At 45.2% G+C, this 57671-nt stretch carries 48 protein-coding genes and 1 riboswitch (2 of these 49 running past the window's edge); of the genes, 16 read left to right on the top strand and 32 right to left on the bottom strand.

The features are described 5' to 3' along the window. The 8 genes from LRR81_RS14340 to LRR81_RS14305 form a co-directional block, all read right to left on the bottom strand. Window positions 1-598, bottom strand: partial view of a response regulator transcription factor gene (locus LRR81_RS14340; protein WP_231790068.1) — the 5' portion only. Its footprint begins 104 nt before the window's first position; 598 of the gene's 702 nt are visible here — the first part of the coding sequence; its start codon is at window positions 596-598; the stop codon falls past the left edge of the window. A gap of 4 nt (window positions 599-602) precedes the next feature. Next, the gene (locus LRR81_RS14335) at window positions 603-1835 is read right to left on the bottom strand and encodes an FG-GAP repeat domain-containing protein (RefSeq protein ID WP_231790067.1); all 1233 of its coding nucleotides are present in this window, start codon (window positions 1833-1835) and stop codon (window positions 603-605) included. A gap of 394 nt (window positions 1836-2229) precedes the next feature. Continuing rightward, on the bottom strand, window positions 2230-3717 hold the full coding sequence (locus tag LRR81_RS14330) for a glutamate synthase subunit beta (RefSeq protein ID WP_231790066.1): 1488 nt from the start codon (window positions 3715-3717) through the stop codon (window positions 2230-2232). Window positions 3718-3739: 22 nt separating this feature from the next. Beyond that, window positions 3740-8329, bottom strand: a complete 4590-nt coding sequence (gene gltB, locus LRR81_RS14325) for a glutamate synthase large subunit (protein ID WP_231790065.1) — start codon at window positions 8327-8329, stop codon at window positions 3740-3742. A 311-nt stretch (window positions 8330-8640) separates the two neighbouring features. Then, complete coding sequence (locus tag LRR81_RS14320; protein ID WP_231790064.1) at window positions 8641-9423, bottom strand: FkbM family methyltransferase; 783 nt, start codon at window positions 9421-9423, stop codon at window positions 8641-8643. A gap of 75 nt (window positions 9424-9498) precedes the next feature. After that, window positions 9499-10956, bottom strand: a complete 1458-nt coding sequence (locus LRR81_RS14315; protein ID WP_231790063.1) for an RQC-minor-2 family DNA-binding protein — start codon at window positions 10954-10956, stop codon at window positions 9499-9501. Window positions 10957-11052: 96 nt separating this feature from the next. Continuing rightward, window positions 11053-12297 (bottom strand): DUF3999 family protein, encoded by a 1245-nt coding sequence (locus LRR81_RS14310; RefSeq protein WP_231790062.1) that lies wholly within the window; start codon window positions 12295-12297, stop codon window positions 11053-11055. Next, window positions 12281-14812 carry a DUF2339 domain-containing protein gene (locus LRR81_RS14305; RefSeq protein ID WP_231790061.1) on the bottom strand — a complete coding sequence of 844 codons (2532 nt, stop codon included), beginning with the start codon at window positions 14810-14812 and terminating at the stop codon, window positions 12281-12283. The genes LRR81_RS14310 and LRR81_RS14305 overlap by 17 nt, the downstream gene beginning before the upstream one ends. Window positions 14813-14977: 165 nt before the next feature. Here LRR81_RS14305 and LRR81_RS14300 point away from each other — a divergent pair, with 165 nt between their 5' ends. Next, complete coding sequence (locus LRR81_RS14300) at window positions 14978-15280, top strand: PepSY domain-containing protein (protein ID WP_231790060.1); 303 nt, start codon at window positions 14978-14980, stop codon at window positions 15278-15280. A gap of 61 nt (window positions 15281-15341) precedes the next feature. After that, window positions 15342-15689, top strand: a complete 348-nt coding sequence (locus tag LRR81_RS14295) for a PepSY domain-containing protein (RefSeq protein WP_231790059.1) — start codon at window positions 15342-15344, stop codon at window positions 15687-15689. 369 nt (window positions 15690-16058) lie between these two features. Here LRR81_RS14295 and LRR81_RS14290 read toward each other — a convergent pair whose 3' ends face one another. The 4 genes from LRR81_RS14290 to LRR81_RS14275 all read right to left on the bottom strand — a co-directional run bounded on the left by LRR81_RS14290 (window position 16059) and on the right by LRR81_RS14275 (window position 21392). Continuing rightward, on the bottom strand, window positions 16059-16835 hold the full coding sequence (locus LRR81_RS14290; RefSeq protein WP_231790058.1) for a 3-hydroxybutyrate dehydrogenase: 777 nt from the start codon (window positions 16833-16835) through the stop codon (window positions 16059-16061). Window positions 16836-17000: 165 nt separating this feature from the next. Next, window positions 17001-18875, bottom strand: a complete 1875-nt coding sequence (gene htpG / locus LRR81_RS14285) for a molecular chaperone HtpG (protein ID WP_231790057.1) — start codon at window positions 18873-18875, stop codon at window positions 17001-17003. A gap of 132 nt (window positions 18876-19007) precedes the next feature. After that, a complete protein-coding gene (locus LRR81_RS14280) occupies window positions 19008-20708 on the bottom strand; it encodes a methyl-accepting chemotaxis protein (RefSeq protein ID WP_231790056.1) in 1701 nt (566 codons plus the stop codon). A 120-nt stretch (window positions 20709-20828) separates the two neighbouring features. Continuing rightward, window positions 20829-21392: a beta-class carbonic anhydrase gene (locus tag LRR81_RS14275; protein ID WP_231790055.1), complete on the bottom strand. Its 564-nt coding sequence runs from the start codon at window positions 21390-21392 to the stop codon at window positions 20829-20831. A gap of 141 nt (window positions 21393-21533) precedes the next feature. Between LRR81_RS14275 and LRR81_RS14270 the strand changes: the two genes are divergently transcribed. The 4 genes from LRR81_RS14270 (at window position 21534) to LRR81_RS14255 (ending at window position 24505) form a co-directional block, all read left to right on the top strand. Further along, window positions 21534-21968: a MarR family winged helix-turn-helix transcriptional regulator gene (locus LRR81_RS14270; protein WP_231790054.1), complete on the top strand. Its 435-nt coding sequence runs from the start codon at window positions 21534-21536 to the stop codon at window positions 21966-21968. A gap of 53 nt (window positions 21969-22021) precedes the next feature. After that, a complete protein-coding gene (locus LRR81_RS14265) occupies window positions 22022-22669 on the top strand; it encodes an SDR family NAD(P)-dependent oxidoreductase (protein ID WP_231790053.1) in 648 nt (215 codons plus the stop codon). Between the two features lie 24 nt (window positions 22670-22693). Further along, on the top strand, window positions 22694-23227 hold the full coding sequence (locus LRR81_RS14260; protein WP_231790052.1) for an NAD(P)H-dependent oxidoreductase: 534 nt from the start codon (window positions 22694-22696) through the stop codon (window positions 23225-23227). A 90-nt stretch (window positions 23228-23317) separates the two neighbouring features. Beyond that, entirely contained in the window at window positions 23318-24505 is a 1188-nt protein-coding gene (locus LRR81_RS14255; RefSeq protein ID WP_231790051.1) for an iron-containing alcohol dehydrogenase, read from the top strand. On the opposite strand, the gene mmuM is transcribed toward LRR81_RS14255, so the two are convergent. From mmuM to LRR81_RS14235, 4 genes are all read right to left on the bottom strand, one after another. Further along, window positions 24460-25449 carry a homocysteine S-methyltransferase gene (mmuM, locus tag LRR81_RS14250; protein ID WP_231790050.1) on the bottom strand — a complete coding sequence of 330 codons (990 nt, stop codon included), beginning with the start codon at window positions 25447-25449 and terminating at the stop codon, window positions 24460-24462. The genes LRR81_RS14255 and mmuM overlap by 46 nt on opposite strands. Then, on the bottom strand, window positions 25424-26827 hold the full coding sequence (mmuP, locus tag LRR81_RS14245; protein ID WP_231790049.1) for an S-methylmethionine permease: 1404 nt from the start codon (window positions 26825-26827) through the stop codon (window positions 25424-25426). Before mmuP ends, mmuM begins: the two co-directional genes overlap by 26 nt. 78 nt (window positions 26828-26905) lie before the next feature. Beyond that, window positions 26906-27011, bottom strand: a riboswitch (SAM riboswitch). A gap of 50 nt (window positions 27012-27061) precedes the next feature. Continuing rightward, the gene (locus tag LRR81_RS14240) at window positions 27062-28252 is read right to left on the bottom strand and encodes an MFS transporter (RefSeq protein ID WP_231790048.1); all 1191 of its coding nucleotides are present in this window, start codon (window positions 28250-28252) and stop codon (window positions 27062-27064) included. A 68-nt stretch (window positions 28253-28320) separates the two neighbouring features. Beyond that, complete coding sequence (locus tag LRR81_RS14235; RefSeq protein ID WP_231790047.1) at window positions 28321-28599, bottom strand: ArsR/SmtB family transcription factor; 279 nt, start codon at window positions 28597-28599, stop codon at window positions 28321-28323. Window positions 28600-29587: 988 nt separating this feature from the next. Between LRR81_RS14235 and LRR81_RS14230 the strand changes: the two genes are divergently transcribed. The 5 genes from LRR81_RS14230 to LRR81_RS14210 all read left to right on the top strand — a co-directional run bounded on the left by LRR81_RS14230 (window position 29588) and on the right by LRR81_RS14210 (window position 35473). Then, on the top strand, window positions 29588-30556 hold the full coding sequence (locus LRR81_RS14230) for a nuclease-related domain-containing protein (protein ID WP_231790046.1): 969 nt from the start codon (window positions 29588-29590) through the stop codon (window positions 30554-30556). 416 nt (window positions 30557-30972) lie between these two features. Then, window positions 30973-31662 carry a response regulator transcription factor gene (locus LRR81_RS14225; RefSeq protein ID WP_231790045.1) on the top strand — a complete coding sequence of 230 codons (690 nt, stop codon included), beginning with the start codon at window positions 30973-30975 and terminating at the stop codon, window positions 31660-31662. Continuing rightward, window positions 31659-32663, top strand: coding sequence for a sensor histidine kinase (locus tag LRR81_RS14220; RefSeq protein WP_231790044.1), 1005 nt, complete (start codon window positions 31659-31661; stop codon window positions 32661-32663). Before LRR81_RS14225 ends, LRR81_RS14220 begins: the two co-directional genes overlap by 4 nt. Window positions 32664-32766: 103 nt before the next feature. After that, complete coding sequence (locus LRR81_RS14215; RefSeq protein WP_231790043.1) at window positions 32767-33528, top strand: ABC transporter ATP-binding protein; 762 nt, start codon at window positions 32767-32769, stop codon at window positions 33526-33528. Next, window positions 33518-35473, top strand: coding sequence for an ABC transporter permease (locus tag LRR81_RS14210; RefSeq protein ID WP_231790042.1), 1956 nt, complete (start codon window positions 33518-33520; stop codon window positions 35471-35473). Before LRR81_RS14215 ends, LRR81_RS14210 begins: the two co-directional genes overlap by 11 nt. 39 nt (window positions 35474-35512) lie before the next feature. On the opposite strand, the gene LRR81_RS14205 is transcribed toward LRR81_RS14210, so the two are convergent. The 9 genes from LRR81_RS14205 to LRR81_RS14165 all read right to left on the bottom strand — a co-directional run bounded on the left by LRR81_RS14205 (window position 35513) and on the right by LRR81_RS14165 (window position 45242). Then, entirely contained in the window at window positions 35513-36547 is a 1035-nt protein-coding gene (locus LRR81_RS14205; protein WP_231790041.1) for an aldose epimerase family protein, read from the bottom strand. 25 nt (window positions 36548-36572) lie between these two features. Continuing rightward, on the bottom strand, window positions 36573-37760 hold the full coding sequence (locus LRR81_RS14200; RefSeq protein ID WP_408631609.1) for a galactokinase: 1188 nt from the start codon (window positions 37758-37760) through the stop codon (window positions 36573-36575). Between the two features lie 11 nt (window positions 37761-37771). Continuing rightward, entirely contained in the window at window positions 37772-38761 is a 990-nt protein-coding gene (locus LRR81_RS14195) for a LacI family DNA-binding transcriptional regulator (protein ID WP_231790039.1), read from the bottom strand. Between the two features lie 70 nt (window positions 38762-38831). Then, window positions 38832-40631 (bottom strand): glycoside hydrolase family 2 protein, encoded by a 1800-nt coding sequence (locus tag LRR81_RS14190; protein ID WP_231790038.1) that lies wholly within the window; start codon window positions 40629-40631, stop codon window positions 38832-38834. 16 nt (window positions 40632-40647) lie between these two features. Then, window positions 40648-41058: a hypothetical protein gene (locus LRR81_RS14185; protein ID WP_231790037.1), complete on the bottom strand. Its 411-nt coding sequence runs from the start codon at window positions 41056-41058 to the stop codon at window positions 40648-40650. Between the two features lie 20 nt (window positions 41059-41078). Continuing rightward, window positions 41079-41915, bottom strand: coding sequence for a carbohydrate ABC transporter permease (locus LRR81_RS14180; protein ID WP_231790036.1), 837 nt, complete (start codon window positions 41913-41915; stop codon window positions 41079-41081). Between the two features lie 12 nt (window positions 41916-41927). Beyond that, window positions 41928-42848 (bottom strand): carbohydrate ABC transporter permease, encoded by a 921-nt coding sequence (locus LRR81_RS14175; RefSeq protein WP_331716343.1) that lies wholly within the window; start codon window positions 42846-42848, stop codon window positions 41928-41930. A gap of 95 nt (window positions 42849-42943) precedes the next feature. Further along, window positions 42944-44191 (bottom strand): extracellular solute-binding protein, encoded by a 1248-nt coding sequence (locus LRR81_RS14170; protein WP_231790035.1) that lies wholly within the window; start codon window positions 44189-44191, stop codon window positions 42944-42946. Window position 44192: 1 nt separating this feature from the next. Further along, entirely contained in the window at window positions 44193-45242 is a 1050-nt protein-coding gene (locus LRR81_RS14165; RefSeq protein WP_231790034.1) for a glycoside hydrolase family 43 protein, read from the bottom strand. Between the two features lie 372 nt (window positions 45243-45614). Between LRR81_RS14165 and LRR81_RS14160 the strand changes: the two genes are divergently transcribed. Next, window positions 45615-46523, top strand: coding sequence for a Gfo/Idh/MocA family protein (locus LRR81_RS14160; protein WP_231790033.1), 909 nt, complete (start codon window positions 45615-45617; stop codon window positions 46521-46523). Between the two features lie 49 nt (window positions 46524-46572). Here the strand turns inward: LRR81_RS14160 and LRR81_RS14155 are convergent, their stop codons facing one another. Beyond that, complete coding sequence (locus LRR81_RS14155; RefSeq protein ID WP_231790032.1) at window positions 46573-46869, bottom strand: putative quinol monooxygenase; 297 nt, start codon at window positions 46867-46869, stop codon at window positions 46573-46575. 33 nt (window positions 46870-46902) lie between these two features. Beyond that, window positions 46903-47538 (bottom strand): nitroreductase family protein, encoded by a 636-nt coding sequence (locus LRR81_RS14150; RefSeq protein ID WP_231790031.1) that lies wholly within the window; start codon window positions 47536-47538, stop codon window positions 46903-46905. Between the two features lie 265 nt (window positions 47539-47803). Here LRR81_RS14150 and LRR81_RS14145 point away from each other — a divergent pair, with 265 nt between their 5' ends. Further along, window positions 47804-48118, top strand: coding sequence for a heme oxygenase (locus tag LRR81_RS14145; RefSeq protein ID WP_231790030.1), 315 nt, complete (start codon window positions 47804-47806; stop codon window positions 48116-48118). 42 nt (window positions 48119-48160) lie between these two features. On the opposite strand, the gene LRR81_RS14140 is transcribed toward LRR81_RS14145, so the two are convergent. From LRR81_RS14140 to LRR81_RS14125, 4 genes are all read right to left on the bottom strand, one after another. Then, complete coding sequence (locus LRR81_RS14140; RefSeq protein WP_231790029.1) at window positions 48161-48523, bottom strand: DUF805 domain-containing protein; 363 nt, start codon at window positions 48521-48523, stop codon at window positions 48161-48163. A gap of 170 nt (window positions 48524-48693) precedes the next feature. Beyond that, on the bottom strand, window positions 48694-51840 hold the full coding sequence (locus LRR81_RS14135) for a DEAD/DEAH box helicase (RefSeq protein ID WP_231790028.1): 3147 nt from the start codon (window positions 51838-51840) through the stop codon (window positions 48694-48696). An 85-nt stretch (window positions 51841-51925) separates the two neighbouring features. Then, window positions 51926-53014: an ABC transporter permease gene (locus LRR81_RS14130; RefSeq protein WP_231790027.1), complete on the bottom strand. Its 1089-nt coding sequence runs from the start codon at window positions 53012-53014 to the stop codon at window positions 51926-51928. Continuing rightward, window positions 53011-53931, bottom strand: coding sequence for an ABC transporter ATP-binding protein (locus LRR81_RS14125; RefSeq protein ID WP_231790026.1), 921 nt, complete (start codon window positions 53929-53931; stop codon window positions 53011-53013). Before LRR81_RS14125 ends, LRR81_RS14130 begins: the two co-directional genes overlap by 4 nt. A 380-nt stretch (window positions 53932-54311) precedes the next feature. Here LRR81_RS14125 and LRR81_RS14120 point away from each other — a divergent pair, with 380 nt between their 5' ends. Together LRR81_RS14120 and LRR81_RS14115 are read left to right on the top strand one after the other, a co-directional pair. Then, window positions 54312-55040, top strand: coding sequence for a GntR family transcriptional regulator (locus LRR81_RS14120; protein WP_231790025.1), 729 nt, complete (start codon window positions 54312-54314; stop codon window positions 55038-55040). Between the two features lie 46 nt (window positions 55041-55086). Further along, the gene (locus LRR81_RS14115) at window positions 55087-56433 is read left to right on the top strand and encodes a GntP family permease (protein WP_231790024.1); all 1347 of its coding nucleotides are present in this window, start codon (window positions 55087-55089) and stop codon (window positions 56431-56433) included. A gap of 46 nt (window positions 56434-56479) precedes the next feature. Here the strand turns inward: LRR81_RS14115 and LRR81_RS14110 are convergent, their stop codons facing one another. Beyond that, on the bottom strand, window positions 56480-57364 hold the full coding sequence (locus tag LRR81_RS14110) for a DUF1028 domain-containing protein (protein ID WP_231790023.1): 885 nt from the start codon (window positions 57362-57364) through the stop codon (window positions 56480-56482). Window positions 57365-57534: 170 nt separating this feature from the next. Here LRR81_RS14110 and LRR81_RS14105 point away from each other — a divergent pair, with 170 nt between their 5' ends. Then, on the top strand, window positions 57535-57671 hold the 5' portion of the coding sequence (locus LRR81_RS14105; RefSeq protein ID WP_231790022.1) for a cysteine hydrolase family protein. Its footprint extends 424 nt past the window's final position; only the first 137 of its 561 coding nucleotides appear in the window; its start codon is at window positions 57535-57537; its stop codon lies beyond the right edge, outside the window.

The raw sequence follows: 57671 nt of genomic DNA, 5'->3' as shown, positions 1-57671 counted from the left end.
TGACATTCACATCAACAACCTTCACGTCCCCTGCGTAGTGCAATCCCCATATTTCATCCAGCAATTCGTCCCTTGTAAACACCCGGCTTCCATTTTTGATTAAGAAGTGAAGGAGGGAAAATTCAGTCGGTGTTAATTTCACTTCCATTCCATTCCTTAGAAGCCTCTTCTTTTCTGCATCCAGCTCAAACGGGCCTGAAACAAAGCTATTGCTTGCCGAAACTGTTCCGCTTGAACTCATTCTCCTTAGAAGAGAAAAAATTCTCGCCTCAAGCTCTTTCAGACTGAAGGGTTTACCCAGATAATCATCTGCCCCTGTAATCAATCCATCTATGCGATCCTTTTCCTGAGTCTTTGCCGTAAGCATAATGATGCCAACACGTTCATTCTGCTTCCTGATTTCCCTGCAAACCTCAAATCCATCCATGTTTGGCAGCATCAAATCCAGAAGTACAAGATCAAAGGAACCCTGTCCGAATAACTGCAGCGCCCTTTCTCCTGTTTCGGCTTCCCAGACTTCATAACCCTTTTTTTTCAGCATTAAGGAGACAAAGCTCCGAATCGACAGTTCATCTTCAACGACTAAAATCTTTTTCACTTTATCAAAACTCGCTTTCCATCAAACGAAAGTTTTCTAACGGCATCTTCTGCTTTGTTTTTTCGTCGGTATAATAAACCGTATTCTTTGTCTCTTTCAGCACGTTCTTATTCTCATTGGACTCGTTTTTGCCGGCCCACTTGATTTCAAACAGCAGCTGGTTACTCTCCCGTTCCCGAAGCTGAACACTTCTGCTGTCAGCCTGCACGGCAACTTTTCCATACCATTTGGCAGGAATAATAATAAAAAAGCGGCCAGCCTGATCCTTGTATCGTTCCATAACCCTTTTAGATTTTCCATCAACCGAAAAAGAATCATAATATTCGATTAAAGGAACGTTCTCTTCCTCCTGTTTTTCCTTGCCGTTGGGATCAAAAGCTCCGCCAGCCTCTGTTACGCCATCCTGATTTATATCTCTTGAAGGAATGAAGTAAGGACTATTTTCTTTTCCAATCAGCTCAAGCCTTCCAGCACGATAAGCAACAATTTCTGTCAGCATCGAGCGGATGCCCAATTTACTGTCGGCAAAAAAAGCATGGCGGCCATCCTGTAACGTACCGCCCTCCATTTTCTGATGAAAGGCAAACGCATTCATTTTCGTAGCAGATCGAAGCTCTAGAACCCCATTCTCTATTGAATATAGGCCAGCCTTGAATTCTTCTCTCCTTTTACCTGTAACAATTAACAAATCGGGCACTTGGTCCCCATCATAATCCGCTACGTCCAATCCTTCATACTCTACTGACGCTGTTACTTCCAGCTTAGAAGATTTCAAATCATAAATCAGGAGCTGTTTTTCATTCGCATAATCTGCCTTTTCCATACCAACGACAGCCTCTTTTGTTCCATTCCTGTCTAAATCAGCCAGCTGAAAATAATTCAGTGAGCGGCTTCCGAGTGATATGGAAGCAGCTTCTTCCCAACCGCCAGCCTTCATTTTGAAAACAGCCATTTGAACAGGACCTCTCTGTCCCGCCTGGAAGAACACAATGCCTTCTTTCTTGCCGTCTCCATCCATATCCTCCATATAGATGGACCGATCCTTCCACCCATATCTCGGAACAAGCAGCTCCGCATTCGACTGGATTCGCTGTTTCAATAAGTCTGATATCTCTTTCTGCTCTTCTTTTTCCAGACTCGGTGCAGCAATCAAATCCCTTGGCGCTTTCACCCCATTGCATCCGGAAAGGAGAAAAACTGCTGCACTGCACATAGCTGCCCATCTTTTTGCCTTCACGCTGTACACTCCTGTCATCCTGCTCAAAAACGTTATTAATGAGATCTCAAATTTATTATATAAGGGTCTGCGAAGAATGTAGTTACAAAAAAGTAACAATGTTTACTAGATTTTGGACGTATTTGGGAGAGGGATAGGTGAGAGGGGTTCTTTTTTTGGATCTTTGGAGCTTTGAATGAAATGCACCTGTCCTTTAATTCATTAACGGAAGGAGGGACAGGTCTGACCAATGCAGTACCTGTCCCTCCTTCTATTAGCGTATGAAAGATGTGTCCCCGCAATTTAAACCGGTTGGTGAAGTAAGCTCACAGACTTCTAATACCTGCTCCCAGGTGCGCTAAAGCATCTGAGGACAGGGACCTTATACAAAGCCCAAAAACCGACTCCAAAAACCCTAAGGAAGCTCACTCGCCCCCATCAAATACTTATCACATTCCCGGGCAGCGCCGCGTCCTTCATTGATCGCCCATACAATCAGGCTCTGGCCTCTCCGCATGTCGCCGGCTGCAAAGACGCCTTTGAGGTTTGTGCGGAAGTCGCCGTGTTCTGCTTTTACGGTTGTTTTTCCGCTTGTTTCGATGCCCATTTCCTGGATGAGCTGCTGTTCGGGACCGCTGAAGCCGATGGCCAGGAGGACGAGGTCTGCCGGCCAGATTTTTTCGGTGCCGGGGAGTTCTTCTCTTGTGCGGTTTCCGTTTTCGTCTATTTTGAGTTCAACGTTGATGGTGTGGACTTCTTTTATATGGCCGTTTTCGTCGCCGGTGAATTTTTTTGTCATGACAGCAAAGGCTCTCGGGTCTTTGCCGAAGACTGCTGCGTTTTCTTCCTGGCCGTATTCCACTCTATGGATGACTGGATATTGCGGCCACGGATTTTCAGCTGAATCGCGGCTGGGCTGCTTTTGATTATAGATATCAAATTGGATGAGACTTTTGCAGTTGTGGCGAAGCGCTGTTGCCAGGCAGTCTGTTGCTGTGTCTCCGCCTCCGATTACGATGACGTTCTTTCCTTCTGCTGAGATGGCTTTGCCGTCCTGCAGTTCTGAGTCAAGCAGGCTTTTCGTGTTGGCGTGAAGGTATTCCATTGCGTAATGGATGCCTTTTAAGTCTCTGCCTTCTGCTTCTATATTGCGGTGCACGGCTGCTCCGCCGCATAGAATGACGGCGTCGAATTCGCTCCTAAGGCTTGATACCGGGTAGTCTTTCCCTACTTCTGTGTTCAGGACAAATTCAATGCCTTCTTCTTTCAGCAGGTTGATTCTCCGTTCCACTATATAATAAGGCAGTTTCATTTCCGGAATTCCGTAGGTAAGCAGGCCTCCGGGGCGGTCGCTTTTTTCAAAAACAGTGACGAGGTGGCCGGCTTTATTCAGCTGGGCAGCCGCTGCAAGGCCTGCTGGACCTGAGCCGACGACAGCGATTTGTTTGCCGGTGCGCACGGCTGGCGGTTCTGGAAGCACCCACCCTTCCTCAAAGCCTTTTTCAATGATGGACCTTTCTACTTGTCTGATCGCGACAGGGGGTTCGTTTATGCCGAGCACACAGGCACCTTCACAAGGGGCAGGGCAGGCAAAGCCGGTGAATTCCGGAAAGTTGTTCATTTCGTGTTCGCGCATGAGCGCCTCTTTCCACTGCCCTCTGTAAACTAGGTCATTCCATTCGGGAATAAGGTGGTAGACAGGACATCCTGTTGTGGCGCCGTTTAATTCCATGCCGCTTTGGCATGTAGGGACGCCGCAATCCATGCAGCGGGCCCCCTGCTTTTGTACTTCTTCTTCTGCCATTGGCAGCTTGTAGTCTTTCCAGTCTTTGATTCTCGAAGCCGGATCCCTTTCAGGGGCCGGCTTTCTCTCATATTCCATAAATCCAGTGGATTTTCCCATGCTTGCCGCCTCCTAAAGTGAATTATTTAACTGCTTCAAGGGGTTTATTGCTTTCTTCAAAAGCGGTCATTTCTGCTTCGTCCTTTGTCAGTCCGCCCTGGGTCAGTTCCTGAATCCTGTTTCTGACGGCCGTGAATTGCTTTGGCACAATGCGGACAAATTTAGATGATTCTTGCTTCCAGTTTTCAAGAATTCTTGCACCTTTCGGACTCTGTGTATAGCGAACATGCTTTTTAATCATTTCCTGAATTTCTGTCAGCTCTTTCGTGTCTGCTGCGCGTTCTACTGTCACAAGCTCCAAATTGCATTTCTTTTTAAAGCTTGCTAAAGAATTGGAAAGTACGTAGGCAAAGCCTCCTGACATGCCTGCGGCAAAGTTTTTGCCAATGTCTCCAAGGACAATGACTGTTCCGCCTGTCATGTATTCGCAGCCATGATCTCCTGTTCCTTCTACAACGATATTGGCACCGCTGTTCCGGACAGCGAAGCGTTCACCGGCAATGCCGTTCAAATAAGCCTCACCTGCAGATGCTCCGTAAAAACAAACATTGCCTGCAATCGTATTTTCCTCAGGAACAAAGGTGGAGTCTACTGACGGATAAAGAATCAGCTTGCCGCCTGAAAGGCCTTTTCCGACATAGTCGTTGGCATCTCCAGCAAGTTTTAAAGTGACTCCCTTTGGTATAAAGGCACCGAAGCTTTGGCCGGCAGAGCCGGTAAATTTGAGCTGGATGGTATCCTCTGCAAGTCCTTTTTCCCCGTACTTCTTCGTAATTTCGCTGCCGAGCATTGTACCGGTTACCCTGTTGATATTCCGGATAGCGGCAACCGCTTCAATCGGCTCCTGATTTTCAATTGCTCTCCGGCAGAGCGGGATCAGCTCCTGATAATCGAGTGATCTTTCAAGTCCGTGATCCTGCTTCTTAACGGCGTAGCGGCTTACTTCCGCTGGGACGTCCGGCTGGTAAAGAAGGGCGGAAAGGTCTACACTGCTGCCCTTCCAGTGGTTTATTTCTTCATTCTGCATCAGTGCATCGGTTCTGCCGATCATTTCATTCATTGAGTAGAAGCCAAGCTCTGCCATGTATTCGCGGACTTCTTCTGCAATGAATTTCATGAAGTTAACAACATGGTCAGGTTCGCCGATGAATTTTTTCCGCAGTTCAGGATTCTGTGTAGCCACTCCTACAGGGCATGTATCAAGATGGCAGACTCTCATGAGCACACAGCCGAGTACGACAAGAGGGGCTGTTGAAAAGCCGAATTCCTCTGCGCCTAAGAGGGCTGCGAGCACAACATCGCGTCCTGTCATCATCTTACCGTCTGTTTCCACTTTAATTCTGTCGCGCAGGCCATTCAGGAGCAGTGTCTGGTGGGTTTCGGCAAGGCCGATTTCCCAAGGCAGGCCAGCATGCTTGATGCTTGTCCTCGCTGCTGCGCCTGTTCCGCCGTCATAGCCGCTGATCAAAACGAGATCTGCCCTTCCCTTTGCAACGCCTGTTGCAATTGTCCCGACACCGACAGCAGAAACAAGCTTGACGCTGACCGTTGCGTTCGGATTGGCGTTTTTCAGGTTGTGAATAAGCTCCGCCAAATCCTCAATCGAATAGATGTCATGATGAGGAGGAGGGGAAATCAGTTCGACTCCCGGTGTGGAACCCCGCACCTCTGCGATCCATGGATATACTTTTTTCCCAGGCAGGTGACCGCCTTCGCCCGGCTTTGCTCCCTGGGCAATCTTGATCTGAATTTCATCTGCATTTACAAGATAGTGGCTTGTCACCCCAAACCGGCCTGATGCCACCTGCTTGATGGCGCTTCTTCTCAAGTCTCCGTTTTCGTCAGGTGAGAACCTCGCTGGATTTTCACCGCCTTCTCCCGTGTTGCTTCGGCCGCCTAACTTGTTCATCGCGATGGCGAGCGATTCATGTGCCTCCTGGCTGATCGATCCATAGGACATGGCACCTGTTTTGAACCTTTTCACGATATTCTCAACAGGTTCAACCTCCTCAATCGGAATCGGCTTTCTCTTTTTAAAGGAGAGCAGCCCTTTCAGCGACTGGAGGTTTTGGCTTTCGTCAGTCAGCAGTGCTGTATATTCTTTGAATAAAGAGTAGTTCCCCGTCCGGCATGCCTGCTGGAGAAGATGAATGGTTTTAGGATTGTACTGGTGGTCTTCACCGTTTGTCCGGTATTGAAATTCATCCCCTGATTGTAAATGTTTCTTGCCGCCCCTGTTCTGGCGGTAAGCATTATCGTGCCGCATGACAGCTTCTTTTTGAATAAGTGACAGCCCGATGCCGCCAAGCCTTGAAGCTGTTCTTGTAAAATATTTTTCTATCACATCCGGATGGATGCCGACAGCTTCAAAAATCTGTGCGCCTCGGTAGCTTTGAATAGTGGATATGCCCATTTTGGATAGTACCTTTATAACGCCGTCTGTGACGGCATGGATGTAGGCTTCCTCCGCTTCAGGATAGGAAATACCCGACAGATCGCCATTTTCAATCAATTCAGCAGCTGTGTTTAACGCAAGATACGGATTAATGCCTTCCGCACCGTAGCCGATCAGTGCTGCAAAATGGTGCACCTCTCTCGGCTCTCCTGATTCAAGCAGGATGCTGACTTGAGTTCTTGTCCCTTTGCGGATCAAATGGTGATGAAGTCCTGAAACAGCAAGGAGGGCTGGAATCGGCACAAGGTTCTCATCAACGCCTCTGTCAGAGAGAATGAGAAGAACCGCCCCTTTCTCTTTTTCCTGATCTGCTTTTTGGAACAGCTCTTCCAACGCTTTTTCCATTCCATTCGGGTCTTCCTTTGAAAACAGGATGGAAAGGGTAGAAGCTTGAAATCCCTCAAGAAGCTGCTGTCTTAATTTTTCAAGGTCCTTGTTTGATAGAATCGGTGTTTCCAAGTGAATATGCCTGCAGCTTTCCGGCCGAGGACGGACAAGGTTGCCTTCAGCTCCAATGGTTGTCCCGGCAGCTGTGACAATTTTCTCCCTAATAGCATCGATTGGAGGATTCGTTACCTGGGCAAAGAGCTGTTTGAAATAGTTGTATAAAAGCTGCGGCTTTTTCGATAAAACAGCAAGCGGCGAATCGTAGCCCATTGAGCCGACGGGATCTTTTCCTGTAGAGACAAGCGGCTTAATAATCTTGCTGAGTTCCTCAGAGGTATAGCCAAAAGCAAGCTGCTGCTCCAAGAGAGCCTCTGAATGAATAAACGGCTGCTGTTCTGCTGCTTCAGGCAGATCGTGAAGGTATAGCCGGTTATTTTGCAGCCATTCGCCATATGGATGCTCAGCAGCTATTTGGCTTTTGATCTCTTCATCTGGGATAATTTTGCCCTTTTCCAAGTCAATTAAGAGCATCTTTCCTGGATGCAGACGGTCTTTATAAACAATCTCATCTTCAAAAACGTCCAGGGCGCCAACTTCGGACCCCATGATGATCATGCCTTTTTTAGTAACAGAATATCTTGCAGGACGAAGCCCGTTCCGGTCAAGACAGGCACCGATCTGCCTGCCGTCTGTAAAAACAACGGCTGCCGGTCCGTCCCACGGCTCCATCAGGCTTGCATGGTATTCGTAAAAGTTTCTTTTCTCTTCTTCCATCCCGCTGTCGTTCGCCCACGGTTCCGGAATCATCATCATAGCTGCATGGGCGAGCGGCCTTCCTGAAAGGTGCAGAAACTCTAGACCGTTATCAAACATGGAGGAATCACTGCCGTTTGTATCAATGACCGGAAGAATTTTTTCCAGGTCCTCCTCACTGAAATAATCAGATACACAAAGTTCTTCCCTCGCCCTCATCCAGTTGACATTCCCTCTGAGCGTATTGAATTCGCCGTTGTGGATTGTCATGCGGTTAGGGTGGGAACGCTCCCAGCTAGGGAAGGTATTGGTGCTGAAGCGTGAGTGAACAAGGGCAAGCGCTGAAGCAAAATCAGGATGGGTAAGATCAATATAGAAGGAATCAAGCTGCTCTGGAATCAGCATGCCTTTATAAATGATGGTTCGTGTTGACAGGCTGCTGATATAAAAGGCTTCGTGCCCTTCTTTTTCAGGAATCAGCTTTTCGGCCCTTTTGCGAATCACATACAGCTTCCGCTCAAAGTCCATTTGATCTGTCATCTCTTTGGAAGGAGCGATAAAGACCTGACTCACAAAGGGCTGCGTTTTTTTAGCTTCGTGCCCGACAAATGAATCGTTGACAGGTACTGTGCGCCAGCCAAGAAAATCCTGGCCCTCCTCGCGGATAATCTGCTCAAACATCTCCTTGCTTTCATTCCGGATCACGTGATCCTGTGAAAGGAAAACCATGCCGATGCCGTAGCTTCCTTCCGGCGGAAGGTAGATTTCCTCCCGCTCGCACTGTTTCTTGAAGTACCTGTGAGGGATCTGCGTGAGAATTCCGGCCCCGTCTCCTGTACTTATGTCAGCGGACTGGCCGCCGCGGTGCTCCAGGTTGCTCAGTATGTTAATGGCATTCTGGACAATCGCGTGCGACTTTGTGCCGTCTATGTTGGCTATCATGCCAATTCCACAGGCTTCATGCTCCTGTGAAGGGTCATACAAGCCTTGGGATTTAGGGAAACCATGTCTTTTCATGCCATTATCACTCCTGTTCAATTAAGTATATATATTCACATAAGTGAATTTTTATAAATTTTAATAGACACTATTCTTCAATTTTCGAAAGTATATCATATTTTTCTATTTGCGCAAAATTTAGATAACTTAAAATTTACAGATACCCTTTACTATTGAAAAATATTCCTAGCATAAAAAAATAGAGCCTTCAGCATGCATGAGATTTGGGTTTTTCTCATGAATTACTTAAAGGCTCCATATGGAAGAAATTATCTATTTTTTGAATGAAAGCGTTTTTTATTAAGGAAAAATTAAATTTTTCAAATACCCTATATCCAGGCTTCATCTGTAAAAATATAAGAAACAAACTCATTTTTCTTTATTTTTTCCAAGGCATCTTCCGGTTTTTCCGGATTGCCGGACCAGTCATATATATATTGATAAAAGCTGAGGCTGTTCAGCATCTCCTCTGCCAGCCGCATTTTTTCTCCTGCAATATCGGCGCATCCCGTTAAGGCCAGGCTTTGCTCGAGAAAAGCAGGGTGCAGGGAGACATAAAAGGCAGGCCGCAGCTCTTTTAAATAACCTGCAAGATGAGGGATCTGCTGAAATTCACCGCCCTCAATGTCCATTTTGATAAAGTTTACCTCTTCAGCCTTGCACTCCTTAACAAGCTCTTCAATAGGAAGCGCCCTGACAGATGTGTAGTGATCCTCTGAAAAAGAAGGAAGAAGGCTTGAAGTTGAGTCGCCAAAGTGGCCCCGTTTATACAGCTTGATTTCCCCGGCTGTACCGGAAAGCGCTGCATTGACAGAAATGACTTTTTCATTAAGCTCCGGATTCAGCTGAAGGTTGGAGCAGAGCTCTGCATAAGCGACAGGATCCGGTTCAAGAGCCATCACTCTTTTTGCTCTGTTTGCTCCATATAAAACAGTCGGTCCAATCCAGGCGCCAATATCCAGGTAAGTCTTATCAGGCTTTAAATACCTGTCAAACACCTCGAATGTATCAGCTTCCCATTCGTTTTGCCCGATCAGTCCCCAAAACCAGCTTGAAATGGCACTTGCCTCCACATAAAAAACAACACCGTTTTTCTCAATTTTTTCTGGCAAACCGCTCTCTCCTTTCCAGCACTGCATATTCAGCCTATGCGCCTTTTCAGCTGGCTGTGCAGAAAAGAGCTGCCTTCACTCAGGGATATTGCTTCTATAACCGACGTTCTGCTTCTTTATCAAGCTCTCTTTTTCCAGTTTTTTAAACGCTTTCTGGATGTCTTTTTCCTCCCAATGCTGCAGATAGCCGAACTGCTCCGTTTCATCCAGTTTTTCTTCGCGGATTTTACTGGATGTTCTGCCCTTCAGCACTTGGGCGAGCAGGTGCAGCGGCTGGTTTTGAAGTTCTGCCTCAAGCCCTGTGAGGATGACAGTGAGATCCTGGAAAGATAAAGTAGATTGCTTGATAGCCAAAATAGTCTTCTCAGGCGGAAGCACCTCGGCAGTGAGCGCATTTTCCAGCTCAACTTCTAAAAGCTCAAGCCTTGCCTCTGTCTCCTTAAAAGTTGTTTGGCGAATTTCCTTTAAAAGCGACAGCGGGCTGATCACGAATCCGGAAAGCCAGAGAAGCTCGGAAGGATCTCTTGTTTCCGGAGCAGCGGTTTGGTGAAGATGCTTTAAGAATGCGCTGAATGGATCCGCTTCTTTCTCCAAAAAGGGCTTGGCATAGAGCTTTTCCATCATTTCCATTACTTTTGGCAATTTTATTAACCGCTTTTTCCAGTCCATCACTTTGTCCAAATCCTCCAAGAGACCTGTATTTTTAGCAGCGAGCCCGTTAAACAGCCTTTCAATCGTGGCTATCCTTTTTTTCGCTTTTTCCATATCAGGTTCTTCCTCGAGCTCCAGCACCGATTCCTTTACATGGTAAATCAGCTTTGTTTTGCATTCTGCGCAGCTGAAAACCATCGTTTCTGTTTCAGAATGAAGGCTCATTTCTTTCTGGTGGCTGCATAAGGGAGGAAGCAGGCGGTACGGGCGCAGAACAATCTCAATCCGCTTCCTCCAAAAGGACACATCCTCTGGCGGAGATAATAGCGACAGCAGGGATGAACGGTTCATTTTTTCCGCGGCCTCTATCACACGTTTTTTTTCATGTGCGAGCTGGACAAAGGGATGTTTGTAATAGGACTCTTCCAAGAACTTTTCCCATTCTCCCCTGCTTTTTTTGGAGATATAAGCGGCAAATAGATAATCGCGTACCGTTTCTTTTACATGGGCAAACAGGGCATCTCTTGATAAAGAAGCAAAGCTTTCCGGATAAAACCCCTCTGGATGAAGGGGAACGCCATGCTGGGAGGAAAATTCCTTCCATAAAACACTTTCCGGCCGGATAAAATGCGGATAAAGTTCATCTCCCTTTTTTGAAAAAACGGGAAAGACCGCACTTCCTCCAAGTCCAAAGAACCCCTGAAGGGCTTGCCGTTCAGGCTCTTTCATATCCAGCTCCTGCAGGCATTCCTCCATTCTTCCGAATACAGCCCGCTCCTTTTTATGTCCAGGCGAGCGGACGCTTTTTGTTTTTTTCCCAAGCGGAAATACTGCTAAGGAGGGATAGGGATCAAAATATTGGGCGAGTGCATCTAGACTCATTAGGGATCAGGCCTTTCTTCAAAGTAAGTTATGAACTATTATAATCGGAACAGGCCTGGCCTTTAAGAAATATGCAAAAGAGCATGTGCTGAATGATCAGTCCATGCTCTTTTTACTGGCACCCTGCATTTTTCTGAGAAGCAATACGATCAGAAGCAGGGAAACGGCTCCTATAATGAGGTTGAAAATCCATTTTGGCTGCTCCCCGGGCACTGCTGAATGGGAAACAGTGCGCGCCGTCTCATTTCCTAGGAGTGCCTGAACCGGTTCTTCTTCATCGACCAGCTGCCTGAAGGAGGCAATGTCATAATCGGGCTTTGAAGCCTTCAGATTGCCGTAATACAGTCTGGCGCCTTTTCCTTCAAACACCAGCTGGTCCACTGTGTAATCCATGACAACAGAAGGGATTTTTAAAGGGGCATTGTCCTTGTTGTGAATTTTGATTTTCAGTTCCTGAGAAGAGACAGGATGCTCCAATTCTATTGTGCTCTTTTCATACTGCTGGTTTTTAAAGCTAAGCTTATAGATTTCAGAATCCCCCTCAATTGGAACAGGGAGGCTCTTTTCGTCTGTTATTTCAATCGATCGCTTATAGTTTCCTTCGCCGTAAAGAGTGAGTTTTGTTATTCTCAGCTTTTGGTTATTTTTCAAATCAATTACCGTATTCCTGCCCTCCTGGAAAATCACCGTTTCAGCTGTTTTCTGTTTAAAATAATCTTGAATGCTCTCCTTCTGCAAATTGTGCTGCAGGGTGATCCCCCTGAAGGCGAGCTTTTCAGGATTTTCCATGATTTCCAGGCGATAGAATCCGTATGGATAGGTCCCGCCAAGGGGGATGGTGTCTTTTTCGGCATCATCTGTCCGGTAAAGATAATCTACAGTTACCGGCTCCCAATTTGTACCGTCATGGCTGCCCCATACGCTGATCTTTTTTAGAAAAAGACCTTCAGGGAGCTGAACCTGCAGAGTGTTTCCCGCTATATCCTGATTCATTTTCAGAGGCAGAATTTGAAAATCGTTGATGCTGCTATTCTTCTTCTGAATGCTTTTTACCAGCTTGGCAGAATAGGCAGCCGTTTCTGACTCTGTTCTTTTATCACTGTTTTTCAAATAGTAGGGAAGCGGCTTTCCATCGTTATCGGCAATTCTTAAATCTCCGAGATCCTCCCTGGCATGCGCATAAATGTCTTCATCAAGCGTTATAAACTGGTATTGGCCTTCAGCTTGGAAGGTGATCGGCTTATAGTATTTCCACTTATTAAAGTCCTCTTCCGCCTGAGCGGGAAGAGTTCTCCCCGCTGCAAGGACAAGAAAAAGAATCAGACTAATCCTGTGAAACATTCACGCTGTCCTCCTGTTTGCTGGAAACCTTCTGATAGATAAATGAGATGCCGAGGAGTGCCAGCCCAAAGCAGAAATAGGCGGCAATCTTACTGGCTTCTTCAAGGAAAGCCAGATCGAAAATAAAGAGCTTCGCCGTTGAGAGCAAGGTTACGCCAAGACCAAGCCTTCTGACGTACACCAGTTTTTTCCGGAAACCGTAAAAAATATAAACGGCTGCTGTTAGGAGCATGATGATGCTGAACGCAAAGCCGGAGAAGCCGAGCCTAAACTGAACCGTCAAGAAGGCGGCCATGACACCGAGCAGATAAACAGCCAAAACAACGGGGTAAAGTTCACCGCTTTGATAAAAGCGTTTGGCAAAGGCTAAAATCACATCCCTGCCTACAAAAAAGACGAGCACATTAAAGCAAATGAGAAGAAGAAGCGCCAAGTACTGGAAAAATCCATTGTCTGAAAGCGGTTCTTTCAGTACAGGGGTCCCCGCAGTCAGGCAGAATACTGTGAAAGAGCCTGCCGCATATAAAAACAAACTGTAATACTGAACAGCCTGATCATACAGAATCCGGACTTTCTGCAGGATGTACGCAAGCCCCGCAGTCAGGAAAGCCTCAAGCAGAATCAGATAAAACCAGAATTGTTCGAATCCTTTCGGCACATTAGCTAAATACAGATGCTGCGCTTCGTAAAGCAAATAGAACCAAAGGTTCAGAAGCGAGAAATACTTTAATGCTGCATACATGTAGGAGAGTTTTTCAAATATACCGAAAAAACCGGTCCTTTTGCGGACAAGCGGGTAATAGACCGCTGCAAGCAAAAGGGCTGCCGTTATGGCAAAATACTTCAAGCTGTAGGAAAGCACAGGGGTGCCAATGAGCCTTGCACTACTCTCAAAATAAAAGACGGCAAGGCAAAGCAGGAAAATCACCCAGCCGGCTCTTTCCAGCTGCTTTGCTTTTTCTCTCAAGCCATAAATAATAAGAATAACCGCTTCTGCAAGCCAGCCGAGCGAAAGCCACTGCACCCCGAATTGGAACGGAATAACAAGCACCGCAAAGGCAAGAGACGTTCCATAAAATAAAAGCCTTGTCTGCTTTTCATTGGAAATGGATTTTTCCGCAAACCGTCCAAGCCCAAAATAGACGAGGCAGAACACGATAGCCAGAATCCCTCTTAAATGGTTCCAGTCAAGCTCGCTGAACAGCCAGTACATCACACTGCAGCTGATGACTGTATTAAGTGCAAGCAGGATGGTATCTCCGATGTGCAGCACTGCTTTGTGTACGAATGGATAGCTGACTGTCAGCCCCAAATAGAGAATAAAGGTAATAAGTGCAAAGCAGATGCTGATTAGATGGTTTTCTGCCAGACCAATTAAAAGCAGCATTGAAGGCATATTCAGCCCAAAGCTGATGTACTGGACAACGCGCCATTGCTTCTTAAAGGAAACCATGAGGATCAGCACGTTTAAAAGAAGCAAATAAACCATCGCCGGGTAAATGGCGCTCTGTGAAAACTGAAAAGCCGCCAAATAGGAATACAGCGGAATATAGCCGCCAGCGAGGCCGAATGTACAGACTGTCCGTGACGCGTAGCGGAGTGACAGCAGGACCGCAGAGCCTGTAACAAGCACAGACAGCAGCAAGGCCGGAATCATGCCAAGAATCCCAAGCAAAAAGTAACTGAAGAAAATCGAGCCGTACAGGACGGAAATTCCCCCTCCTATCAGCCCTAGAGCAAACGTTTTCCGGTTATTCCGGTAAAACCATTCTCCGCCTGCAAGCATAATGGCACCAAGCAAGAAGAAGGCTCCACCTTTGAAATAATCATTAAACCAGTTTGCATACGAATATTGAAATGCCGCAGCCACTCCTAAAATGATCAGCAGGATTCCGATTTTATTAATCCAGCTGAGGCCGATTTTCATTTCAATCTGATTTTGTTTCATTCTCTTTTGCATCATTTCTTCTGAGAGCGGTTCTTCTTTCAGCTTTTCATGCTGAGCATCCATTTCAGCAAGCACTGTTTGTTCCCGCTGCCTTTGCTTGAGCCTCACTGCATGAATTTGAGCAGAAAGCCGAACCTTAAGCTCTTCCATTTCCTGAAGCATCTCTGCCGCTTCCTGCTTCAGCTCCCTTTCTGCCTGAAGTTTCATGGCATCCATCTGGCCCTTGCATTCAGCCTCCCATTCCTTGAGGCGGTTTTTCCCGGAAGCCGCTGATTCGGAAAAATACGTTTGAAGCTTTTCCCTGGAGACCATCAGGAGATTCATTTTCTCATCCATCATTTGCTCCTGCAGGGCAATCCGCAGCTTTCGGTTTTCTCCCGTGAGTTCTGTTTGCCGCTTTTTCAAGCTGCCGGCATCTGCCTGGACCTTTTTCAGCTGCTGCTTTAATTCCAGATTTTCCTGCAGCAAATCATGTGCATCATATTCTTTCATAATGGCATTACTTTCTGCAGCGAGCTTTTCAGAAGCAAGCTTCAGCTGCTGCAGCCGGACTTTCAGCTCATCCATTTTGCGCCTCCTATACTAGTCAATAGTTATTCCCTCTCACATAATACCCCTTTTATAGGAAATATTTCTATCTTTAATCCCAAAATATGTTTTCCGTCTTTACCCGTACAAGAATAAATTACTTTCGGCCAGCAGAAACTATGAAAAAGGAAGGGAGCTAATTTCATGAAGATCATTCAAAAAACCGCCGCTGTCCTTTTCGCTGCTTCCATTTGCAGTGCTCCTCTGACAGTAAATGCAGCCAATCTGCCAGCTGAACAAAGTAAAGATGAAGCGGCAATCTCTGCCGATCAAGCCAAGAAAATTGCCCTTAAAGAAATTCCGGGCCAGATCACAAAAATCGCCCTCAAAAAAGATGAGGACGGCGTGCTCGTCTACAAAATTAAAATACTGAAAGACGGACAGGAATTCAAAATCAAGATTGACGCCCAAACAGGAAAACTCCTAAAAATGAAAAACAAAGACTGATTATCATGTGCATCTCTCAGCAGGTGCACTTTTTTCAAACACAGCCGAAAGGATGAAGTTAATGAAACGTTTGTTTAAACTGACCGCTCCGCTGCTGCTCTCTGCCACCATGCTCCTCCTGCCCGTACAGGCACATGCAGCCTCAGGGCATCAAATCGCCCAGGAACCAAAGCTAGAAAAGGAACAGCCTGTAAAAAAGATGCTCACAATGGAGCAGGCTATGGCGATTGCGTTAAAACAAGTGCCGGGAAAAGTCGTGAAAGTGGTTTTTAAGATGAAGGAAAACAAGCCGGCAGTCTATAAATTTGTGATCGTGGCCGATGGGAAAAAACATAAAGTAAGAATTGATGCAGCGACTGGAAAGGTTTTGAAGGTGAAGAAGAAGGATGGCGCGGGTGGCGGGGAGTAGGCAGGGTGCTTGGTTTGCTGCACCTGTCCCCCAATAATAAGGTGACCTGGCCCCCATTGCGGTACAGCATTGGGGGCCAGGCACACAGCAGCTTTGGTACTTGCAGGACAACAATTGCAATAAGCAGGGACAGAGCTTTAAATCGCTAAAGAAGTGAGGGACAGGTGCCGGGTAAGATGCACCTGTCCCTCATTTCTTTACTGGATAAAAGGACAGAGACCACCCTTTTTAACCTTAGCGTACCAAGGGAAAATTGGGGCGGGGTCTGTCCTTTCATTCTTTATCTGAATGGGGGACAGGAGCCTCTGTAAAATGGGGACAGAGACCTGCTCCCACTATCTGCCTCTAAAACCAGCCTGCAAAAACTCATTACTGAGCGGTATAACCGCCATCCATTACAACAGCCTGTCCAGTAACACTTTTCGCTTTATCACTCGCAAGGAACATGGCATAGTCAGCGATCTCTTCCACGTCCAAAAGGCGTTTCTGCGGGACGAGCGGATAGATGACTTCTTCGAGCACTTTATCCAGTGCGACATGGCGTGAGTCAGCGATGCCTTGAAGCTGGTTGCGGACAAGCGGTGTGTCGACGTAACCAGGGCAGAGGGCATTGACGGTAACGCCGTGTTCTGCTGCTTCGAGTGCAGCTACTTTTGTCAGGCCGATGACTCCGTGCTTCGCGCTATTGTATGCGGCTTTTCCGGCAAAGCCGATAAGGCCGTTGATGCTGGCAACGTTGATGATTCTGCCGAAGCCCTGCTCTTTCATGATTGGCAGTGCGTGCTTAATTGCGATGAATGGAGCTGTCAGCATAATTTTAATCATCAGTTCAAATTTTTCTGTTGGAAATTCTTCGATCGGCGAGACATGCTGAAGGCCTGCGTTGTTGATGAGTACGTCTACGCGTCCGTATGTTTTATGTGCTGTTTGAATCATTTGCTGGATGTCACTTTCGTTTGTGACGTCCGCTTTAATACCGATCGCTTCATGGCCGAGCTGACGAAGCTTTTCGGCTGCTTCTTCCACTCCAGTTTGATTGATGTCTGTTAAAACGACTTTGCTGCCGTTCTCAGCAAAGGTTTTTCCTATTTCATACCCAATTCCGCTTGCGGAACCAGTAATAACGACGACTTTATTTTCTACCATTCTTTCCACGTCCTTTTTATCTTTTGTTACCCTGTTTCATAAGGTTTTTATCCTTAATTAAGCGTACTCCTCATTTGTTTATTCGTAAAATACACAGTTTGTATCGCAGCCATTCCTTTTGGTAATAGCAAAAAAGCCTGAATGGAGGTCCATTCAGGCTTTTTCTTATACCATAATTTTGCAGATGTCGTTTGTGAATTCCACAGGGTCGCCGACAGGCAGTCCTTCGATCAGCAGAGCCTGGTTGTAAAGCAGGTTTGTATAGAGGCTGAGCTTTTCCTGGTCTTTTCCTAAAGCTGATTTGAGCGATTGGAATACCTCGTGGTCTGTGTTGATTTCAAGGATTTTCTCAGCTTGGACGTTCTGGCTGTTTGGCATGGCGCTCAGAATTTTTTCCATTTCAATCGATACTTCTCCTTCCGTTGAGAAGCAGACTGGATAGGATTTAAGCCTCTTTGAGACGCGGACATCCTTTACTTTGCCTTTCAGAATTTCTTTCATGGCATCAAAGAGTTCAGTGTTTGCAGCATCTTCTTCTTTATTGCTGTCTTTTTCCTTTGGCTCAATGCCAAGGTCGCTGCTTGAGACGGAACGGAATTCTTTTTCTTTGTAGTTCATGAGCATTTTGATGGCAAATTCATCTACCTCGTCTGTGAAGTAGAGAATTTCATAGCCTTCTTCCGCAACGGCTTCTGTTTGCGGCAGTTTTTCGATGCGTTCATAGCTTTCGCCTGAAGCATAGTAAATGTATTTTTGGTCTTCCGGCATTCTGGAGATGTATTCATCAAGTGTGACGAGCTTTTTCTCTTTGGATGAGTGGAACATCAAGAGATTCTGCAGGTCTTCCTTGTGTGCGCCAAAGTCGCTGTATACGCCGTATTTCAGCTGGCGGCCGAACGCGCTGAAGAATTTTTCGTATTTTTCGCGGTCTTCCTTCAGCAGGCTTTCGAGCTCGCGCTTGATTTTGTTTTTAATGTTTTTCGCGATAAATTTCAGCTGCTTGTCCTGCTGAAGAATTTCGCGGGAGATGTTGAGAGAAAGGTCTTCTGAATCAACCATTCCTTTGACAAAGCTGAAATAGTCAGGCAGCAGATCGCCGCATTTTTCCATAATCAGAACGCCGCTGGAGTACAGCTCAAGGCCTTTTTCAAATTCTTTTGAGTAGTAGTCGTACGGCATTTGTTCCGGAATGAACAGGATCGCATTGTATCGGACTGTGCCGTCAACACTGATATGGATGTGCTTCAGCGGTTTGTCAAAGCCGTAATGTTTTTCAGCATAGAAGCTGCTGTAATCTTCATCTGTCAGTTCATTCTTATTTTTTCTCCAGATCGGAACCATACTGTTGATCGTTTGTTCTTCTGATGTTTCCTCGAGTTCCTCGCTGCCCTCTTTCGGCGTGCTGACCATTGCATCCATTTTGATCGGGTAGCGGATAAAATCTGAATACTTCTTAATAATGGCTTTTAAACGGTATTCATCGAGAAATTCATCATAGTTCTCGTCTTCTGTGTTTTCTTTAATTTTAAGGAGAATTTCCGTACCGACTTCTGCTTTTTCAAAAGGCTCAATCGTATAGCCGTCCGCATTGTGAGATTCCCATTTGAAGCCTTGTTCGCTGTTAAGTGCTTTTGAAATGACGGTAACAGAGTCGGCAGCCATGAAAGCAGAGTAGAAGCCGACACCGAATTGCCCAATAATGTCATGGCCGTCCTTCAGTTCGTTGTCTGCTTTAAATGCCAGGGATCCGCTTTTCGCAATGGTTCCGAGGTTTGTTTCCAGTTCATCCTTTGTCATCCCGATGCCTGTATCTGTAATTTTCAACGTTCGGCTTTCTTTATCAGGCGTAATTTTTATGTAGTAGCTGTCTTTGTTAAAAGAGAGGCTGTCATCTGTCAGGGCTTTATAGTAAATTTTATCAATGGCATCGCTTGCGTTCGAAATCAGCTCTCTTAGAAAAATTTCTTTTTGGGAATAAATCGAGTTGATCATCATTTCCAAAAGGCGCTTGGATTCTGCTTGAAACTGCTTTTTTTCCATTAGTAAATTTCTCCTCTCATCTATCTTTTTAGCACTCTATCATTTAGAGTGCTAACCACTAATTTAATAACACATTCTGGAATAGGTGTCAACAGAGCTGAAAAAATCCCCTATTAAAAAAGGGGATCCGGCCTACACTTTAAACTGGGCAATCAGGGTTTGCAGTTCATCAGCCATTTCAGTGAGTGACTGAGCGGAGACTGAGATTTCTTCCATTGAGGCGAGCTGCTCTTCTGATGCTGAGGCAACCTGCTGGGTTCCTGCAGAAGACATTTCCGCAGCTTCTGCGATCTCGTTCACGGCGCTGACCATTTTCCTTGTGCCGGCTGCCATTTGGTGAACTGCTTCAGAGACTTCCTGAATTTGCCCTTTCACTTCATTAACGGACTCTTTAATCATTGTAAAAGACTCGCCGGCTGTATGAATAACACCGATTCCGTCTGCCACTTCTTTTACCGCATCCTCCATTGTCCCGACCGCCTGCCTGGTCTCATCCTGGATGGAGGAAATCAGTCCTGATATTTGCTGGGCTGAATTGGCTGTCTGCTCGGCAAGTTTTCTGACTTCGTTTGCTACTACTGCAAAGCCGCGTCCGTGTTCACCGGCACGCGCTGCTTCAATTGCAGCATTCAGGGCAAGCAGGTTTGTCTGTTCCGAAATGCCGGTAATGACTTCAATGATCTGGCCAATTTCGGCTGAACGGGCTCCAAGCCCTCTTACAGAGGTGCCGAGACCATTGACTGTCTGGCCGATGGAATTCATTTGGCCGACAGCCTTTTCAATGGCTGATTCGCCTTCGGACGCTTTGCCTGCTGTATCTGTTGCCTGCTGGAATGCTTTCACAGCGCTGGTTTCAATTTGATCAACCCCAGAAGACATTCTCTGGATATTTTGATTGGCTGCTTCAACGTTCTGCACTTGGCTTTCTACACCGCCAGCCATCTCCTGCATGGTGAAGGCGACTTGTTCGGCTGAAGTACCGGATTGTGCAGCACTTGCAGTCAGCTGTTCAGAAGAGGCGGCAACCTGGTCGGCTGCTGTTCCTACCTGCTGGATAATGCTTCTCAGGTTTTTAGTCATTAAATTAAAGGAAGCGGCAAGCCCCCCGATTTCATCTTTATTTCGAATCACAATATCTTCCGAAGAAAGATTTCCTGACGCAATTTCCTCGGCAGCCTTGTTTAGTCTAATGAGAGGTCTTGATATGACAAGCGAAATACTGACAGCAATGATGATCCCTGCCGCAACAGCAATAATAGAAAGAATAGTGATCAGCATGGAGCCTGTGGAATAAAGCTGAAAGGATTCTGATGTTGCCTTTTTTGCGCCTTGCTGATTCAGCCTGACGAGCTCTGTTATGCTGTTGTTTGCATTTTCCCAGAAAGGCGTAGCGGAAGCATGGGCCGCAATCGCTTCTTCATCTTTGTTCGCTTTAGTGAGCTTGATGATAGCCGGCAGCTGCTGAAAATAGCTGTTATAATTTTTCTCGAATGAATTATACATGGCTTTTTCCTGCTCATCTGAAATCAATGCTTTGTACTTCAGCATCTGCTCGTGAACTTTTACGTTTAATTTGAACAGCTGAGACTCAAAGCCTGTCATGTTGCTGATATCCTTTTCAACGATGGAACGCAAAACGAGCCTTTGAACATCTGACACATCGCCATTAAGCTCTCCGAGAATAATGACTCCAGGCATCCGGTTTTCATCAATCTCTCTTGTTTTCATTCCCATGCCCCCCATCCTTGTCAATGCGATAGCGCTTACAGCGATCAGCAAAGCAATGACGAGCATGAAGCTTCCAACCAGCTTTTTTCGAATAGTAAACTTCATATCCCCCGTGTCTCCTCATCCAATCTTTCTATATAGGTATTTATAACTATTATCGGAAAATTTTTCAAATATGTTAATAAAAAAGAGAAGAAATCCTAAGATTTCTTCTCTCTGCTCCAATTATTTTTTATAACCTTCTTCAACAAGATCAAGTCTTCCTGTTTCAGGGTCAATTACAAGCCCGTGAATAGGAATATTCGGCACAAGCGGGTGGTTGCGAATCAGCTCGACGCTGCCTTTAACCGATTCCGAAACATCATCAAAGCCTTTCAGCCATTTTTTAATATCAAGGCCTGAATGCTCCAGTACATTAATGGTGTCTTTAGGTATGCCTCGCTCTGTAAACTTCGCCATCATTTTTTCAGGATCAATGCTGCTCATGCCGCAATCATAATGCCCGATGACGAATACTTCATCTGCACCAAGCTCATAAATAGCAACAAGGATGCTTCGCATAATGCCACCGAAAGCAGTTGATACAACGCCGCCGGCAGACTTAATAATTTTGACATCGCCGTTTTTCACATTCATGCTTGCAGGCAAAAGCTCAAGCAGCCTTGTATCCATGCAAGTAAGGATGACAAATTTTTTGTTAGGAAATTTTGATGTTATGTAAGGTTCATATTGCTTTTGCTCAACAAACGATTCATTAAAGCTTAAAACTTGATCAAGCAGTCTTTCCACTTCACTCACTCCTTCATAAAAATTAAACCATCTCTCATATCATACCATGTTCTGTCCATTTCATGATGAAGAGAGATTTTAGTTGACGAAAGAGCAGCCGGCATGTTAATTTGTATATGCAAATGAAATGAGGGTTGGAAAATGAATGAAGAAGAACAGCTGATTATCCATTGCCTGTACTTCACAGCAAGCCGCTTTGCACGGAATATTACGAAGCTGGCTGAAGAGACGTTTGATTTTGGCGACTTGGCACCTTCCTATCTCTACATGATCCTTGTGGTTCACTATCACCCGGATATTACCCAGAAGGAATTATGCCAAAAGCTCTCCATAGCGCCATCAACAAGCACAAGGTTCATCGATAAGCTGGAAAAAAATCAGCTCGTGAACCGGAAAATGAACGGCAAGCAGACCTATATTTCGCTCACAGAGAAAGGCGAAGAGGTTTATGAAGAGTTCCGAACATCTTTAAAGGAGTTTTTCAGCCGCTATTCCGATATTCTTGGCCGTGAGTTCAGTCTTGATTTAAGCAAAATGCTGCATGAAGCAAGCAATAAGCTGGAGAAAGGGAAATAAATTTTTTTACTCTTTCATTTGCATATACAAATGATTAAGCGGGAGGGTTTTTATTGGCTGAAAAAGGAATGATTATTGTTGGGGCTGGACCTGGAATCAGTCTTGGAGCTGCGAAAAAATTTGGCCGGAACGGCTATAAAATTGCTTTGATCGCCAGGCGAAAAGAAGCCTTGCTGCAGTATGAAAATGAATTAAAAAGCGAAGGCATTGCAGCAAAAGGCTTTGAAGGGGATGCTTCCTCGGAAGAAAGCCTTAAAGCGGCCATACAGGCTGCCATCCGCGAGCTTGGCAGAGTGGATGTGCTTTTATATAATGCGGCAGCCGGCAAGCCTGGTAAGCCGACGTCCCTGACTGCCGAAAATCTGATGAATGACTTTAAAATAAGTGTGGCAGGTGCCCTGACAAGTGTGAAGGAAGCCCTTCCCCATTTGGATGGAGGAGCCGTCCTTTTAACAGGAGGCGGCCTTGCTATCCATCCTGCTGCCGATCTCGCCTCACTTTCCATCGGTAAAGCAGGAATCAGGAGCCTTTCCCATACCCTCCATCAGGAGCTGAAAGAGCAAGGGATCTATGTTGGCACTCTTATTGTAAAAGGCTTTGTACAGGAGGACACTTATTACTCGCCTGATCATATTGGAGAGGCTTTTTACAAAATGGCTGAAGATAGAAACACACATGAACTGATTTTTGAAGAAAAATAACAAACACTAAAGGAGAAAAACCTCATGAAAACACTCATTATCGCTGCCCACCCAAACCTTGGGCAATCCAAAGTAAACAAGGCATGGCTGAACCGTATTCAAAAAGAAGAAAATGTCACCGTGCATGATCTTTATAAAGCTTATCCTGACTTCAACATTGATGTAAAAAAGGAACAGCAGCTCCTGCTGGATCATGACCGTATTGTGTTTCAGTTTCCGTTCTATTGGTACAGCTCTCCTGCATTGTTGAAGCAATGGCAGGATGCTGTTTTGGAATACGGTTTTGCCTACGGATCAAATGGAACGGCGCTTCACGGAAAAGAGCTGCTTCTCGCTATTTCTACCGGCGGACCTGCTGAAGCGTACAAGGAAGGCGGCTATAACAAGTTTGAGATGAAAGCTCTGACTCTTCCTTTCCAGGCAACGGCAAATTTGACCGGCATGACGCTTCTTCCATCCTTCCTGCTGCAGGGTGTACGTACTGTCACAGAGGAAATGCTTGAAGAAAGTGCTGAAGCGTATGCTGCCTATGTTCAGAATCCAGATTTGAAAGGATGAGCTTTTGTCTCATCCTTTTTTCTTTCTTGTCTGGCGGCTTTTCCTTAAAATGAGAGTTGTAAGCGCTTATTTTAAGGAGGAGAAATTTCTGTGAATACGTCAAAATTAGTGTTTGCCCCGCTAAGCTATACAGGCTGGGGCTCGTTAAAAGAGCTGCTCCCTGAAGTTGAAAAACATGCCCCCAAGCGGATTCTCGCTGTGACTGACCCAATGCTGAAACAAATCGGACTCACAGACAAAGTGACCAGTCCTTTATCCCAAGCTGGCTATGATGTATCACTTTACACAGATATTGTTCCTGAGCCTCCTTTGGAAACAGGCGAAAAGCTTGTTTCCTTTGCAAAAGAAGGGCAATTTGATTTGGTCATCGAACTTGGCGGAGGAAGCGCCCTTGACTTGGCAAAGCTTGCCGCTGTTCTTGCGGTACATGAAGGCAATGCCGCTGACTATTTGAATTTGACGGGTACAAAGCAGATTGAAAGAAAAGGACTGCCGAAAATTTTAATCCCTACAACGGCTGGAACCGGCTCAGAAGTAACCAATATTTCCGTTCTATCCCTTGCAAGCACAAAGGATGTTGTGGCACACGACTTTCTGCTGGCAGATGCAGCAATCGTTGATCCTGAACTGACCCTCTCTGTGCCGCCAAAGGTGACAGCTGCCACCGGCATTGATGCTTTGACCCATGCAGTAGAAGCTTACGTTTCCATTAATGCGTCACCCGTGACAGACGGACTTGCCCTGCAGGCCATCCGCTTGATCAGCCGTTCTCTTCGAAAAGCTGTAAAGGACGGAAATAACAAAGAAGCGAGGACGGACATGAGCCATGGCAGCTTTATGGCAGGTCTCGCCTTTTTCAACGCCGGCGTTGCAGGCGTTCACGCTCTCGCCTATCCGCTCGGCGGCCAGTTTCACATTGCCCATGGAGACTCCAATGCAGTTCTGCTGCCATATGTGATGGAATACATCCGAAAATCCTGCCAGAAACGAATGGCCGATATCTTAAATGCCCTTGGCACACATTCTGCCTTTTTATCAGAAGAAGAAGCATCCTATCAATGTGTGAAAGATCTGAAAAGGCTTGTGGAGGATGTGGGGATTCCTTCAACTCTGGCGGAATTCGGTGTTACAGAAGGCGCATTGCCCCTGCTTGCAAAGGATGCTGAAAAGCAAAAACGGCTCCTTGCTCGGAGCCCTCTTGCTTTAGAGATAAAAGATATTCTCACAATCTATCAATCTGCTTTTAGCGGTAAGGCAGCAGAACCGGTTTCTATTTGACTAAACGAACGCCATTTCTCTGCCAGCTGTTTAATTTGATCTGAATTGGTGCGGCAGCAGCCTCCGATTAGGCGCGCCCCTGCTTCAAACCAGGAGGCTGACTGCCCGCTGATTTCTGCGCAAGAGCTGTTCCCATCCCATGTTTTGGTCGTGGCGTCATAAGACTCACCGGAATTGGGATAGATGATGAGGGGCTTTTGCGTATGCTTTCCAAGCAGCTGAATTGCCTTTGCTGCAGCATCGGCCGGTGCGCAGTTTACTCCGATGGAGGCAATCTGGACGTGTTTGCCGAAAGCTTCTGCACATTTGGCAAGCTCCGTTCCATCGCTGATTTGCTGTCCGTTCTTTAGAGAGAAGGAAAGCCAGGCATACATATCAGGGAAGTCCTCAAGCAAAGATAATAAAACTTCCGCCTCCTGAAAAGAAGGAATCGTTTCAAACGCCAGGACGTCGGCTCCCGCCTCAATGAGCGCTTGTATTCTTGACCGATGGAACGAAATTAATGTTTCACGTGTAACATCGTAGTCCCCTGTATATTCAGAGCCATCAGCCAAGTAAGCGCCATATGGTCCGACTGATCCTGCGACAAGCGGCTTCGGGCGTTCTGAATCACTCTTTCTCCAAACCTCATCCCTCGCTTCTTTTGCGAGCTCTACTGTTTTTTTGATTAAGCTGATCGCTTCTTCTCTTCCAATGCCTTTTTTCAAAAATCCTTCTTCTGTTGCCTGATAGCTGGCTGTGATGGCGCAATCTGCCCCGGCTTCAAAGTAATCTTTATGCACCCGGTAAATGACATCAGGATTTTCAAGCAGCACCTTTGCAGACCAAAGGGGATCATCAAGGCTGCAGCCATGCTTTTCCAGCTCTGTTGCCAGCGCCCCGTCGAGAATCAGGACTTTGTATTCTTCCACCATCCGTTCAATGGGATTGGTTTTCTGCTGCATAGCTTTCTCCTCTTTTCTTCCATAGTTTCGGTAAATAATAGCCCGCATAGCATAGTAAAATAAACGGCACTCCGCAGTACAAAGCAATCCGCTGCGTCGGATCAAAAGCAATGCCGATGACAGAGGCAAGGCACAGCAAGAAAGAGGCAATCGGGACAAAAGGATAGAGCGGCGCTTTATAGGCTAGCTTCTTTATGTCATTCCCTTCATTCACAAACCTCTTACGGAAAAAATAGTGGGAGGCGCTGATGCTCATCCAGACAGCAACTACAGCAAGGCCTGAGATGGAAACGAGTACTGTGTACACAGTATCCGGCGCAATAACACTGGATAACAGGGCCAGACAGCCGCCAATCATACTGAATATAACCGCATTCAGCGGGATCCCTTTCTTTGTCACTTTTCCAAAAAGGGCAGGAATGGTTTTCTTATCAGCAAGCGACCACAGCATTCTGGAAGATGCATAAAGACCGGAGTTGGCCGCTGATAGGATTGCTGTCAAAATCACAAAGTTCATGAGGTCCGCTGCATAAGGAAGACCGATTCTTTCAAAAACGGCAACAAAGGGGCTTTTTAATACTCCTGCATCTGACATTGGCAGCAGGGCTGACAAGATCACAATCGTGCCGATGAAAAAGAGAATCAGTCTAAAGAGCGTCGTCCGGATCGCAAGCGGTATGTTTTTTTGAGGATCAGCTGTTTCTCCTGCTGCAACACCAATCAGTTCGGTACCCGAATAAGCAAAATTCACGGCAAGCATTGTCATGACAACGGCAAAAGCCCCGTTTGGAAAAAGACCTCCGCTTGTCAAATTTGAGAAAAACGGGGCCGGCTCACTATGGGCAAGAGGAATTAATCCGAACATGGCACCCGCTCCCAAGATAACGAAAATGACGATTGCCAGCACCTTCACAGAAGAAAACCAGAACTCAGACTCGGCAAAAAATCGTATCGTAACCGCATTTAATCCAAAAATCAAGGCAGCAAACATCGCACTCCAGATCCAGACACTGACAAAAGGAAACCACCGCTGCATCAGAAGCCCGGCTGCTGTGAATTCCGATCCGAGCGCAACCGTCCAGGTCAGCCAGTACAGCCAGGCTACCGTATAACCAGTTCCGGGTCCGATATACTTCGCTGCATACGTATGAAAAGAGCCTGTTTCCGGCATATGTACGGAAAGCTCGCCTAAACAAAGCATGACAAGATAAACAGCCAGAGCCCCTACCAAATATGAGACAATCGTGCCAAAGGGGCCTGCCTGCTGAATGGTGTAGCCTGTGCTTAGAAACAATCCTGTCCATATTACCCCTCCAAGCGAAAGCATAATAACGTGCCTCGCCTGCATGTTTCTTTGAAACTCGTGTTTCGTTCCCATGTCAGCTCTCCTTCTTTTCCACCCAGAAAAAACAAAAAACGCACCCCTTAAGAGTGCGCTGCCGACAAATAAATGAATCACTTATCTATCGGGCTCTTCACCCGCTGGAGTTAGCACAGTATCTTAAAAAAGACCTGCTGCTGAGGCTTCAAAGGGCCAGTCCCTCCACCTCTCTGGATAAGAAATATTTTTTTACTACTTTACCAATCTAGCAAATGGATGTCAATGTCCGTTTTAATTTGCAGGCTGATTTTTTGCTGCTTTGCTGACAGGTGTACTGCCTGCCTGCATACGGGAAAGGAGCAGAACCGCACCAGCAGCGAGTGCAACACCAGCAGCTCCAAACCAAGTTACAGAAGAAAGAGACACGCTTCCTGCAGCTACGCCGCCAAGGGCAGCTCCGGCCGCCATGGCGAGCTGCATCGTTGATTGGTTCAGGCTGAGCATGACGCTTGAAGCTTCGGGCTTGAGAGAAACCAAGTTAAATTGCTGTGTCGGACCTGTTGTCCAAGCGGAAAAGGACCATAAAACAAGAAACCCAAGGACAGCTAAAATGGAGTGCCCTGAAATGGATAGGAGAATGAGAGACACAATGTGAAGCAGCATCCCGCTGAGCAGCGTAAAAGAAATCCCCTTTTTATCCGTGCTGTACCCGCCAAGCTTGGATCCGATCAGGCTGGCAATTCCAAATGCGAGAAGAGCGCTGCTGATCAGCCCCCCATTCATTCCTTTTACTTCCAGAAGATAAGGAGAGATGTAAGTATACGCAATCGAATAGCCGCCGCACCACAAAAAGGTGATCGCAAGACCCAGCGCAACCTTTGGAGACTTTAGAAGACTTATTTGTCTCACAAGAGGAACAGGCGCATCTCCTTTCACACGGGGAATCGTAAGAGCAACGACCAACATGCCGATGATCCCTACAATCACAATTCCTAAAAACACAGTTTTCCAGCCTAAAGCTGAAGAAACGATTCTTCCGATTGGCACCCCAATAATAAGAGACGCTGTAAAGCCCATGATCACTGTGGCTATTGAGCTCGCCTGCTTCCCGGGAGGGGCAATTTTCGCAGCCATGCTGAGCGCTGTCACAACAACTGTCCCCGCACCAAGGGCCATCACGATCCTTGCAGCAAGAAACCATTCAAACCCTGGCAGAAGATAAATCAATAGATTGGCAGCGGTAAAAACAGCAAGTCCGGAAAGAATCAGCTTTCGTCTATCCCATTTCGCTGTCAATGCAATAAGAACCGGCGTCCCGATCGCATACACCAGGGAATACACCGTAATAAGCTGCCCCGCTGTATAAACTGTAATATGAAGGCTGCTTGCAATCTGGTCTAGAATTCCCGTAATAATGTTTTGCGACGTTCCGACTAAAAAACTGATAAAAGCCAGGATATAAATCCTCCATGCAGATTCCATATGAGCATGACGCCTCTTTTCTTTTATTTTTATATTTCTACAAATATCGAAATTAGAGCGAAAAAAATTTATTTCAGCAAGTACGGAGCAAATTTCTCAGCCACTTCCTGATCCAGGCTGTAGTAAATAAAGGTGCCTTCCTTACGGGAAGTCAGCAGGCCTGAATCAGCCATTTGCTTCAGATGGTGTGAGAGGGTGGAAATGGCAACTGTATCTAATTTTTTTCCAAGCGCTGAGCAGCATTGATTGCTTTCTTCTTTCAGCAGCATGGCAATGCGGAGGCGCGTCGGCTCCCCAAGGGCTTTGTAAATCTTGACTGCCTGCTGCATTTCTGGATTTTCAACCATGGTTACAGATCCTTTCCGCGGTGGTGCTTCAATTTCGATATCCATCGAAATATAAGATACCATATATTTTTTTTTGTGTAAATGGGTGGGGGATTGCTCAGATACCTTGTTGGGTTCTTTGTTTCCGGCAGTTCGGGAAAATATTGGCTCCTTTCGGGAATATAAGAGCCGGTTTCGGGAATTTCCCTCTGCCATTCGGGAAAATGAAGCCTTGGTTCGGGAATATGGCTTTGTGCTGGGTCCGAAAACCAGGTTTTCCCTTTGTAAAATGGCGGTTTGGGCACATACAAAGTGGCTGCACATTCAGGGCTTGCTCAGAAACTGGGTGGGTTGTTTGTAACCGGCCGTTCGGGAAAATATTGGCTGCTTTCGAGAATATAAGGGCCGGTTTCGGGAATTTCCCTCTGCCATTTGGGAAAATGAGGCCTTGATTCGGGAATATGGCTTTGTGCCGTGTTCGAAAGGCAGGTTTTCCCTTTGTTAAATGGCGATTTGGGCAACATACAAAGTGGAAGCAAGTACTGGGTTTGCTCAGAAACTGGGTGGGGTTCTTTGTAACCTGCCGTCCGGGAAATTAAGGGCTGCTTTCGGGAATATAAGAGCCGGTTTCGGGAATTTCCCTCTGCCATTTGGGAAAATGAGGGCTTGATTCGGGAGTATGGCATTGTGCCGAGTTCGAAAAGCAGGTTTTCCCTTTGTAAAATGGCGGTGGCAGTTTGGGCAACATACAAAATGGCAGCAAGTTCTGTGTTTGCTCAGAAACTGAGTGGGGTTCTTGTAACCGGCCGTTCGGGAAAATAAGAACTTGATTCGGGAATATGGCATTGTGGTGAGTTCGAAAAGCAAGTTTTCCCTTTGTAAAATGGCGTTACTAGATTCCATGCACTTCCTTTTTTTCCCGTTCTTCAAAATACAACTTTGCATATTTAGCAGGGTTCTGTCGATTTAGGGAGAAAGGGGTAAATGAAAAAGAAAATGAGGTGGTATATTGATCATTAAAGAGCGAACAAAACCTACTGTGATGCTTCAACTGGAGGCATTATTAAGACGGCTTCCTGCCCAGCATCGGAAACGATCACAGATTGAAGCTGATTTGGCCAGGTATACGGCTGGATACAACGGTGAGAAATCTATTGATTATCATTTAAGCTTCCTTCCTGAAAAAGAGTTTTTTATTCTTCACGACCTCCGCCTTCCCTCTGCTTCTCATTTCTTCCAGATGGACACCCTTATCCTCCACGCCAATTTCATCTTGATATTAGAGGTGAAAAACATTTCCGGCACGTTGGTTTTTGACCAGAACTTTCATCAGCTCATTAGAAGAATTGGTGAAAAAGAGGAGGCTTTTCCTGATCCCTTTCTTCAAGCTGCACGGCATAAGAAACAGCTGCAGCAGTGGCTGGCAACAAAGTATTTTAACGATATCCCATTAGAATTCTTGGTTGTGATCAGCAGTCCGTCTACTTTGATAAAAATGGTGACTTTTAACCAATCTTTTTACAAAAAGATTGTCCATTCTGCTGTAATTTGTGACCGCATCAATGAGCTTCTTCTGATACAAAGATCCCCTTTATTAGAGCAGACTTCTATTCGCAGGCTTTCGCGGCTGCTACAAAAAAACCATACCATCAAGTTAAAGCCTGTGCTGGAGCAGTATCAGCTTAAACTTTCGGATTGCAGCACCGGGGTCTATTGCCCCAGCTGTCTCGCTCTCCCTATGAACAGAATTCATGGCAAGTGGGTCTGCAGGGAATGCACACGGCAGTCAGAAAAAGCCTATTTATCATCGCTCGAGGATTATTTTCTTCTCACCAATTCCCCAGCCATCTCCAATAAAGAGTTCCGTTCGTTTTTAAATATTCACTCTAAAACAATGGCGTTCAATTTATTATCTGCCTCAGGGCTTAAACATGTAAATGCAAGAAAGAGTCGTGTCTATTTGAGAAATAACCTATAAGAAAAGGCGATCTGGAGACATGTTTTAATTAGATTAACAGACTTGAAAATTTTGAGCTTTTAGCAGCATTATTTGGGAAAATACATTTGAAGGATGGCACGGAAACCGAAGATACGCGAACTGTAACCTTCCGTTCGGGAAAATATGGGCTACTTTCGGGGATATAACAGCCGCGTTCGGGAATTTCTCTCCCCCATTCGGAAATATATAGCCTTGGTTCGGGAATATGGCTTTGTGCTGGGTCCGAAAACCAGGTTTTCCCTTTGTAAAAAGAATGTTCTCGGCACTATTTAGAAAGCTGCACGAATTGTGCAGTTCAGAACCTGTTTGTAGCCCTATGACTCCTTCCAGCATTGTCCAACCACCCCAACTTCCGCTAAACTAATCATAGATACCAAGAATCGCAGGTGAAATCTATGTTCAAAATTCAATTAATTGAGGACGATGTCTCCCTCTTTAACGAGATCAAAGACCGGCTATCCCAGTGGTCATACGAGGTATACGGAATCACGGATTTCAGCAAAGTTTACCAGGAGTTTGGGGAGATTCAGCCGGATCTGGTGATCATTGATATCCAGCTTCCGAAGTATGATGGTTTTCATTGGTGCCGGATGATCCGGTCCCATTCAAATGTGCCGATTATTTTTTTGTCTTCGCGGGATCATCCTTCAGATATTGTGATGTCGGTGCAGTTTGGAGCGGATGATTTTGTCCAGAAGCCTTTTCATTTTGATGTGCTGATTGCGAAGATTCAGGCGATTCTGCGGCGGGTTTATAATTACAACCAAGAGGTAAAAGAGCTGAAATCATGGTGCGGCGCTGCAGTGGATTTTGAGAGCAACACGGTGTCAAATGAAGCAGGTTCAGTAGAACTGACGAAGAATGAAACGTTCATTCTAAAGCTTTTGATTGAGGGAAAAAATAAGATTGTGAGCCGGGATCAGCTGATCTCAAATCTCTGGGATGATAAACGGTTCATCAGCGACAATACGCTGACGGTCAATGTGAACAGGCTGAGAAAGCGCCTGGAGGAAATCGGGCTTGGACAGTATATTGAGACAAAGGTTGGGCAGGGCTACATCGCCCTAGAAGAAGGCTCGCCATGATCAGGAGTTTTTTAAGGGAGAGGATGAGCTGGATTGGGCTATTCCTGTTTTTTCAGCTGTTCCTGCTGTTTGTGTCTTATGTGGATGCAGCGATTCCCATCAGCTCTATTCTCTATATAATCTTTTTGTTCACCATCATCTTTGTTCTTTTTTTATTCATTCGCTATCAAAGAGAAACCAGATTTTATCGAAGCTTGAAGGAATGGGAGTACAATTTGGATGTCCATGGTATGGAGAGAGCGAATTCTCCGTTTGAACGGATTGCAGAAGAAAGCTTGAAGAGCCAGACGACGGGTTTAAAGGCGCATGCGATGAAAAGCCAGGCATCGCTGACAGCGGAAAAGGATGAGCTGCTTTCCTGGATTCACGAGGTCAAAACGCCTTTGACAGCTATGCATCTCATGATTGACCGGATGAAAAATGAGCCGTTGAAAAAGGAATTGACCTATGAGTGGCTTAGAATCCACTTGCTTTTGGATCAGCAGCTTCACCAAAAGCGGATTTCCGCAATGGAAAACGATCTATACATCGAGAAAATCCAATTAGAGGATCTTATTTTTGAAGAAATTAAAACGCTTCAGTCTTGGTGCATTCAAAAGGGAATTGGGTTTGATCTGGATCTGAAAACAGAGGAAGTGCTGAGCGATGCCAAATGGCTTTCCTTTATCATCCGTCAGCTGCTAACAAATGCGGTAAAATACAGCTTGTACGATGACATTGTAATTAAGAGCGGGCTTCAGAATGGACAGGCGTATCTTGAGATTTCCGATCAAGGAAGAGGCATTTCCGCACACGACTTGCCGCGCATTTTTGAGAAGGGCTTCACGTCGACAGCTGAGCATCAAAATCAAGCCGCAACAGGGATGGGGCTATACCTTGCTAAAAAGGCAGCCGACTCTCTGTCCATTCAGATTGCTGTTCATTCTCTGGCTGGCAAGGGATCTTCTTTCACCCTTATCTTTCCGGTACGGAATGATTTTGTCCGGATCACAAGCATGTGACAAAAATGTCACATGCTTTCTCTGTTTGTTCGGGGAATCGAATGAAATGGCAAACTTCCGATTTTATAATAAAGCTATCAACTAAGGCTAAGGGGCGATTGCGATGACCATTTTAGAGGCTTCACAGCTATTTAAAAGCTATGGAAACAAGTTTAACAAGCAAGAGGTGCTTAAAGGACTTGATTTCCGTTTTGAAAAAGGTGAATTTGTCAGCATCATGGGGGCTTCAGGGTCTGGGAAAACAACTTTATTGAATGTTCTTTCCTCCATTGACCGCATTAATTCCGGAAAGATTACCATTGATGGAAAAGAAATTACCGGCATGAAAGAAAAGCAGCTTGCGGAGTTTAGAAAAACGCATCTCGGCTTCATTTTTCAGGAGTACAATCTGCTCGACACCCTGACGGTTAAGGAAAATATCCTGCTGCCGCTCTCCATTACCAAAACCCCTGCCCCAGTGGCTGATTCTAAATTCAGCGATCTGGCAAAACAGCTTGGCATCTACGAAATTAAAGACAAATATCCGAATGAAATTTCCGGCGGGCAGAAGCAGCGGACCTCTGCGGCAAGGGCTTTTATCCATGAACCAAGCATGATCTTTGCCGATGAGCCGACCGGCGCCCTTGATTCAAAATCGGCCTCAGATTTATTGAATAAGCTCAGTGAATTAAATGAAAAAAGAAAAGCGACGATCGTGATGGTCACACACGACCCTGTTGCTGCCAGCTACTGCAGCCGGGTCATTTTCATCAAAGATGGGCAGATATACAGTCAGTTGTACAAAGGCGAGCAGACGAGAACAGATTTTTTCAAAGATATTATGAAGACGCAGGGCGTCCTTGGCGGTGTGCAGCATGAGCATTAATCAGCTGATTTTCCGGAACCTGCTGAAGAATTTAAAGAATTATTACTTGTATGTATTCGCGCTTGTTTTCAGCACTGCCTTGTATTTTTCCTTTGTAACGCTCCAATATGACCCAACCATGGACGGTGTGAAAGGCTCAATCAAAGGGGCGGCAGGCATACAGGCTGCTTCCATTCTTCTTGTTGCCATTGTAGCTGTCTTTCTTCTCTATGCAAACAATATTTTTATTAGGCGGCGCAGCAAGGAAATCGGGTTATTTCAGCTGATTGGTTTAACAAAAAACCGGATTTTCAGGATGCTGACCGCTGAGAACTTCATGCTGTATTTCGGTTCCCTCGTTATTGGGGTTTTTGCCGGCTTTGCCGTTTCCAAGCTGATCCTCATGATTTTATTTAGAGTAACAGGCGTAGAAGCAATTGCCAGCCTGCATTTTTCTGCACAGGCGCTTCTTCAGACAGTCATTGTCTTCCTGGTGATTTACCTGCTGATTATGCTGATGAATTACACATTTATTAAAAGGCAGACGATTCTAGCCTTGTTCCGCGTAACTTCGATGACAGAGGGAAAAGTAAAGCGGATTTCCTTATTTGAAATCGTGATCGGCGTTCTCGGGATGATTCTGATTGGTTCCGGCTACTTTGTTTCTTCCAAATTGTTCGGCGGCAGCTTTACTTCTACTCCAACTCTATTTGGCGCAATGATCTTTATTCTCGGCGCAGTAATTATTGGAACGTATCTATTCTACAAGGGTTCCATTCGTTTCATTTTGAATTTCCTCCGAAATCGCAAGAAAGGGTACTTGGACATCAACCAGGTTCTCTCGCTTTCGTCCATTATGTTCCGAATGAAGTCAAATGCGCTTCTGTTAACTATTATCACAACGGTATCCGCCATGGCCCTTGCCTTGCTGTCTTTGAGCTACATCTCCTATTACTCTGGTGATAAAACAGCGTGGACTTTCACAGCGGCGGACTTTGCCATGACCAATGCCAAGGATGCGGAAAAGTTTAAAGCGGCACTGGACGGTAAAGGGCTGCCCTATACTGAAAAAAGGCTTCACGTGCTTCAAGTAGATGCCAATGTTAAAGATATTTTGAAATCAAACGCTCAAAACTATGCTAATCCGAAATTCAACTCCAATGTAATGGGAATTTCTGTGCTGGACGAAAAGGAAACGGGCGGCAGAGACGTCGCGCCAGAGGAAACCTATTTCACAGGATACAGTGATTTGCTGCAGCGGTTTTTAGGCTTTAAAGATTCCGGTACGATTGAGTGGAAGGGAAAAACTGCTTCCATTCCGCAAAAATATCTTGGTCTTGAAAAAAACAATTTGGTCTCCGCCTACTTTACAAGCGGCGGACTGCCGCAGGCTATTGTAGATCATACGGTTTTTGAAAAACTAAAAAACGACCTGAACCCTAATCTTCAAAAGAAAAGCTCCCTATCCATCAGCATCAATATGAAAAATGGCGCCGATCTAAAAAAAGCGGACATGGTCTTTCAAGGCCTTCATTTAAAATTGGAAAACGGAAATTTTTCCTTTTATCATGAAGCGTCCGAACAAAAGAAAACCATGGGCCTCACCATGTTCATCGTAGGCTTTCTTGGCCTCACCTTCCTGATTACTTCAGGCTGTATTCTCTACTTCAAACAGATGAATGAAAGTGAGGAAGAAAAACCAAATTATACGATTCTTAGAAAGCTTGGCTTTACACAAAGTGATTTGCTGATAGGCATTCAGGCAAAACAGCTCTTTAACTTTGGGATTCCGCTTGTTGTCGGTCTGCTTCACAGCTACTTCGCTGTCCAATCCGGCTGGTTTCTGTTTGGCAAGGAGCTTTGGACGCCGACGATTATCGTTATGGTATTGTATACTGCTCTCTATTCCATCTTTGGCATTTTGTCTGTGTTTTATTATAAAAAAGTAATTAAAGAAGCGTTATAAGAAAAGCTCCGAATCTATGAAGATTCGGAGCTCTTCCTATTAGTTTTCAAATCGATAAGTCGTCTTCGAACGGTACACTTCATCCTTCTCAATAACCGCATCCGGAAAATTCGCATGGTGCAAAGAATCTGGGAATCCCTGTGTTTCAAGGCATACTCCCAAATACTTCCGTGCCGCTTTTCCGCGGATGGAAAAACCGCCTTCAAGTTGTGTGCCGGAATAGAGGACAACAGCCGGCTGATCGGTTTCTACAATCAAACTTCTGCCGCTTTCTTCTTCCTGCAGCACGATTTCGCTGCTGCCGTTTTCCGCCAGCAGGAAAGGATGGTCGTATCCTCTGCTTGCGATCACGTTTTGAGGGTGATCGGATTCTGCTCCGTCCTTGAGCTTTCTTCCTTTTGAAAAATCAAATGGGGTTCCTTCTGCCTGAAGGATTTCACCGGTTGGAATGAGTTCTTCATCAAGCTGAAGGAATTCATTTGATTTCAGGGTCAGGGCATGCTCCAAAGTATCTCTTTTCAGATTGCCGCTCAAGTTGAAGTAAGAGTGATTGGTGACATTAAAGACTGTTTTTTGGTCACTTACAGCTTCATAGGAAATTTCAAGTGCATTCTCCTCTGTCAGTGTGTAAGTAACGGTAAGGGTCAGATTGCCTGGATAGCCTTCTTCTCCGTCAGGGCTCTTATAAGTAAAGCGAACGGCAGCTGGATCCAGCACTTCTGCTTCAAAAAGCTTTTGGTTAAAGCCTTCCTGCCCGCCATGAAGGTGGTTGCCGTTTTCATTTTTGGCGAGGGTGAAGGTTTTGTCATCAAGAGTAAAGGATGCTCCGGCAATTCTTCCGGCATGGCGTCCAACGACAGCTCCGAAATAAGGCGAGTACTTTTCATACTCCTCAATCGTATCAAAGCCAAGGACAACGCTTTCTGTTTGTCCATTTTTATCTGGGACCTGAATGTCTGTAATCACACAGCCGTAATTGAGGCAGCTGACTGTCATGCCGCTGCTGTTTTCCAGGTGATAGGCTGTGACGGTTTGTTCTCCGAGTTTGCCGAATTCTTTTTGAGAAACTTTCATTCCGTATTCCTCCTTCTTTGGCGGCTTAGCAGATTGCTGCCGTTACTTCTTTCGTGCCGTCTCCTGTGCTTGCCATATAGAAATCTGCTTCATAGCCGGAAGCTTCCCTGTATTTCCTGCCTGTTTCTTCTATAAAGCTATCAAGATGCTCCTTTTTAACGAGGGCTATAGCGCATCCGCCGAATCCTGCTCCGGTCATTCTGGCGCCAAGTGTGCCTGGGTGCTGCCAGGCGGCTTCTACGATGGCATCAAGCTCAAGGCCTGTGACTTCATAATCGTCGCGCAAGGAGAGATGAGACTGATTCATCAGTTCGCCAAACTCTTCTATGCTGCCGTTTCTCAAGCTTGAAATCGCTTTGATTGTGCGCTGGTTTTCATAAACGGCATGTCTTGCTCTCCGGTAAACGGTTTCGTCAGGGATTAGATGACGGTGCTCTTCAAACTGCTCCTCTGTCAGCTCTCCAAGAGCTTGAACGGACAGCTCTTTTTGCAGGCAGGTGAGCGCTGTTTCGCACTCATTTCTGCGGATGTTGTATTTGGATTCTGCCAGCTCCCGGCGCTTGTTTGTATTCATGATGACGATTTGGCAGCCTGTCATTTCAATAGGCGCGTATTCATAGGCAAGTGTATTGCAGTCAAGAAGAATCGCGGTGTCTTTTTTCCCCATGCCGATCGCGAATTGATCCATAATCCCGCAATTGACTCCTATGAATTCATTCTCCGTTTTTTTACCAAGCTGAACCAAATCAATTCGGTCTATTGTTAATTGAAAAAGTTCCTCAGCGATCACGCCTGTCAGCAATTCAAGGGATGCGGAAGAAGACAGCCCTGCTCCGTTTGGAATGTTGCCTGAAATATAGAGATCCATACCTGAAAGAAGATGGCCGCTGTTTTGCAGGAAATGAAGCATGCCTTTCGGGTAGTTCGCCCAGCTGTGTTCTTTTTTAAATACAAGTTCGTCAAGGGAAAACTCAATGATTCCCGCATCGGAAAAATTCTTGGAATATAAGCGGACCATTCTGTCCCCCCGTTTCCTTGCTGCTCCGTATGTACCTATTGTAATGGCGCACGGCAGGACATTTCCGCCATTATAGTCCGTATGCTCACCAATCAAGTTAATGCGTCCCGGAGAGAAAAATACACGAACGTCTTCGCTGCCCTCTTTGAAGACGCCGCTGAATTCCTCTATTAATGCTGTATGTTCCAATTTCATTACCCCTCTGTTTAAAAACTGCTGTTCCGCGCAATAAGGCTTGTTCCGATAAAAACCTTTTTCGCGACTGTTCTTCCGGCAACTCTCTCCATAAGAATATCCAATGCCGTTTCTCCCATTAATTCAGTGTGCACTTTCAGCGTTGTTAACGATGGAAAGATATGCTTTGAAACGCTGATATCGTTTATGCCGATGACGTTTACCCTGCTTGGCACTGGAATATTTTTTTCATAAAGTGCTCTGAGACAGCCGATTGCAACTAAATCATTTCCTGCAAAAATAGCCGTTGGCAAAAGTTCACCCTGCTCCTCTATAGCCTGCATCATCAGCCGATATCCGCTTTCTACTGAAAACGACCCTATATAAATATTTTTTTCATTAAAAAGCTGTTTTTCTTTCATATAAAGCCGGTACGTTTTTTCACGAAGGTCTTCGATTTGGCTTGAACCGTCTTTGTACGATTCTCTTCCGCTGATAAAGCCGATATCCCGATGGCCTTTCTCAAGCAGATAATCTATGATTTTAATCGATGCTTTTTCAAAATCAATAATGACAGAATCATATAGGTCTTCGTCAGGACTGAAATCCGCAAATACAATATACTTTGAGATCCCGGCAAGCTCTGCTGCCTGCTCCCTGCTGAATTTCCCGATGGCAATAACACCTTGAAAGTTTCCGTTTTCCACTTCTTTTAAATCATTGTAAAAGTAGTTTACACAGGAGATATTCAGCTGCTTGCAGCGATTCTCAATGCCATATCGAATAGACATATAGTATAAGTCTTCCAGCTCTTCTTTTTCCGTGTACCAGTGAATAATGGCAATCTTGGAGTCTGCGGCATTTTTGGCTGACTTCTTTTTATAGGCTAAACCTTCAGCTGCTTCGAAGATTTTTTTCCGCGTATCATCTGTTACAGAGAGGGAAGCATCATAATTCAGCACCCTTGACACTGTTCCAATGGATACGCCTGCTTTTTTGGCTATTTCTTTAATTGTTGCCATCATGTCCTCCTTTCCTGCCTTTAATCAGCAATGATACAGTTCTTCTCTATCCTTTTATACAACAGAGCTGTCAGCCTTTCAACGTGTTTAAGTGCCAGCTGTCATTTATTTTTCGAATAACGGCAAGGTCGCACTTAGGTTCCCTCGTATATGTCAGCAGTCCGTTGATTTCCTGCTCTACATCTGTCAGCTGAGTATAGCAATAGCCGTGCAGTGCTTTTGATGAGTAAACGGCTTCCATTACCCGCTGATAGTCTTCAATAAATTCATTTTCGTCTTTCACAGATGTATAGCCCCAGCCGCTGTCTTCTCCAACTTTGAATCCGATGCCTCCGAATTCTGTTAAAAGGATCGGCTCTCCTTTATGCTCATGCCCATCCGCATAGATACCGCGGTTAGCCGGCATAGAAGAAAGAAGGTTATCTTTTGTTGAGAGAGATTCTTTGAAATCCTCATATTTGGCTTTTTCATCATTTGTGCCATGGTTGTAGTTGTGGATGGCGCAGATGTCCGTGACAGTCAGTTCCCATCCGTCATTGGAAATAACGAGACGGCTTCGGTCAAGGGAATGAATCAAGTGGTACATCGCCTGTGAATGGTGCTGCTGCTGCTTATCATGCTTAATAGCCGGCACACCCCAGCTTTCATTAACCGGCACCCACGCAACGATAGATGGATGGTTATAGTCACGTTCAATAATCTCGATCCATTCTTTCGTCAGCCTTGCTGCAGCATCCTCACTGTAAGAAGGTGATGCAGCACATTCTCCCCATACAAGGAAGCCCAGCTGGTCAGCCCAGTAAAGGAAGCGCGGATCTTCAACCTTTTGATGCTTTCTGCAGCCGTTAAAGCCCATTTCAAGCGCCAGCTCAATATCCCTTTTCAGCGCTTCATCTGACGGTGCTGTAAGCAAACCTTCAGGCCAATAGCCCTGATCCAGAACAAGCTTTTGATAATACGGTTTATTGTTCAGATACACCATGCCATTTTCCTGGTGAATCTTTCTCATTCCGAAATAGGATTGTACCTCGTCAAACACCTTATTGTCAGACTTTAGCGTGACTTTTATATTAAACAAGTTCGGATCCTCCGGCGTCCAGTTCCAGCCGGTATTGTGGAAAGAGGTTCTGAAGATTTTCCGATTATACAAGTCTATGGATCTTTTTGTATAAGACTCGTAAACCGTCAAGGTATCCTTTGCTATCTGCTCGCCTTTGAAATCGATCTCAATTTCTATTGATTTGCCGGAGATGTCTCCCGCTGTGCTGCATTCTACGATAATCGCTCCGCTGTCAAAATCAGGTGTCAGGCGGAGCTTAGAAATGGATGAGGATTGAACCGGCTCAAGCCAAACAGTCTGCCAGATTCCAGTCGTCCGCGTGTACCATATTGCATCAGATTCTTCTATCCAAAATTGTTTTCCTCTCGGAATCGTTTCATCTGTTGAAGGGTCTTCCACACGGACAGTCAGAACCTCGCTGCCCCCGTTCAGGTGATCTGTAATATCAAGGGAGAAGGAAACATGTCCGCCCTCATGAAAACCGGCATATTGGCCATTGATGTAAATCCATGCTCTGTAGTCAACGGCGCCGAAGTGGAGGATGATGCGATCATGATTCCATTCTGCAGGAACGGTGAAATCTCTGCGGTACCAGACAAAGTCATGGAAGGAAGGATCGTGAATTCCGCTCAGCTGTGATTGATAAGCAAAGGGTACTTGAATTTTCCGGTCAAAAGCTTGATTGGACTTGCACCACTTTTCTTCCAGCCCTGAATTTTGATCATCAAAGGCAAAATCCCATTCTCCATTTAAATTCAGCCACTCTTTACGGACAAATTGAGGTCTTGGATATTCTGTTCTGTATGTCATATGTCAGACTCCTTTATTAATTATTGGATGAGATCGTTTTAAGAGGCTTATTTTTTGCTAAAGCAATAACTGCAGCTGCCAGGCACAAGGCGAGGCTGAGATAATCATTTAAAAAGTAGCACACGCCGGAAAGGCAAATAAGGTAGAGAGGAAACTTGTATTGCAAAGTCCCGTCCTTTACTAGTTTCCTTGTTAATAGAAAGTTAATGACTGCAACAACCATAAAGAAAACCCCGTAAGTGACCGTAAAGCTGTAAAGGCTGCTGAAGTACGACTCAATCCCTTTTTGCTGAGCAAAGCTTAAATTTTCTAAATTTCCGCTATGCGCTCTTATATAGATAGGATAGAAAAAAACAGTGAGAGCGCCTGTGACGAGCTGCCATATACAGGCAGCATAGATGAATTTGCGTTCAAAAGACCTGCTCATTTAACACACCCCTTTTCCAATTATCCTTTAACTCCTGATGAAAGCGACATAGACTGCATGAAGTATTTTTGAGCAAAGATGTACAGTAAAAAGGTCGGAACTAAGGCAATCAGAGCACCAGCTGTCCCGATGCCGGGATATGTCATGTATTGGCCCTGAAGAAGCTGAAGTCCAGGTGTAATCGGCATCATATTCACGTCATTCAGCACAATGCTCGGCCATAAGAAGTCGTTCCAGGAAGCCGTAAAGCTGAAAAGCGCCACAACCGTCAGTACTGGTTTGATCAGCGGAAGAATAATTAAGTAAAAGATTTGAAATTCATTTGCTCCATCAATTCTGGCAGATTCATCAAATGTCTTCGGAATGCCGAGTACAAATTGCCGGACAAGGAAAATATTGAATACTCCAGCCGCGCCAGGAACAATAACGGCAAGAAAGTTGTTAACCCATCCCAGCGAATCCATGATGCCGTACAAAGGAATTAAGTTCACAACACTTGGAAACATCATTGAGGCAAGCAAAAAGCCGAACAGCCAATTTCTTCCTTTGAATTCCATGCGGGTGTACCCATAGGCTGCGAGAGAAACCACCACAAGCGTCAAAAGAGTATGACTGACAGAGATAATCATGGAATTCGTAAACCACTTAACAATCGGGGTTGAATCATTGTTGAACAGCAGCTGGCTGTAGTTGCTGACACTCCAGTGAACAGGCAATAAGCTGACACCTGCTGCCGTAATCTCATCCTCTGATTTAAAGGAGGTAAATAATCCCCACAGAATTGGGAATATCCAAATCACTGCCATGATCAGCAAAAAGATAAAAGCGATAATTTTTGTGCTTTTATTTTGATACATATTCGTTCACCTCTAATTCCTGTCGCGTAGTAAGTAAAATTGAATAGCTGACACAATCATGATGCAGACACCGAGCAGGACGGCCATCGCAGAGGAAATTCCCGCAGCGGAATTTCCGCTTCCGAATGCATTTTGCTGAATATACATCAGGAGAACTCTTGTAGAATCATTGGGTCCGCCTCCAGTCAGCATAAGCGGCTGTCCGTATACGTTAAACTGAGCAATCGTTGTCATAACGGTTGTAAAAAGAATTTGATACTTAATGCTTGGGAGGGTAATGCGGAAGAATTTGCTAAATACCCCTGCTCCGTCAAGCTCCGCAGCTTCTATCAAGTCTTTCGGAACTCCATTAAGTGCTGCCAGGTAGATGACCATGTTTCCGCCGATTGTCCACCAGACGGTTACGATGACAAGGGAGATCCAGCCTTGAGGCTGGTTATCCAGCATATTCGTTGAAATTTTAAAGTAATTCTCCAGCGGGCCGTATGTCACGCTTAAAAGGAAGTTCCAAACGATCATAACAGCAGAGATGGCAAACAAAGACGGCAGATAAAAAAGAGATTGAAACAATCTGTTTAATTTAGGCTTTGCTGACAATGCTGTCGCAATCAAAAGCGGGACGATAATGCAAAATGGAACAGTGATGACGACAAAAATGAAGGTATTCTTTAATCCGTTGTAAAACTGATCATGGAAGCTTGATTCCTTATTAAATAAAATGGTGGCAAAGTTATCGAATCCCGTAAATTCCGGGGAGGTAAAAAGGTTCCATTTTGTAAAGGCAATATAGATTCCGAACAGTGAAGGAGCAAGGAAAAATAAAATAAAGAGAAGAAGATGGGGTCCGACAAAAAGGACAGGCCACATGTTGACTTTTCTGCCTCTTTTACCGGCAGGGTTAGGACGTACTTGCGTTTCTGCGATAGGTTCCAAGTGTTTCACCTCATAATTAAAAGCATTTTATTAAGCTTGCATATCCTTTGAAGCAAAGAAGAAAAAGGAGGAAAACTTCTCCCCCTTTTCAATTATTATTGGTTCATTTTATCGTTAACTGTTTGCTGGGCCTTTTTCAGTCTTTCCTGAATATCGGCTTTTCCTTGAATCATATCCCAGATGGAGGCATCAATTTCAGCAAATACATAAGAGCTGCCTGGATCTGTAATGATGTTAACTGCTTTTTGTGCTTCATCTGTTTTTAATAAGAAGGATTGAGGCATTGCTGTGTACTCTTTATCCTTCAGCATGCCTAGAGCTGTAGGGTTTGCACCGGACTTGATCCATTCGCCCTGGTTTGTCTGCAGCCATTCAATGAAGGATACGATGCCTTTGATTTTATCTTCAGAACGCTCTTTGCTTTTGAACATCGCAAATTGGTCTGCGCCGCTTCCCTGGATGACATTGTTTGCATCCCATTGCGGAGTAAATGTTTCAGCCCATTTGAAATCTTTGATTTTTTGCATTTGAGAAAGCATCCAAGTGCCTTCAGGCAAGAAGATTACTTTGCCGTTATTGAAGAGCTTGTTCATGTCTTCGCCGTTTTTGTTCATATAGCCTTGGTCATACAGCTTTTTAAATTCCTCAACTGTTTTAACTGCTGTCGGGTTGTCAACTGTTGGTTTGCCGCCTTCGGAGAACTTGCCTCCCATTTGAAGATAGAGGTTGTTAAAGTTTTGCATTCCCCATGTAAAGCCGTATGCGTAGATTCCGTCTTTCTTAGCTGCTGCGCCTGCTTTTTCGATTTCATCATAAGTAATGATGTTATCATCAGCAGCACCAGGAGCATATTTATCAACTAAATCTTTATTGTAGTACATAACCCAGCTGCCCATTGTAGCAGGAAGGCCGTATTGCTGACCATCAACTGTACCAACTTTCCAAGCTTCATCTAAATAATTGGAAGCCTGTACCTTTGTGCCTTTAATGTATTTATCCCATGAATCAAGCATTCCTTGAGACTGGTAGCTTGAAACAGATTCAGATGCGATTAGGGCAATATCAGGAACACCTTTGCCTGAGCGTGTAATAGAAGCCAATTTGCTTGCATACACATCGTTTTTCATTGCAACGATTTTTACTTTGTACTTTGGATTCGTTGCATTATACTGATCGATATTTTTTTGAATTAAGTCACCATCAGGACCTGTTGTGCTGCTCCAAAGCAGTATTTCTTTGCTTCCGCCATTGCCGCCGGATGTGCTGTTGCTCTTGCTGCTGCAGGCGCTTAGCAATAAAGCAGCTGTCAGAAGCAGAATAAAGGCTAGATTAAACTTTTTCACACTATTTTCCCCCTAGGGTTATTTTTTGGTCTGAACGTGTCGGTCCGGAAACCTTCAGCTTGCCGTTGTCAAAATAGAGCTTGTCTATATTCATCTCCCTGTCGCCGCTCGGAGCTTCAGGATCTGTGTGAGTATGATAGACGGCATAAAGTGTTTTTCCATCAGGGCCAGTGGTTACACTGTTATGTCCTGGTCCTGAGACACCTTTTTTCAAGTCTTTTTTAAGGATCGGGTTTTCTTCCGCTTTTTCAAACGGTCCAAGCGGATTGTCAGATACGGCATATCCAACCCCGTAATCTGCACTGCCGTAGAAGTTGGCAGAATACATAAGGTAGTACTTTTTATCATGCTTTAAAACGAAAGGCCCCTCATTCCATTGATAATCACCATCCAGCCCTTCCCACTCCTGGTCAGGCTGCAAAAGAAGCTGCGGCTTTCCTTTCAGCGTTTTTAAATCATTGCTCATCTGCTGAACAAAAATCTGGCTGACGTGTGTGTTTCCGATGATATTCTCAGAGCAATCCTTCACATAATAAAGATAAGGAGTGCCATCATCATCGATGAAAATATCACCGTCTATATAAGAACCTTCCTGCTTAATGATTTCGGTGCTCAAATCCTTGAAAGGTCCAAGGGGGCTCGAGCTTTCTGCTATGGAAATCTGCAGGTGTCCTTTTTCATTGCGGGCGCTGTATGTCATGTAGAACTTGTTCTGATAATGAATGACTTCCGGTGCCCAATAGTCACCGCTTGCCCATTCTTTTGCTTGGTTTTCCTGGTCGTAAACAAGACCTTTTTCTTCCCAGTCAACAAGATTATCGGATTGCCAGGCCCTGAAGCCGATCGTTGGCGCTGATGTGGCATACATATAATAGCTCCCATCAGTTTTTAGGACAAAAGGATCTCCAATATTCGTCATACCGCCGACAGGATTTTTATAAGAAACCGTTTTCTCTTTAAAGGAAAAAGAAAAGAGCAATCCGGCTCCTGCAATGACAAGGACAATTGGCAATATGATGATGGTTTTCCTGCTTTTCAAAAAACTAGTCAAAACCTGCCCCCTTCATATGAAGTATGTAAATCCCCCTGAATATATGGTTGCGCTTACACAGAAAACAAAAAATAAAGTTTTGGTAAAATTTTATTAAGTTTTTTCCTACATGTAGAATATATATCCTTATTTTGTATAAGTCAATAGATTATTAAACTATTAGTTATAAATATTTTGCAGATTTTTTCTATTAAACAATAAAATGGAAGACTTAATAACTGATATAACCATTTTATTTTTTAGTAAAATTTTTCTCTTTTTTTAGTGTCTAAAAAAGTTAGCCAGGGGCGCCTGCTTAAGCTTATTTTTTATTTTTTTTGCTGTTTCCGGCTACAATGGAATTACTTATCAGACAGAAAGAGGGGGAGCATGATGAAAATCGGCATGATCGGTCTTGGTGCCATTGCACAAAAAGCTTATTTGCCAGTACTGGCAGAGAAGGAAAACATTGAGCTTGTGCTTTGCACACGAAATTCCGGGACACTTGAACGGCTCGCCAAAAAATACCGTGTGCAGGAAAAGGTGCAGACGGTTGAAGACCTAATCAGCAAAGGCATTCAGGCTGCTATTGTAAGTACGGCGACAGAGGCGCATGCAGAGATTGCTGAAAAGCTGCTGAAGCATCATATTCCAGTCTATATAGACAAGCCGATATCGCTGGATTATGACAAATCCAAGAAAATCGCTGAGCTGGCCATGGAAACGGGCACCATTGCCATGACCGGTTTTAACAGAAGATTTATTCCGATGGTGCGGGAATTGAAGGAGCACGGCAAAGCAAGACTTGTTTTAATGCAGAAAAACCGCTTTGCATCACCTGATCATATTAGAAGGTTTGTCGTAGAGGACTTTATCCATGTTGTGGACACGCTTAGGTTTTTGATGGATACAGAAGTGAAGGATGTAAAAGTGCAGGCTCTAAGGAATGGGGATGTGCTTCATCACGTCATTGTGCAGCTGATTGGAGACGGCTGCACTGCGATTGGGATTATGAACAGGAACGGCGGCGTCACAGAGGAAATCATCGAATACCATACAGAAAGTGAAAAGTTTACGGTAGACAGCCTTGTTGAAACGACACGCTATCACAATAAAGAAACAAGCCTATCAAAATTTGGAGACTGGGTGCCGACCCTGCACAAACGGGGATTTTACCAAATGACCGATGCTTTTCTTGATGCGGTGCAGCAAAATCAGCAGCCTGATCCTTCTATAGAAGATTCCCTTTTAACCCATCAGATTTGCGAGCGTATTGTTAAGATGATCGATCCTGATGCTTAAAAGATCCTGTAAAAAAGAAAAAGCACCGAAAAATCGGTGCTTTTTTGCTTTACATGCCCATTGTTTGAGCTTCGTAAATTTTTGCTTCCAGCGGCGCTGCCAAAAACGCTTTTGCTTTGCCTGTAAAAGCTGTGAAGTGCTCACTTTGGTTATGGCTTTGTACAGCAGGGCCATCCTGCCATACTTCGATCATGCGGAACACATTCTCTTTGTCAGTGTCTTTCACCAAGTCATAAGAAATATTTCCGCTTTCTTCGCGGGACGCTGCCACAAGAGGCTGAATCTCCTGTAAGAATTCCTCTTGTTTTTCCGGATTTACTTGAAATAGCGCGTGAATAATAATCATGTAGTGTCACCTCTTCTTTTTATTAGAAAATCCTTACTTCCATTGTGCCACTTTTTCGACTGAAAGACGAACAGATTGATGTCCTGCATCAGCTGCTTTGCCGATGGAGATCAGCATAACCGGTACATAGCGGTCTTTATCCATTCCGAAGGCTTCTGCAATTTTGTCTTTTTCATAACCGCCGATTGGATTTGTGTCATAGCCGTAAGCACGGGCAGCAAGCATCAGCTGCATGGAGACAAGTCCTCCATCAATTAGGACAACGTCTTTCATCTCCTGTTCAGAAATGGTTTCAAAGTATCCTGAAAAGGACTTGAAGATGTTCTCTTTTACATCCTGCGGCATATGGCCTTCTTCCACTGCTTTTCCATATATATCTTCAAAGCTTTCAAAGTTCTTCATGTCACCAAACACCGCAATGACAGCTGCGGATGTATTCACCTGGTTTTGGTTAAAACGCGCCAGCGGCAGCAATGCTGCTTTTGCTTCAGGGCTTTCTATTACAAGGAAACGCCAAGGCTGCATGTTGACAGATGATGGGGCCTTTGTCGCAAGCTCAAGGATTTCCGTCATTTCTTCCTTGCTGATTTTTACCTCTGGGTCATACATTTTAATGGAACGGCGCTGTCTGACGATTTCATTAAAATCGTTTGATTTTTGGAAAGTCATAGTTGTGATTACTCCTTTTGAAAAATATGTTCTTATTCTAAATAAGCTGCAGTTATTTATACCTCAACATTTTGTACAAAAACGTTTTAAAAAGTACAAAGTATTTCTGAGTATTAGAATACTCCCTTTGATTCTTTTTGTAAACTAATTAGCTTCTATTGCTTTTATCAAATAATGGAAATGAAGAAGAATGGAAAATTGGCAAACGCGATCCGGAAAGATAGAATAAAGAAGAAAGAAAAAAGATTCAGGGAGGGATTAAACAATGTTTGTTGTGACCAATCGAATCAAAACGAAACAAGGCATGGCAGAAAGAATGGCGCCATCCTTCACAAAGCCGGGAGCCCTGCAGGAAATGAAAGGCTTCAAAAAAGTAGAAGTGCATCTTACCCAAAACCTGACAGAGCATGATGAAATGAGCGTGAATATGTACTGGGAAACACTAGAAGACTTCCAGGCATGGAAAAACAGCGATGCGTTCAAGCAGGCGCACAGCCGTCCAAGCTCCGGTGAAGGAGAGTCTCCTATTTTAGGAAGTGAAATCGTTATTGCGGAAGTGGCTTCCACATTGGAGGCCTAGGATGTTAAAAACACCTGCCGGCGCGGCAGGTGTTTTATTATTTTACATACCAGGGTTAGAAGCAAGCTTAGGATCTGTTCCGTGCTCATTGTGTGATTCCTTGCTCTCCATGCAATCAAATACGATTAAAACGATCGCTCCGACTATCGGAATAAAGGCCAGCAAAATCCACCAGCCGCTTTTGCCGACATCATGAAGCCTGCGCACCTGTACTGCAATACTTGGGATGAGAATAAATAAAGCATAAAGTGCATTAATCCAAAAGAAAACCGCTGCCACCATCGTTAAAATCCTTAATACAATCATGAAAATTGCATTTACAAGGGTGAACATCCAAAACTCTTTCCGCCTTGCCCTTCCGTTAAAAACAGCATAGTTTTTCAGCACATCCAAATACCACTGCATCTTTTTTTTCCTATCCTTTCTTATGTAATTTACCGGCTTGTTTTAATAAAAAAAGTCACAAATGCGGCTTGTACTTTAATACCCATAAAAAAGGAATGTATATCTTATTTTTACAATTTTTACATAAATTTTACTGACCATAAAAAAAGCACCTCTCAAGGTGCCGGAAATTATCTAAGCAAATCCCGTATATCCTCCTCTGTCAGCACATACGCCTGCTTATCTTCAATATCAATGATCTCTTTAATCAGCTGACGCTTTCTGTCCTGCAGCTCATTCATTTTTTCTTCAATCGTTCCCCTTGTTACGAGCTTAATCACATTGACCACATTTTCCTGTCCCATCCGGTGGGCTCTGTCTGCCGCCTGGTCTTCAACAGCTGGATTCCACCAAGAGTCGTAATGGATGACAGTGTCTGCTCCAGTCAGGTTCAGCCCTGTGCCGCCTGCTTTCAGCGAAATCAAAAACAGCCCTCGCTCACCTGCATTAAACCGCCTGCACAGCTTTACCCGCTCCTCAAGCGGCGTCTCGCCATCCAGATAAAAGTAAGGCCTGCCTTCAGCCGCTAATCTACGGCCGATCAGCTCAAGCATTTTTGTGAACTGTGAGAAAATGAGCACTCTTCTCCCTGATAGCCTCGCCTCTTCAAGAATGGTCAAGAGCTTCTCAAACTTCGCCGAGCTGCCGGTGTATCCTTCCACAAACAGGGCCGGGTGGCAGCAAATCTGGCGGAGCCTTGTAATGCCGGCGAGAATTTTAATCCTGTTCTGCTGAATCGTTTCTTTATCAAGATGCTTCAGCGTATCATGTCTGAGCTTTGCCAAATAAGCTGCATACAGCTTTTTCTGCTCAGGCAGCAGGTCGACAGCTTCTGTAAGCTCAATTTTTTCCGGAAGCTCTGATAAAACGTCCTCTTTCATGCGCCGCAGCAAAAACGGCCGTGTTCTTCTCGCAATCTGCTTCCGCGTCAAATTACTGTACTCCTTGATGCCGAGAAAAAGCTCTGGAAAAACAACATGATAAAGCGCCCACAGCTCTTCGCCTGCATTTTCGACAGGTGTGCCGGTCAGGCCGAACTTATGCACTGCCTGGATTCGTTTAACAGCCTTTGCCGTCTGGGTAAGCGGATTTTTAAAGGCTTGTGCTTCATCGAAAAAGACCGTATGAAAGCTCATTTTTTCATAATCGCGTATATCCTTCCGCAGCAGCGGATAGGAGGTGATCACCACATCTGCTTTAAGGGCGAGCCGCTCACTCCGCACTTTTTTACCGCCGTCAACAATGACCGCCTTTACTTCTGGTGAAAATTGATTAAATTCACTTAGCCAATTGTATAAAAGCGAGGAAGGGCATACGATGAGCACAGGCTTATTTGTCTTTCGAATCTCAGAAAGCTCAGACAGAATGTAGGCGATGCTCTGAACCGTTTTGCCAAGACCCATATCATCGGCAAGAATTCCCCCGAAGCCATTTGCCGCAAGAGATTTCAGCCACTTGAAGCCATGCTTCTGGTACTCTCTAAGAACAGGCTCAAGCTTTTCTGGAACCTGGAAGGACAGTCCTTCTGGTGCAAGCAGGCTTTTTAGCTTTTCATGAAACGAAGCTTGTATTTCGACAATATCAGAAGCTGCTGCATCCAAAAGCTGCAAGCCTTTGATATAAGGCACTTCAAGCTCTTTTTCCCAGTCTTCTTCCTGAATTGGCGCTGCCGCTAAAAACCGCTGAATTTCTTTGTACTCTCTTGTTTCAAGAGATAACAGCGCCCCGCTTTTCAGGCGGTAATATTTCTGCTTTTCCTGAAGCGCTTTGAGCACTTTGCGGATTTCCATCTCCGGAATATCCAGATCAAATTTAAATTCCAGCCAGTTTGTCCGCTCTTTATTCCCAAATACCCGGATTTTCGGCGGGCGGTTTTCTTTGAAAATCCGGAGCCTGACAGCTGTTGTCGCGTACACTTTCACAAATTTCTCAAGCTTTGGAAGCACCTCGTACAGAAACTCGTATTCCAGCAGCTCATTTTGCAGAAAATAGCCGCTTTCCGTCCTGGCAAAAGAGCTTTCCTCCATCAGTTTCAGGATGATATCCTCCTGCTCTGTATAGCGGATCAGTGCTGCAAGCGACTGGATATCCTTTTCATTCAGCGGATTAAAAACGATGCTGCCGTAATGAAATTCAAGGCCTGCGAGCAGCCTGTTCTTCATTCGGTCCAGATAGAGCTTTGCCGTGAACTTTACTTCTTCTTTCTGCCTTGAAAGATTTTCTGAAAGCGTGACTTCGCCGAGTCTTTTTAAGCCTGGTACGACCTTGTCCAAATAAATTTGAATCTGTGCAGGCGGAATGCGGAGGATTTTTCTGTCCGAAGCATCCAGCACACGGCGAATTTCCGCAAGCCTGGCGAAGTCTTCTTCTTCAAGCGGGTATAGCGTTCCCCCGCACTGGACTGCCCGATATGGCTTGAGAAGCAGGATTTTACCGAGCCCGTCTGCCTTCAGCTCATATCCTCCGGGAGCTTCATACAAATCAAAGAACAGCGGAAGCTTTTCATAAGAAAGCCTGAAATTCTCCATCCTTCTGTTTTGCTGAATATAAACCTCAGGAGCTACAGTCAGAGCCTTGAGAAGGCTGCTCCAAGCGGCAGGCTGCAGAATCAAACCGCCATCAGCATTCTCCTCCTCAGCAATCAGCATCAGCTCCTGAAATACCGCATCCGTCTCTCTTGAAAAACAATGCTGCTCAGGTGAGAAAGTGAAAGAAGGCGAAAGCTTTATAGCCTGATCCCCATTCAGCTGGCTCAAAAATGCCTCTATGCTTGCAATCCTGATGGATTCAACAGACAGCACAAGCTGAAAATAAGTGCCCTCATTCTGCTGGACAGGCTCCAGAAGAAAAACGGCCTTCAGCACTTCTCGCTGTTCGAAATAGTTCTGCTCGCTTGAGCGTTTCATGCGCGTGCTGAACGCGGCCAATAAGCCATCTGAAAGGCCGTCATCCGGAACAGGGACAGGCTCCTTTGCAATGCTTGGGATACTGCCATGTGACTGATGCTCATGAACAGCCAGCAGCACAGCTGCAATATGCTGGCAATCCCGCCTAAAGGAGACAAGCTTTGGACAGCTGCAGGCCGTCTTCAGCTCCCCGCCGGGTTCAGCCTTAACGGAAACATGGAAAGCTTCTGTCGTCATAACCTTTGCTTCGCATTCCTCATCGCGATAGGCTTCAAATTCTATTTTATTGGAACGGCAGAGCGCTTCTCCTGTTTTCATGGAGACGCGGCCGCACCGGTCTTCTATTATTTTTTTCGTTAGTTGGATCTTCAACTCTCTTGCTCCTTTGCAGGGTTTCAAGAATGCAAAAAACAGAACCTTCATTCAGGTTCTGTTCTTATCATACCATTTTGTCCTGCTATTCCCACTTAAATGTAAAGCTTGCTGCAATGAATGCCCCAACTGCCCAGCACGCTAAAATGAGGAACTCTGTTCCAAGCGAAAAGAAGGAGGCGCCGACATTCATGACTTCCCTTAAAGCATGGCTGAGATGAGAGATCGGGAGAACATAAACGATCGGCTGAAGAAATTCCGGCATGTTTTGAATCGGGAAAAATACACCGCCGAGAAACAGCATCGGAAAGGACAGGAATCCGGCAATCGGGCCGGCACTTTCTGGTGTCTTGGCAATGCTCGCAATAATAAAGCCAATGGCCATAAAAGCAAGGGTCCCGACAATCACGAAGCTGATCAGCGTAAGCCATGAGCCGCTGACCCCGACGCCGAAAAACAGCTGAGCCACAATCAGGACAAGCAATGCCTGCAGGCCGTTCAGCATAAGCCTTGCTGTTATCTGCGCGGCAATAAAGGTAGACGCCTTCAATGTCGTGCCCTGCATTCTTCTCAAAATGCCGCGCTCTCTCCAGGAAGCAATCTGCCCTGCAACACCGTTCATATTGTTGCTCATGATCATCATCGCGACAATCCCAGGAACAAGGAAGTCGACGTATTTTAGGTTCAGTGTTTCAACGCCTTTCGCCTCAGTGACAACCGTCGGCTTATAGGCCGTCTGCGCTTTGCTGATCTGATCGACTGTTCCGTTGACAAGCTGCAGTCCGACCTGTGAAACGTTCGCGTTTGTTTCATCATAATAGACCGGAAGTTTAAACGGCGTACCCTTTCCTTGATTTTCTGCATAGCCCTTCGGAATCACCAGAGCCAGCTGAAGACTTCCGTTTTTTACTTGGCTCAAAGCAGCCTTCTGTTCCTTCACCTCTTGAATTTTGAGCGCTTTATTCTTTTTCAGTGCGTCTGTGAAAGCTTTCGACTGCGGTGTTTGATCCTGGTTAACTACCCCAGCCGTCACGGAGAGATTATTGCCGCTTCCTAAAAAGGAGCCGAGCATGACCATAAGAAAGATGGGAAAGGCCAAGGTCCAGAACAGCACCTGGCGATTTCGGAGGAAAATCCTCAGCTGGGTTAACGTTAACTGCCAGTATGCCTTCATGCTTCTCTCAAGCTCCTTCCCGTCATATGAATGAACACATCTTCAAGCGTCGCCGTCCGCACCTGGAGGTCCGCAATTTTCAAGCCCTTGCTGTCTGCCGTCTGAATCAGGCTTGTGAGCGTTCCTTGAAGATCGTCTGTATAAAGGACCGTCGCATCCTTCTGTGTACCGACCTGCTTCACCCCGTGCAGCTGTTCCAGATCAATATCCGCTTCCTTTTCAAACCTGAACTCGACCGCATTCTCGGAATGCAGGCTTTTTACCAGTGCCGCAGGCGTATCAAGCGCGATTAGATGACCCTGATCCATGATCGCTATCCGATCGCACAATACATGGGCTTCATCCATATAGTGCGTTGTCAGGACGACTGTTTTCCCTTTTTCCTTCAGCTTGAAAATAATATCCCAAAGCGTTCTCCTCGCTTGAGGATCAAGGCCAGTTGTCGGTTCATCAAGAAAAATAATCCACGGATCATGCACAAGTGCAAGGGCAATCGCGAGCCGCTGCTTTTGCCCGCCTGACAAGCTTTTAATACGGCTCTTGGTTTTGTCAGTTAAAATCATATCCTCAATCAGCGGATGGATCGGAACATGCTTTTTATAAAAGCTCGCATACAGGACAAGAATCTCTTCTACTGTCAGCAGCTCAAAAAGCGTTGTCGACTGCAGCTGAACACCGATGACTTCTTTCACTTTTTTCAAATCCCTGACAACATCATATCCGCCGATATCCGCCGCCCCGCCATCAGGCTTACGGAGGCCGACAAGCATTTCCAGTGTCGTCGTTTTGCCTGCCCCGTTCGGTCCAAGCACGCCGAAAACCTCGCCTTTTTCCACCTCAAAATCAATTCCATTTACCGCGGTAAAATTGCCGTACTTTTTAATGAGCCCGTTCACATGGATGATGGTCTCTGCCATTTTTTCACACTCCGAAAGGGGCAGCTTGCTGCTGCCCCAAATAAGTTTTGATACTGGTATTTATTCTTTGATGAATGAGTTTATCCTTTAAAAATTGGTGATTTACTTTTAATTAAGCGGGGAGGAGCAGCAAGGAAGCCGGATTTTTCCATTAAATGAGGGCCGGCTTTGGCTTTTTTGCAGCTGACTGCAGATATCGGCGAAGTTCTAATTATATCGGCGATCTCTCCGTTTTATCGGCGAACTCCCTATCAGCACCATCTGTCATCACCTCTCCTATGCCAAAAGAATTACTTTTTGAATAAAAGCGCTTGCAATATTTGAAATCCTCGTTATAATACTTGTATACAAGTATACTTGAGTGACTAAGGAGGGAGTTTATGGCGGAAGCCGAGTATTTGTATCCTGCCAAATGGCTGGCAAAAGCTTCGGCTGGAGAGAGAATTGCCTGCGAGCTTAGGATTTCCATTATTTCCGGGATGATTGAAAGCGGTACCATCCTTTCTGAAAACAAAATAGCGGCAGAATTTTCCGTAAGCCGGTCTCCTGTCCGCGATGCCCTTAAAATTCTTGCATCTGAAAATATGGTGCAGCTAAAGAGGATGGGCGCCACTGTTACTGGTTTAACTGATAAGCACATCGAAGAGATTTATGATGTCCGGCTCATGATCGAGTCTTTTGTGTTTGAACGAATGGTGAAGCTGGATACGGAAGAATTGGTCAAGGAGCTCAGCAAAATCCATGAAATGATGAAGATTGCCATTAAATATGGTGATGCAGATGAATTTTCTCTTCAGGATTTGCTGTTTCATGAGACGATTATCCGTTCCATCAATCATTCTTACCTTCTGATGATCTGGGACAATTTAAAGCCTGTTATGGAAAGCTTGATTCTCTTGTCCATGAGGGTGCGCTTTAGAGAAAAATACGAGGATTTTGAGCGGGTTCTGGACAACCATGAACTTTATATAAAAGCCATTCGTTCAAAAGACCGAAACTTAATGATTCAGTCCCTTCACCAGAACTTTGACGATGTCCAAGGAAAAGTGGAAGATTTATGGATGTCACAGCAGCTTCTTTCAAAAGGAGCAAAAAAGGATCATTCTTGAAAGCGTTTTACTTAGAACTCATCTTACTTTTTAAGGAGAATTTATTATGCCATTAGTTATCGTTGCAGCAGGCATTATTGTCCTGCTGATCCTCATCATGGGCCTCAAGCTCAATACATTTGTTTCATTGATTATCGTATCGTTCGGTGTAGCGCTTGTTCTTGGCGTACCTGTTGAAAACATTGTTAAAACAATTGAAACCGGTCTCGGCGGAACGCTTGGCCACTTGGCCCTTATCTTCGGTCTTGGGGCAATGCTCGGCAAGCTTCTTGCTGATGCCGGAGGCGCACAGAGAATTGCCATGACGCTTGTGAACCGTTTTGGCGAAAAGAATATTCAATGGGCGATAGTGATTGCTTCCTTCATTATCGGTATTGCCTTGTTCTTCGAAGTTGGACTTGTTCTATTAATCCCGATTGTTTTCGCTATTTCAAGAGAGTTAAAGGTTTCTGTTCTGTATCTTGGGATTCCGATGGCCGCTGCACTTTCAGTGACACACGGTTTTCTGCCTCCGCATCCGGGTCCGACAGCTATTGCCGGAGAATACGGTGCGAACCTTGGAGAAGTACTGCTTTACGGATTCATTGTTGCTGTTCCAACAGTTATTATTGCTGGACCGGTTTTCACAAAAATTGCAAAGAAACTTGTGCCCGCTTCCTTTACAAAAACCGGAAGCATCGCTTCACTTGGCGAGCAAAAGCACTTTAAACTTGAAGAAACACCTGCATTCGGCATTAGTGTTTTCACTGCATTGCTTCCTGTTATCCTCATGTCTATCGGCACGATCGTTAATTTGATCCAAAAAACAACTGGTGCTGCAGACAATGGATTCTTGATTGCTGTTAAGTTTATCGGTGATGCTTCACCTGCTATGCTGATTTCATTATTATTTGCTGTTTACACAATGGGACTTGCCAGAAAAATTCCGATCAATACTGTTATGGAATCCTGCACAGCTGCGATCATGCAAATCGGCATGATGCTTCTCATCATCGGCGGCGGCGGAGCATTCAAGCAAGTATTGATTGACGGCGGCGTAGGCGATTACGTAGCAAAGCTTTTCCACGGCAGCGCTCTTTCTCCTATTCTATTAGCCTGGCTGATCGCTGCAATCCTTCGTGTATCACTCGGATCTGCAACGGTTGCCGCTCTGACAACGGCGGGTCTCGTGATTCCGCTTCTTGGACACACTGACGTGAACCTTGCGCTCGTCGTGCTTGCAACAGGTGCCGGAAGCTTGATTGCTTCTCACGTAAATGACGCAGGCTTCTGGATGTTCAAAGAATACTTCGGCCTCTCGATGAAAGAAACATTCGCAACATGGACATTGCTTGAGACGATCATCTCTGTTTGCGGACTGGTGTTTACTTTGCTTTTGAGCATGGTGGTTTAAGAATAATAGAAAGGGAGCAGGAAATGAGGATTTCCTGCTCCCTTCTTCATTTTTTCGATAGGTTCATCAAAAACTCTGCGACTTCTAAATCTATGTAGTCATCTTCCCGGTAGCGCTCATCAAAATTCTCCGTCAGATAAAATTTCTTCAGGCTTTCTTTCAATTCATCATTCCAATCTCCAGACAGTTCCCCTGTATGATAGCCTGTTTTCTTTAATGCTTCCTCAATATCTGCCAATAACTGCCCTTCTATTTTCACAAGATTTCCGGGCTTTGTTTTATAAAAATAAAGACGGTATAGATCCAATAACCTTTTCAGCTCTTTAATAGGTTCAGGATGATCGTCTACTCTCAAATCCACATAGCGGTCGTTAAATCCGCCATATCCTCCTTTGTCTTTAACAACAAGAAGTGCTGCGGACTGTTTGCCTCTGCTGTCTCCTCCAGCGGATTGTCCCGCATCAAGTGATTCTACAAGACGCTCTGCAAGATCTCCTTTACTGCTGCTGAACGAATCTGCCATCGCCTGCACTGTTTCCTGGCTTACGAGGATATTTCCCTGGCTGGCAAAATGCTTGCCGGCAATGCCTCCAGCCCAGTCAAAGCATTCCTTTCCGCTGAACGTGGCACTGTTGCCCTCTGCATCAATCAGCCCAACCTGCCTAGTTTCCCTTCCGCTATCCTCTTTAAGAAGTTTTCCCAAAACTTCCTCTGCCCGAAGCCCCTCTTCAAGCAGTGCTAACCCATTTGGCCCAAAGCTTGTATTCGCCCAGGACTGAGTCGCAATCGCGCCTGCTCCAGCTTTAGCCCAAGGCACCACTGCCCCTACGCCAAGGAATTTCGACTGCACGGCTACACCCCATTCCTTCGCTTCAGGATCATAGCCGACGATAGAGAAAGTGGCAGCTAAATGGTCTTTGTGGGGAATCATTGTATCAGCTCTTTTCTTATGATTTTCCTAAAACTTCCTAAAATACATCGCTACTATAGCACACTCTCTTATTATCAGACTATTATGGGAGCTCAATTGCCATCTTCTTGGCCCAAGGGGGAGCAAGATGATATACTTAACTTAGTTAAGTAATGAGAGGAAGGAAAACAATGACCGCTAATAAAGCACTCCTAATAATGGATCTCCAAAACGGCATCGCTTCACGGTATGCTGAAAATCCCGATGCTTTAGCTCCTTTTCAGCAGGCAGCACGTGCCGCAAGAAAAGCTGATATTCCCGTTATCTT

The organism is Metabacillus kandeliae (genome assembly GCF_021166585.1).
Lineage (GTDB): Bacteria > Bacillota > Bacilli > Bacillales > Bacillaceae > Metabacillus_B > Metabacillus_B kandeliae.
Note: the sequence above shows the minus strand (reverse complement) of the source record. Positions and strands in the feature narration are given on the sequence as shown.

What these genes read in the sequence shown, in the direction of transcription:
- LRR81_RS14330 (WP_231790066.1), bottom strand. Translation starts at nt 3,717, where the DNA reads ATGGGAAAATCCACTGGATTTATGGAATATGAGAGAAAGCCGGCCCCT.
- gltB (WP_231790065.1), bottom strand. Translation starts at nt 8,329, where the DNA reads ATGAAAAGACATGGTTTCCCTAAATCCCAAGGCTTGTATGACCCTTCA.
- LRR81_RS14315 (WP_231790063.1), bottom strand. Translation starts at nt 10,956, where the DNA reads ATGAGTCTAGATGCACTCGCCCAATATTTTGATCCCTATCCCTCCTTA.
- LRR81_RS14310 (WP_231790062.1), bottom strand. Translation starts at nt 12,297, where the DNA reads ATGTTTCACAGGATTAGTCTGATTCTTTTTCTTGTCCTTGCAGCGGGG.
- LRR81_RS14305 (WP_231790061.1), bottom strand. Translation starts at nt 14,812, where the DNA reads ATGGATGAGCTGAAAGTCCGGCTGCAGCAGCTGAAGCTTGCTTCTGAA.
- LRR81_RS14300 (WP_231790060.1), top strand. Translation starts at nt 14,978, where the DNA reads ATGAAGATCATTCAAAAAACCGCCGCTGTCCTTTTCGCTGCTTCCATT.
- LRR81_RS14295 (WP_231790059.1), top strand. Translation starts at nt 15,342, where the DNA reads ATGAAACGTTTGTTTAAACTGACCGCTCCGCTGCTGCTCTCTGCCACC.
- LRR81_RS14290 (WP_231790058.1), bottom strand. Translation starts at nt 16,835, where the DNA reads ATGGTAGAAAATAAAGTCGTCGTTATTACTGGTTCCGCAAGCGGAATT.
- htpG (WP_231790057.1), bottom strand. Translation starts at nt 18,875, where the DNA reads ATGGAAAAAAAGCAGTTTCAAGCAGAATCCAAGCGCCTTTTGGAAATG.
- LRR81_RS14280 (WP_231790056.1), bottom strand. Translation starts at nt 20,708, where the DNA reads ATGAAGTTTACTATTCGAAAAAAGCTGGTTGGAAGCTTCATGCTCGTC.
- LRR81_RS14270 (WP_231790054.1), top strand. Translation starts at nt 21,534, where the DNA reads ATGAATGAAGAAGAACAGCTGATTATCCATTGCCTGTACTTCACAGCA.
- LRR81_RS14260 (WP_231790052.1), top strand. Translation starts at nt 22,694, where the DNA reads ATGAAAACACTCATTATCGCTGCCCACCCAAACCTTGGGCAATCCAAA.
- mmuM (WP_231790050.1), bottom strand. Translation starts at nt 25,449, where the DNA reads ATGCAGCAGAAAACCAATCCCATTGAACGGATGGTGGAAGAATACAAA.
- mmuP (WP_231790049.1), bottom strand. Translation starts at nt 26,827, where the DNA reads ATGGGAACGAAACACGAGTTTCAAAGAAACATGCAGGCGAGGCACGTT.
- LRR81_RS14240 (WP_231790048.1), bottom strand. Translation starts at nt 28,252, where the DNA reads ATGGAATCTGCATGGAGGATTTATATCCTGGCTTTTATCAGTTTTTTA.
- LRR81_RS14235 (WP_231790047.1), bottom strand. Translation starts at nt 28,599, where the DNA reads ATGGTTGAAAATCCAGAAATGCAGCAGGCAGTCAAGATTTACAAAGCC.
- LRR81_RS14225 (WP_231790045.1), top strand. Translation starts at nt 30,973, where the DNA reads ATGTTCAAAATTCAATTAATTGAGGACGATGTCTCCCTCTTTAACGAG.
- LRR81_RS14220 (WP_231790044.1), top strand. Translation starts at nt 31,659, where the DNA reads ATGATCAGGAGTTTTTTAAGGGAGAGGATGAGCTGGATTGGGCTATTC.
- LRR81_RS14215 (WP_231790043.1), top strand. Translation starts at nt 32,767, where the DNA reads ATGACCATTTTAGAGGCTTCACAGCTATTTAAAAGCTATGGAAACAAG.
- LRR81_RS14210 (WP_231790042.1), top strand. Translation starts at nt 33,518, where the DNA reads ATGAGCATTAATCAGCTGATTTTCCGGAACCTGCTGAAGAATTTAAAG.
- LRR81_RS14205 (WP_231790041.1), bottom strand. Translation starts at nt 36,547, where the DNA reads ATGAAAGTTTCTCAAAAAGAATTCGGCAAACTCGGAGAACAAACCGTC.
- LRR81_RS14200 (WP_408631609.1), bottom strand. Translation starts at nt 37,760, where the DNA reads ATGAAATTGGAACATACAGCATTAATAGAGGAATTCAGCGGCGTCTTC.
- LRR81_RS14195 (WP_231790039.1), bottom strand. Translation starts at nt 38,761, where the DNA reads ATGGCAACAATTAAAGAAATAGCCAAAAAAGCAGGCGTATCCATTGGA.
- LRR81_RS14190 (WP_231790038.1), bottom strand. Translation starts at nt 40,631, where the DNA reads ATGACATACAGAACAGAATATCCAAGACCTCAATTTGTCCGTAAAGAG.
- LRR81_RS14185 (WP_231790037.1), bottom strand. Translation starts at nt 41,058, where the DNA reads ATGAGCAGGTCTTTTGAACGCAAATTCATCTATGCTGCCTGTATATGG.
- LRR81_RS14180 (WP_231790036.1), bottom strand. Translation starts at nt 41,915, where the DNA reads ATGTATCAAAATAAAAGCACAAAAATTATCGCTTTTATCTTTTTGCTG.
- LRR81_RS14160 (WP_231790033.1), top strand. Translation starts at nt 45,615, where the DNA reads ATGAAAATCGGCATGATCGGTCTTGGTGCCATTGCACAAAAAGCTTAT.
- LRR81_RS14155 (WP_231790032.1), bottom strand. Translation starts at nt 46,869, where the DNA reads ATGATTATTATTCACGCGCTATTTCAAGTAAATCCGGAAAAACAAGAG.
- LRR81_RS14150 (WP_231790031.1), bottom strand. Translation starts at nt 47,538, where the DNA reads ATGACTTTCCAAAAATCAAACGATTTTAATGAAATCGTCAGACAGCGC.
- LRR81_RS14145 (WP_231790030.1), top strand. Translation starts at nt 47,804, where the DNA reads ATGTTTGTTGTGACCAATCGAATCAAAACGAAACAAGGCATGGCAGAA.
- LRR81_RS14140 (WP_231790029.1), bottom strand. Translation starts at nt 48,523, where the DNA reads ATGCAGTGGTATTTGGATGTGCTGAAAAACTATGCTGTTTTTAACGGA.
- LRR81_RS14130 (WP_231790027.1), bottom strand. Translation starts at nt 53,014, where the DNA reads ATGAAGGCATACTGGCAGTTAACGTTAACCCAGCTGAGGATTTTCCTC.
- LRR81_RS14125 (WP_231790026.1), bottom strand. Translation starts at nt 53,931, where the DNA reads ATGGCAGAGACCATCATCCATGTGAACGGGCTCATTAAAAAGTACGGC.
- LRR81_RS14120 (WP_231790025.1), top strand. Translation starts at nt 54,312, where the DNA reads ATGGCGGAAGCCGAGTATTTGTATCCTGCCAAATGGCTGGCAAAAGCT.
- LRR81_RS14115 (WP_231790024.1), top strand. Translation starts at nt 55,087, where the DNA reads ATGCCATTAGTTATCGTTGCAGCAGGCATTATTGTCCTGCTGATCCTC.
- LRR81_RS14110 (WP_231790023.1), bottom strand. Translation starts at nt 57,364, where the DNA reads ATGATTCCCCACAAAGACCATTTAGCTGCCACTTTCTCTATCGTCGGC.